A 57358-nucleotide genomic window follows, 5' to 3' on the forward strand; every position below is an offset into this window, starting at 1 on the left:
TTGCCTCGGCCTTGGCGGCGTCGCGCGCCCAGATGCGGGCTTCCTCGATCGGCCGCACCAACCGCAACGCCTCGAGCTGAAGCGACGCCTGCAAACCGGCGCCGAAGATCGCTGCTACCGCGGAGTCTTCGCGCGACAGGTGCTTCGCCGCGACCGCTCCTGCCGCAGCGGTGCGGATGTCGGTGAGGTAGCCATTGTCGAGCAGCAGCGCCTCGACCACACCGGTCTTTGCCGACAGCAGCACCATCATGCCGCCACCGCTCGGCAGGCCGAGTTTTGGATTGTCGAAGAAGCCGGTGCTGATCTTGACGGCGAAGCCGTCGATACCGGGCACATAGGCGGTCTTCACATCGACTTCGCCCCGATGCTCGTGAAGATCGAGCCGCAGGATCGGCGGCATCGCTACCGGCAGCGTCGCCAGGGCACGAAAGGCGTTCTCGACACAGGCGACCGCTTCCAGATCGAGCGTCACGATCTTGCGCAGCTCCGTCTCGGTGAGGATCGTCATACGGCTCATGCGGCGCGCTCCGTTACGATGGATTCTCCGCAGATGACGCGGCGGTGCAGCCGCATGTCGATGTTGCGGCCGGAGAGGATGAGAACGGTCGGACCGCCTACTTCGACCTTGCCGGCAAGCAGCGCGCCGATGCCGACGGCACCGGCACCCTCGACGATTTCGCGCTCCTGCTCATAGGCATGGCGGATGCCGGCTGCGATCTCGTCTTCGGCAAGCAGGATCACATCGTCGAGCAGGTCGCGGCACATGGCGAAGGTCACTCTATTGTCGAGGCCGATGCCACCGCCGAGCGAATCCGCCAGCGTCGGCAGTTCTTCGACCTGCACCGGGCGGCCGGCGTCGAGGCTGGCCTTCATCGCTGCACCTCGCTCCATCGAAATGCCGATGATCTTGGTGGCGGGACTCACCGCTTTGACAACCGCCGCGACGCCAGCCGCAAGGCCGCCGCCGGACAGCGGCACCAGCACGGCCGCGGCATCCGGAACCTGCTCCATGATCTCCAGCCCGAGCGTGCCCTGGCCGGCGATGATGTCGGGGTGGTCGAAGGGCGGCAGCATGACCAGCCCCTCTTCCTTCACCAGCCTGTCGACTTCCTGCTGGGCATCGTCCTGGCTATCGCCGACGATGCGGACATCGGCGCCGAGGTGGCGGATGGCGTCGAGCTTGTTCCTGGGCACCAGCCTCGACATGCAGATCACCGCGCGAATGCCTGCGAGCTTCGCCGCATGAGCCAGCGCGCGGCCGTGATTGCCGGTCGAGGCGGCAATGACACCGCGTGACCTTTGTTCGGGGTTCAACGCGGCGATGGCGTTGGAAGCGCCGCGCAGCTTGAAGGCGCCGGTGGTTTGATGATGCTCAAGCTTCAGATACACGGGGTGCCCGGCGCGATCCGAAAGGCTTTGCGACAACACCGTCGGCGTTCGCTCGACCTTGCCGACAATGCGTTCGCGCGCGGTCTGAATATGTTGAAGTGTGACCAGCATTTCGATCACGCAGCCAAAGGCTTCGTCATCAGCCTGCCGAACTCCGGCCGAGGCCGGTCGTCGCCGCAAAGCCGCAGGCAATTCCAGGCGCTGGCCTGGTTGCTGGTGACCACCGGGCGCCCGATCGCTTCCTCCATGCCGGGAACGGCGAGCGCGGCGCGCAGCGCGGTGCAGGACACGAACAGCGCATCGGCCTGGGGATGCGTTGCCTTGCGCGCCAGGTCGACAAGCGAAGCGGGCGTGATGCGTGCCATCTCGCGGTCGTCCTCGAAGCCGAGGCACGTGAAGCTCTGGATGTCGAAGCCGTGGCCTGCGAAATAGGCGGCCATCGGCCGGCTGGTCCGGACCGTATAGGGCGTCAGGACGCTGATGCGCTTCACGCCGAAGGCGTTCAGGCCGCGCATGCCGGCCATCGGCGGGGTGACCACGGGCACCCCTGGCTTGGCCGCCTGGATCGCTTGCTCGATCTCGTCGTCGCCGATCACCACGGAGGCCGAGGTGCAGGAATAGCAGATGGCGTCGAGCGGCTCGTCCGGCAGGATCAGCGCCGCGCCGGCCGAAAGCGACGGCTGCATCTTGCGCAGGTTCTCCGGCGTCGTCGGATTGGCATAGGGAATGCGCGCGACGTAAACGCCGATGCGCTCGCTGGCCACCATGCGGCGAAAATCGACCTCGCTGGTGTGGTCGGTGGCGAGAGCGATCAGGCCGACGCGCTTTTCCAGCGGGCGCTGGTCGAGCGCCGGGCGCGCCGTTTCGAGATGGATGTCTGGCAAGGGTTTCATGGCTTTCATCTCTCGATCTTGCCGTAGCGGCGTTCCAGCCAGCGCAGGAGCGCGACCGAACAGAGGCTGATGACAAGGAAGAAGGCGCCGACCAACGTGATCGGCTCCAGGTAGCGATAGTAGGTGTTGGCGACGCTTTTCGCCTGGTTCATCAGCTCCAGCACGGTGATCGCCGACAGCAGCGGCGTCTCCTTGAACATGGCGATGAAATAGTTGGCCAAAGCCGGGATCATCGGCGGAATGGCTTGCGGGATGATGATGTGCGTCCAGGTCTGCCTGGCATTGAGATTGCACGCCTTGGCGGCTTCCCACTGGCCGCGCGGCACATTGTCGATGCCGGCGCGATAGACCTCGGCCGTGTAGGTGCCGTAATGCAGCCCGAGCCCGATGACGCCAGCCACCAGCGGTGGCAGCAGGATGCCGATATCGGGCAGCACGTAGAAGATGAAGTACAGTTGCACCAGAAGCGGCGTGCCGCGGATGAATTCGGCGACGAAACCGACCGTGCGCGACAGCGCCTTGTTCGACGAGCGGCGCGCCAGGGCGATACCGAGCCCGACGATCGCCGCCAGCACCGAGCCGAGCAGCGTCGCCAGGATGGTGATCTTCACCCCCTGGATAAGCGTCGGCAGGATCTGCCGGACAAAATCCCAGTCCCAGTCCATTAGCGGGCCCAATCCATCAGCGAACCCCGGCCATCAGACGCGCACCCCGTCGAGGCCGCGCGCCAGACGGCGCTCCAGCGAGCGCACGCCCCACGAGATGAGCAGCGCCAGGATGAAATAGATGACGAGGATGGTGGCGAACGGCACCATGGTGTTGCCGGTCTGGGCGCGCACCACCTGCGCCTGGAAAGTGAGGTCCGCAAGCGAGATCAGCGAGACGACCGACGTCGCCTTCAGCAACTCGATGGCGTTGTTGCCAAAGGTCGGCAGCATGACCAGAAACGCTTGCGGCAGGATGACATGGCGCATGCCTTGCCAACGGCCGAGATTGAGCGCGATGCAGGCCTCGTGCTGCTCGCGCCCGATCGACTGCACGGCGCCGCGCACCACCTCGGCGGCATAGGCGCCGACATTGAGGCCCAGCGCCAGCACGCCGGCCTGCAGCGGGGTGAGTTCCACGCCCACCAGCGGCAGCACGAAATAGGCGAAGAACAGCTGCACGAAGATCGAGGTGCCGCGGAAGAATTCGATATAGGCCGTGGCCAGCCAGCGCAGCGCAAGCACATGCGACAAGCGCCCCATGCCGGCAAGGAAGGCCATGATCAGCGCCAGCACCGACCCCATCAGCGTCAGCTCGATGGTGACAAGCGCTCCCTGCAATATCAGGCCGAAATAGCCGGACCACTGGGTCATGAAGGTCGAAGTTCCTGACGAGTATAATTATGCGAGACGGCTGCGACAGTCCCTTCTCCCCGTTCACGGGGAGAAGATGCCGGCAGGCGGATGAGGGGCAGCGCGAACCTTGAAATGCTGGCGCCGCCCCTCATCCGTCACTTCGTGACACCTTCTCCCCGCGAACGGGGAGAAGGCAAAAGTCACTTCGCCGAGCAGAGCTTGTCGCGCGTCGTCGACATCGCGGCGGCGGCGGAGAAGCCGTAGGGCTCGATGATCTTGGCGAATTCGCCGGATTTCTTCATCTTGGCGAGCTCGACGTCGTAGGCATCGCGCAACGCCTCGTCACCCTTCTTGAAGGCGGCGCCGTCGCAATAGACCGGAGCGCCGACCACCGGAGCGATGACTTCGAGGTTCGGATCGCTGGCCTTCTTGACGAGATCGTTGATCGACAGCACCGGCAGCGAATAAGCATCGATGCGGCCGTCCTGCACCATCTTCAGGCCGCTCTGACCGTCCGGTACGACGATGACGCGCTCACGCGGCACGCCGGCATTGAGCGCCAGCTTTTCCTCCGTGCCGCCGCCCGGCGCGCCGACAGTGGCGCTGGCGTCCTTGGCGATATCCTCATAGCTCTTGAAGCCCTTCGGATTGCCCTTCTTCACCAGCAGCGCCTCGGCATCGCAAAGCACCGGTTCGGAATAGGCAACCGCAGCACACCGCTCCGGCTTCATGAACAGGCCGGCGGTGACGACGTCGAAGCGGCCGGCCTGCAGGCCGGGGATCATGGCGCCATATTCCGAGATCGAGGCCACGACATCGGCGACGCCGAGCCGCTTGAAGATCTCGCGCGCCACGTCGGGTGCCGCGCCCGAAACCTTGCCGTCGGCAGCGACCGCCGTATAGGGCGGCTCATTGGCGATGGCGAGGCGGGCAAAGCCCTGCGCCTTCAACTGCTCGAGCTTGTTGTCATCGGCCGAGCCCGCGCTTGTGGCGGCGAGCACGGCTGTCAGCGTGAGACCGGCGACGCCAGCCAGAATGCCAAGTTTTTTCATTGTTCCCAACTCCTTGTTTGTCTTCTTGGTTTGTGGCGGTTGCGCCGCCTTCGAGACGACTTCGCCGCTCCTTTGCATTGCGGTCAGACGCGATGTCCGGCCGCGATGATCTTCTTCAGGAAGCTCTGCGTGCGTTCCTGCTTGGGATGACGGAAAATCTCGTCGGGCTTGCCTTCTTCCACGATCCTGCCGCGGTCGAAGAACAGCACCCGGTCGGCGAAGTCATGGGCGAAACCCATCTCGTGAGTGACCAGAAGCATCGTCATGTCGGTCTCGGCAGCGAGCTTGCGCATGACATTGAGCACTTCCTCGACCAGCTCGGGGTCGAGCGCCGAGGTAACCTCGTCGAACAGCATGATCTTGGGCGATAGCGCCAGCGCCCTGGCGATCGCCACGCGCTGCTTCTGGCCGCCGGAAAGCTGCGCCGGCATGGCTTTCGCCTTGTCGGCAAGGCCGACCATATCGAGCAGTTCCATTGCCCGCTTCTCGGCCGCGGCGCGCGCCATCCCCTTGGTCAGCATCGGCGCCAATGTCACGTTGTCCATTACGCATTTGTGCGGGAACAGGTTGAACAGCTGGAAGACCATGCCGATCTTCTGGCGCATCTTGGCCAGATGCCGCTCATCGGCTGTCAGCAGCTGGCCGTTGCGCTCCATGTGGTAGAGCTGCTCGCCATCGACCTGGATGTGGCCGCCGTCGATTTTCTCCAGGGTCATCAGGATGCGCAGGATCGTCGTCTTGCCGGATCCCGATGGGCCGATCAGCGCCAGCTTCTCGCCGGGCATGACCTGCATCGACAAGCCGTCCAGCACCTTGAAGCTGCCGAAGCTTTTCGAAATGGCGTCAACCTTGATGATGGGTGCGGGCAATCCATTTCCCCGTTCTGGAGAAGCCTATGCCCTTAACGATGCGAAACGTGTCAAATCATGTCAATTGGGAAAATTAAATCATGACAATATTTCCGACACCGCACAAATTCAGGGCAATTTATAGCATCAGATGGCGAGCAGAAGATGCTCTGGATCGCCAAGCAACAGCTTGGCGACAACGCTGAGGCCAGCCCGCAGTTCCCCTTCGGTGGTAGATCCTAGAGAAATCCGGACGGCAGGATGCCAAGGCGTGTCGGCAATGCGGAACGAGGTGCCCGGCGCGATCGCCACGCCGCGCAGGCGCGCCTGGGCGACAAAGCTCTCCTCGGCGCGGTCGCCCGGCAGTTCGAGCCAGATGTGCAGGCCGTCGCGATGCACACGATAGTCGACGCCGCTCAGCATTTCAGCCGCGATCTCCTGGCGCCGCCTGAGCGCTGCGCGTTGCCAGTTGACCAGTTCTATCGCCGTGCCGTCGGTCACCCATTTGGTGGCAATCTCCGCCACCATCGGCGTCGCCATCCAGTTCGAGACGAGATGGCGGTTGGCGACGGCCGCGACATAGCGGTCCGGCACGGCGAGATAACCGATGCGCAGGCCAGGCACGGTGATCTTGGTGAAGGAAGTGACGTAGAGCGTCCGCTCCGGTGCGAAGGCGGCAACCGCCGGCGGGCGGCCCTCCACCAAGGGTCCGAGCACATCGTTCTCGATGATGGCGATGTCGTGCTTGCGCGCCACCGCGGCGATCTGCTCGCGCCGTGCAGCGTCCATCAGCGTCGCAGTCGGGTTGATCACCGATGGCTGCACAAAGACGGCGCGGATATCGGAATGGCGGCAAGCCTCGTCGAGCGCCTCGGGAACAAGGCCATTGCCGTCGATCGGCAGGCCTTCCAGGTTGAAGCCCAGATAGCGGGCGAGCGGAACCAGCGTGTGGTGGCCGATCGCCTCGGTGGCAACTGTCGAGCCGGGCGGCGCCACGCTCATCAGCGCCACCGTCATGCCGGCGGTGGCGCCATTGGTCAGGCTGATGTTCTGCGGCGAAGCTTCCAGCCCGCAAAGCTTCAGCCACTCGACCGCGACCGCGCGGTGGCGCGGGAACACCATGTTGGGCCGGAACGACAGCGCCGAGCTCGACGGCAGGTTCTCGGCCAGCCAGCCCAGCGCCTCTTTCAGCTTGTCCAGATGCATCGGCTCGCAGACCGGCTTAAGAATGGAGAGGTCGATGACCTCGCCGAGCCGCTCCGGGATGTAGGGCGGCTCCGGCTCGCGGCGCTGCGTCTGCACGAAGCTGCCGCGCCCGACCTCGCCGGAAATCAGGCCACGGCGGATCAGTTCCTCATAGGCGCGGCTGACGGTCTGCACCGAGAGTTTCAGATCGTCGGCAAGGCGGCGATGCGTCGGCAATTGCGCGCCATTGGCCAGCCGCCCGTCATGGATGGCGCGCGCGACCTGGTCGGCCAGCGAGAGGTAGGCCGGACGGCGGATGAGCGCGGGATCTGGCTGCCACAATGTCATGACTTATTAGAGATCGAAATCAGTGCAATTGACAATCGAAATAATACACGGTCATGGTGTGCCGAACGAAAGGCGGACATCCGCATGGCGGCAGCGAAACTTGACCCGATCGATCTCAAGATTCTCGACGCCATCCAGCGCGACGGGCGCATCACCAAGCTGGCGCTGGCCGAGAAGGTCGGCCTGTCGCCGACGCCATGCTGGATGCGGCTGCGCAAGCTGGAAAAGGCCGGAATCGTTTCGGGCTATCATGCCTCGATCGCCATGCGCGCAATCGCGCCTGTGGCAACCGTGCTGATGGAAGTGACTTTGGCCAACCATCGCCAGGCCGATTTCGACCGCTTCGAGCGCGTTGTGCGCGACGTTTCCGAGATCGTCGCCTGCTGGTCGGTGGGCGGCGGCGTCGACTATGTGCTCAAGGTCATGGCGCGCGACATCGACGCCTATCAGCGGCTGGTCGATGGCTTGCTCGAGCGCGAGATCGGTATCGACCGCTACTTCACCTACATCGTCACCAAGACGGTGAAGGACGAGACCGTGTTGCCGGTGGCCGATCTCTTGCCGTGACAGTCGTGACGCCCCCTCATCCGGCCGCTTCGCGGCCACCTTCTCCCCGAGGGGAGAAGAGGTGCGCCAGCGCTCTCCTCTCCCCTCGGGGAGAGGTCGGATTGCCCCGAATTGCCCTTCGCAATTCGGTTGGCAATCCGGGTGAGGGGGATTTCGCCTCATCTGAAGCGCGCGTCTGAGGTAGCAGAGAGAGATCGTCTGCTTCCGCACACCAATAGAGACAATCTCTCTGCATGTTGCGGCCGAAACAGCCTCTCTGTCTCGACCGCGCGACTAGTCTCTCCATATCGCCTCGGCACCGGGAGACCCGACTGATGTCCGCGTATTTTGCCCGCACCAACCACCATGAAGCGCTCGACCGCCTCGCCGATCGCCGGCTGTTGCGTGCGCTGGCCTATGTAGACGGCCACTGGACGGCAAGCGAAGCGGCGGCGAGTTTTGAAGTCACCGATCCGGCGACCGGAGCCACCGTCGCGTTCGTCGCCGCGCTCGATGCCGCCCAGACGACGAAGGCAATCGATGCCGCGTCCCGCGCCTTTCCGGCCTGGCGATCGCTGCTGCCGCAGCAGCGCGCTGGCATCTTCCGAAAATGGTTCGAGCTGATCATCGCCGCCAAGGACGATCTGGCGCTGCTGATGACGCTCGAACAAGGCAAGCCGCTGAAGGAATCGCTGGGCGAGATCGACTACGCCGCTTCCTTCGTCGAGTGGTATGCCGAGGAAGCAAAACGTCTCAACGCCGAGAGCGTGACCAGCCATCTGCCGAATGCCCAGATGACGGTGCATCGCGAGCCGCTGGGCGTCGTCGGCGTCGTCACGCCGTGGAATTTTCCCTCCGCCATGCTGACCCGCAAGGCAGCCGCTGCCTTGGCCGCTGGTTGCACGGTGGTGGCGCATCCCTCTTCAGAAACGCCGCTGTCGGCGCTGGCGCTGGCCGAACTTGGAGAGCGCGCCGGTCTGCCGGCTGGTGTGTTCAACGTCATCACCGGCAAAGCGTCGACCATCGTCGGCGCTATGTGCGCCGATGCAAGGGTGCGTGCCATGAGCTTCACCGGCTCGACCGAGGTCGGCCGGCTGATCGCCGCGCAAAGTGCTGCGACCATGAAGCGGCTGGTGATGGAACTGGGCGGCCACGCGCCGCTGATCGTGTTCGACGACGCCGATATCGATAAGGCCGTGGCGATCGCGCTCGATGCCAAGTTCGCCACCTCCGGCCAGGACTGTCTTGCCGCGAACCGCATCTATGTGCAGCGGCCGGTCTATGATCGCTTCTGCGCCGCTTTCGCGCGCCGCATCGAGCAGCTCCACATAGGCAACGGTCTATCCGCAGACGCCGAGATCGGGCCGCTGATGCATGAGCGCGCGGTGAAGAAGGTCGAGGAACAGGTGGCCGATGCGCTTGCCCATGGCGCGCGCTGTCTGACCGGCGGCAAGCGTCACGCAGCCGGCCCGCTGTTCTACCAGCCGACGCTGCTCGTCGACGTGCCGGACGCGGCGCTGATCATGCATGAGGAAACCTTTGGCCCGGTCGCCGCCGTCACGCCGTTCGATGATGAGGCGGAAGTCGTCGCCCGCGCCAACGCCACCGAATACGGCTTGGTCGCTTATGTCGTGACCGAGAACGGCGCCCGCCAGGCACGCATGGGCCGTGCCTTGGAGTACGGCATGGTCGCGATCAACCGCGTCAAGATTACCGGCGCGCCGATCCCGTTCGGCGGCGTCAAGCAGTCCGGCATCGGCCGCGAAGGTTCGCGGCACGGGCTCGAAGCTTTCACCGATCTCAAATACCTTTGCCTGGACGTGGCGTAAGCCATCCCGGAAATTTCAGGAGTCAAAAACATGCTCGAACAGTCCAACGAACTCTCCGCCTGGGATCGTGACCACTTCTTCCACCCCTCGACGCATATGGGTACGCACGCGCGTGGCGAATCCCCGGCGCGCATCATGGCCGGCGGCGAAGGCGTCACGGTATGGGATAATACCGGCAGGAAGAGCATCGATGCCTTCGCCGGTCTCTATTGCGTCAATGTCGGCTATGGCCGCCAGAAGATCGCCGACGCGATCGCAAGCCAAGCCAAGAACCTCGCCTATTACCATGCCTATGTCGGGCACGGCACCGAGGCCTCGATCACGCTCGCCAAGATGATCATCGACCGCGCGCCGAAAGGCATGTCGAGGGTGTATTTCGGTCTCTCGGGTTCCGACGCCAACGAGACCAACATCAAGCTGATCTGGTACTACAACAACGTTCTTGGCCGGCCCGAGAAGAAGAAGATCATCTCGCGCTGGCGCGGCTATCACGGTTCGGGCGTGATGACCGGATCGCTGACCGGGCTGGAGCTGTTCCACAACGCTTTCGACCTGCCGCGCGCGCCCATCCTGCACACCGAGGCGCCGTACTATTTCCGCCGCGCCGATCGCTTGATGAGCGAGGAGCAGTTCTCGCAGCACTGCGCCGACAAGCTCGAGGAGATGATCCTCGCCGAAGGCCCGGATACGGTCGCAGCCTTCATCGGCGAGCCGATCCTCGGCACCGGCGGCATCGTGCCGCCGCCGGCCGGCTATTGGGAAAAGATCCAGGCCGTGCTCACCAAGTATGACGTGCTGCTCGTCGCCGACGAAGTGGTGACGGGCTTCGGCCGTCTCGGCACCATGTTCGGCTCCGACCACTACGGCATCAAGCCGGACCTGATAACCATCGCCAAGGGCCTGACCTCGGCCTATGCGCCGCTGTCGGGCGTCATTGTCGCCGACAAAGTCTGGCAGGTGCTGGTGCAAGGCTCCGACAAACTCGGCTCGCTCGGTCATGGCTGGACCTATTCGGCGCATCCGATCTGCGTTGCCGCTGGTGTCGCCAATCTCGAACTGATCGACGAGATGGATCTGGTGACAAATGCCGGCGAGACCGGCGCCTATTTCCGCGCTGAGCTCGCCAAGGCCGTCGGCGGCCACAAACATGTCGGCGAGGTGCGCGGCGACGGCATGCTGGCCGCGATCGAATTCGTCAAAGACCGTGACGACCGCGTCTTCTTCGATCCGGCGCTTAAGGTGGGACCGCAGATCGCCACGGCGCTTGCCGCCAGCGGTGTCATCGGCCGCGCCATGCCGCAAGGCGATATCCTCGGCTTCGCGCCGCCGCTCTGCCTGACCCGCGAAGAGGCCGACATCGTCGTCGCCAGGACCGCCGACGCGGTGAACGCCGTCTTTGCCAGCCTCTGAGCAATTCAAGGAAAAATGTGAAACGGTCTTCCGTCCGGAATTGCGTAAAACAAAAGATAGAAGCGATATGAATGCAATGACCCGAACCGTCCCCGCCACAATGGCCGCAGTGCAACTCACCAGCCATGGCGGGCTGGAGAAACTCGTTTACAACACCGGTGTGAAGGTGCCGGTGCCTGCTGCGGGGGAAGTGCTTGTCAGGGTTAGCGCTTGCGGGATGAACAACACCGATGTCTGGGTGCGCCAGGGCGCCTATGGCACGGAAGAGGATGCCACCGCCGTGTCGACCTGGCGGCGGCAAGGCAACACGCTCACCTTCCCGCGCATCCAGGGCACCGACACAGTCGGTGCCATCGCTTCTGTCGGTGAAGGCGTCTCGTCGGACCGGATCGGCGAGCGGGTGATGGTCGATTTCTCCATCTACAACCGCGATGACGATTCGCTCGCCGACATCGACTATATGGGCCATGGCCGCGACGGCGGTTACGCCGAATACCAGACGGTGCCGGCCGAGAACGCGCATGTCGTCGACACCGATATGAGCGATGTCGAGCTCGCCACCTTCTGCTGCGCCTACCTCACCGGCGAGCAGATGCTGGAGCGCGCGGCGCTGAAGGCCGGCGAGCGTGTGCTGGTCACCGGAGCTTCGGGCGGCGTCGGCTCCGGCATCGTTCAACTGGCACGGGCGCGTGGCGCCATTCCCTACGCCGTCGTCGGCAAGGGCAAGGAACAAGCCTTGCTCGATATCGGCGCCGAGAAGGTCATCACACGCGGCATCGCGGATCTACCGGCTGCGGTCGCGGAGGCAACGGGCGGCGAACCTATCGATGTGGTCGCCGACCTTGTCGGCGGCGCCATCTTCAACGATCTCTTGCGCATCCTGCGCCCCGAGGGCCGCTACACCACAGCAGGCGCGATCGCCGGCCCAGTGGTGCAGCTCGATCTCAGGACGATGTATCTCAAGCAGCTGCAGCTGCACGGATCAAGCCAGGGCACGCGCGCGGATTTCCGCCGCATCGTGCGCTACATCGAAGAGAAAAAGATCCAGCCGCTGGTTGGCGGTGTCTACAGACTTTCGGACTTCCACCGCGCCCAGACCGACTTCATGGCGAAAGACTTCGTCGGCAAGCTGGTTGTGGTGCCTGACGCGATGTGGGGACGGTGATCCTGCTACGGCAGCCGAGCAGCGTGCCACTTCAGGTGATCGTCCATGAAGGTCGAGATGAAATTATAGGAATGGTCGTAACCGTCCTGCATGCGCAGCGTGAGATCGATGCCAGCCTGCCTGCAGGCCTCTTCGAGCAACCATGGGCGCAAGCCATCCTGCAGGAAGCTGTCCGCTGTGCCCTGGTCGACGAGGAAGCCAGGCAAGCGCTTGCCGTCCTCGATCAACAGCGTCGTGTCATAGGCGCGCCAGTTTTTCTCATCCGGCCCAAGATACTTCTCGAAGGCCGGCCGCGACCAGCCGGCCGTGCTCGGCTGCACGATCGGCGCGAAAGCCGAGCAGCTCTTGAACCGGTCGGGATTCTTCAACGCAATGGTCAGCGCGCCATGGCCGCCCATCGAGTGGCCGAAGATCGACTGGCGTGACATGTCGACCGGGAAATTGGCAGCGACCAGCGCCGGCAATTCCTCGGTGATGTAGGAATACATGCGGTAGTTTTTTGCATAGGGCTGCTCGGTCGCGTCGAGATAGAAGCTGGCGCCGCAGCCGAATTGCCAATTGTCCTTTTCGTCCGGAACGTCAGGCCCGCGCGGGCTGGTGTCGGGACAGACGATGACGAGCCCGAGCTCCGACGCCAGACGCCGGTATTCGCCTTTGTCCATGACATTGGCATGGGTGCAGGTGAGGCCAGACAGGTACCAGAGAACCGGCACGGGACCGTCCTTGGCCTGGGGCGGCACGAACACCGCGAAGGTCATTTCGCAGGCGCAGACCTCGGAAGCGTGCGAATAAACGCCCTGGACACCGCCATGCGATTTCGAGGTGGAAACGACCTTCATCAATTCTGCCTTCTCGTCAGCCTATCTCAATCCGGCATAGCCGCCGGCCAAGCCGCCCGCAACCTCGCGGCTCGCAAAACTGCGCCGGTGGTGCGATCGAGCTACGCTGCTGGACTATGCCGCGCGGTGGAGCGCGGCCAGTTGGAAGTTGGCCTCAAGACCAGCGGCGGTTTCCGTCAGCGCGTCCAGCGCGAAGGCGGCCGAGGCAATGTCGAAGAAGATGTCATAGGAGATCGCGCTGAAACGATCGAGACGCGCGATGACGACATCAAGATGCAGCGCGCGGGTCTGCGCCACCTGGCCGTGCCCGAGGCTTTCCGGCCTGAGATCGGCCATCGAGATCCGGCGCATCAAGGCCGGCGCGGCGGGGCCGGAGACGACGAACCAGGCCCAGCCCTCGTCGCGATAGGCGTCGTAGCCTTTGGCCGGCACCGCACTCTCCCGCCATGCCCGGCGCAAGTTGCGCAACCTTTCGCCGCTTGCGCCCGGAGGCGCGGTCAACAGCACCTCCTGCTGGCCGAGCCGCAGTACGCTGATGCCATCCGGCAAAGTGATAGCCTTGTTCACCACATCAGGCGCTGCACGTCCTTCCGCGGCAAGCCAATCCATGGTGCCCGGACCACGCAGGCCCATACGCTCGGTCCCGGTGCAATCCAACACGACATTGTCGCTGGTGCCCGGCAAAGCGATCGTCGGCGCCAAGCGATGCGCGATGGCGTTGCGGCGCATATTCGGATCGACGCTGGCGAAATCCACGATCATCCTACATCTCCTGCCGGCGATTTTCGGGATCATAGAACGGCTTCGCCACGACGTTGGCTTCGATCTCCTTGCCGCACAAGCCGCGAATGCGCAGGGTGGATCTTGGCGCCGTATCGCACGGATCGGCATAGGCCAGCCCGATCCATTTGCCCAATGTCGGTGAAAAACAGGTCGAGGTGACGAAGCCGACGGGGCGGCCGTCGCGCAGCACGAGGCAGGATTCGGCCAGGCGGATGCCGTGGCCTTCCGGCAACTCGAAGCCGCAAAGCCTGCGCTTCAACCCCAGTTTGCCGCGCGCTTCGATGGCCGTCCTGCCGACATGAAGCTGCTTGGTCTTGGACAGCGCCCAGCCCATGTTGAGCTCGTCCGGCGTCGACAGCGCATCGGTGTCCTGGCCGATGATGATGTGGCCCTTTTCCAGGCGCAGGATGCGCGATGCTTCAAGCCCGTAAGGCTCGAGGCCATGCGGTGCTCCCGCCTCCAGCAGCCTGCGCCACAGCGATGCGCCAAAGGATTGCGGCACATGCAACTCGTAGCTCAATTCGCCGGTGAAGCCGATGCGCATGATGCGCACCGGGCAACCACCGATCACGCCAGTGCGTCCATTCAGATAGGGAAAGGCTTCGGAGGCGAGGTCGATGTCGCTGCCCAGGGCCTCCAGCACCTTGCGCGCCGAAGGGCCGGTGACGTTGATCGCGGCGAAAGCTGCGGTGACGTTCTGGATGTCGACCTGCATGCGCCATTGCGCGTTGAGGAACAGCATCTCGCTGAAGACACGGGCCACAGCACCTGTTGTCGCGGTGACGTAGAATTCGGTTTCCGACAGGCGATAGGCGACGCCGTCGTCGATGACCGAGCCCATGTCGTTCAGCATCAGGCAATAGCGCACGCGGCCGACCGGCTGCTTGAGATGCGCCATGGTGTAGATCCGGTCGACGAAGGCTGCTGCATCCAGACTGCGGATCGCCAGTTTGCCGAGCGTCGAGACATCGAGCATGCCGGCCCGTTTGCGCACCAGGGTGACCTCGTCGGCGACTGTCTTTCGTGCATCGCCCTGCGCTCCATAGTGGAGCGGACGCCACCATGCGCCGGCCGGCGTCAGCTTCGCGCCGGCGGCGACATGCTCGGCATGCATCGGCGTATGGCGATAGGGCACATGGTGCGGACCGGCAAGCAGGCCGAGCTTTTCCGGTCCGAACGGCGGACGCGCGGTGGTGATGCCCACCTCGGCCACTGTGCGGCCGGTTTCGGCGGCAACGATCCTGGCGGTGGTCAAGGCGGAATGCCGGCCTTGCGACGGTCCCATGCCGACGGTGGAATAGCGCTTGACCAGCTCAAGCTCGCGATAGCCGTCGGCGACGGCATTCCGGATGTCCTTGACCTGCAAATCCTCGTCGAAATCGACAAAATCGCGGCCTTTGGGATGAGCCAGGAGCTGATGGAAATGGTTCATGCCCGGCGCGATTGGATCGGCTATCAGCTCCGGCTGGGCGATGTCGCAACCAATCAGCTTTGCCGCCTTGGCGCCAGCCGCCTCGCCGCTGCGCAGCACCGTCTTCAGATCGAAGAAACCGGCTGCCGAACCGGCGACATGGAGCGCATCCGGCAGGTTGCGCAGCACGAACTGCTTGCTCGCCTCGTCATAGTCCAGCCTGGCGCCTGCATGCAGCGGCAGTTGATAGGCCGGCGTGTAGCCGGCGGCGATCACCAGGTGATCGCAATCGAGCTGTTCAGTGCCGCCAGAGGTCGTGAAGCGCACGGCGCAGACATGGCGGTTGCAGGCGGTGCCGACGGCCTCGCTCACCGACGCGCCGTGGACGATGCGGACACCGCGCTCGATCAGGCGCTGCGCCAGATCCGGGAAAGCCGGGCTCACAGCCGGATCGAGAACAGCGGCAATCGACACACCGGCCTCTACCAGATCGAGCGCGGCGAGATAACCGTCGCGGTTGCCGGCGAAGACCACGGCGCGCTCACCGGGTCGGACCGCATAATGGCGCATCAGGCGTTGCGCCGCGGAGGACAGCAGCACCCCCGGCAGATCATTGTTGCGGAAAACCAGCGGCTGTTCCTGCGATCCGGCGGCGACCACCACCTGCCTTGCCCGCACCCGATAAAGCCGGTCGCCCTGCAGGACGGGAAGAAAGTTGTCGGCAAACCAGCCATTGCAGGTCGCCTGCGTCATGACCTGGATGTTGGCCAAAGCGGCGACCTTTGCCCGCAATGCTTCCAACGCCGCTTGCGCTTCGGCATTGTCGAGACCGAAACGCGCATAGGTCAGCGCGCCACCGAGCTCCGGACTGAGATCGACCAGCAGCACCTGCGTCCCCGCCTCCGCCGCCGCCACGGCGGCCGACAGGCCGGCCGGGCCGGCGCCGACAACGAGCACATCGGTGTGGATGTTTTCCCTGACATAGTGGCCGGGGACGGCCGCCAGATCGACTTTGCCGAGACCTGCCGACCTGCGGATGAGAGGCTCCCAGAATTTCAGCCAGCTCCTGACGCCCGGGCCAAAGAAGCTGCGATAGTAGAAGCCCACCGGCATGAAGCGGCCGAGCCTGTCCAGCACCGCGCCGCGGTCGCGCTCGGCCGTGCCGATGACGTTCTGGGCCGTGACCTTCATGCCGTCGGCGGCGACGCGCAGATCGGCCCGCACATTCGGCTCGTCCGGCAATTGCACCAGCGTGTTGGCGTCCTGCCCGGCCATCGTCAGGATGCCGCGCGGGCGATGGTATTTGAACGAGCGCGACAGGATCCAGCGGCCTGCGCCGGCCATCGCCGAGGCAATCGTGTCCCCGGCGAAGCCTTCGACTACCCGGCCGTCGAACTGGAACCGGATTTTTCTCGCGCGGTCGAGACGCGATCCCCAGGGAAGCGGCAGTCGTTCAGTCATGTCAGGCGGGCTTCTGGCTGGGAAGATAGGTGGCGACGATCTGGTCGGTGACGGTGTGGCGTTCGGCGATCAGGATGGTGTTGGACGGCGTGTGCCGCCACCACTCGCGCATGACGCCAAGCGGGTTCTCCGCATAGAACAGCGCCTCGATCAGTTGGCCGGGTTCTTCGGCGTTTGCCGCGCGGACCGGCCCGAGATACTGGAACTCGGCGATGTTGCGGGGCCCGTTCACCGGGCAGGTCAATAGCTTCACGGCAAGCCTCTCAATGGCTTGCGGCAGTCGCGCCCATTTCGTTCAGCAGCGCGAAGCTGTCGAACCGGCGCAAGTCGAACGGTTTCAGGATGTCCGGCACCTTGCCGGTGGCGATCGTTTCGGCCATGCGCTTGCCGGCCACTGGCGTCGCCTTGAAGCCCCAGGTCCCCCAGCCGCAATCCAGCCAGTAGTTCGCCAGCGGCGAGGCGCCCATGATCGGGCTGTAATCCGGCGTCATGTCGGTGATGCCGGCCCATTGCCGCAACAGCTTGACCTTGTGCAGGAAGGGAAAGAGGTGCAGCGCGCCCTCGGCCAGATGTTCCTTCTGGTCGAGCGTCGAGCGGGTCGATGCGAGCTGATACGGGTCGGAGCCGCCGCCAATGACGACCTCGCCACGCGACGACTGCACCAGATAGGTGTGCAGATTGGCCGAAGAGACGAGCGTGTGCAAGAAGGGTTTCAGCGGCTGCGTCACCATCGCCTGCAGCGGGAAGCAGCGTATGGGCAAACGGATGCCGGCAAGTGCGGCCACCTGGCCGTTGAGACCGCCTACAGCCTGCAGCACCTGGCCGGCGGCAATCTTGCCGCGGTTTGTCCTGACATGGGTGACGCGGTCGCCACTCAGCTCGAAACCGGTGACTTCGGTGCGCTGGTGGATTTCCACGCCGCGCCGGCTGGCATGCTTTGCGTAACCCCAGGCAACGGCGTCATGCCGGGCAGTGCCGCCATCCGCGTGCCAGAGTCCGCCCAACACCTCGTGCATGCCGCCGATGTCGAGGTTCAGATGTGGGACCAGTTCCTTGACCGTCCGGGCATCGACGACATCGATACGCGTGCCGACGTGTTTGCCCATTTCGGCGCGCAGATGGAAACTGCGCATCGTTGCGTCCGAATGCGCCAACGTCAGCTGGCCGCGCTGCGAATACATGATGTTGAAGCCGAGGTCCCGCGACATGGTCTCGAAAAGGCGCACGCCTTCGTCGTAGAAGCGGACCGATTCTTCGGTCATGTAATTCGAGCGGATGGTGGTCGTGTTGCGCGCCGTGTTGCCGCCGGCGAGATACCCCTTTTCCAGCACCGCGACATTGCCGATGCCATGCACGTTGGAGAGGTAATAAGCGGCTGCAAGACCGTGTCCGCCACCGCCGATAATCACGACATCATAGGACCGCTTCAGCTCCGGCGTCGAAGGGATATCGCCAAAGGACACGTGCTTTGAACGCAGGCCGTATCGGAGCAGGGAGAAAGGCATTTTGGGCGCGTTCCGTGCGGAGGCTGGACGAGGCCTTAGAGAAGCCTTGAGGCGCAAAGTTCGCAAGAAATCGATCTTTACCCGGTGACCTCGTTTTCATAATATCTGACCAAGAAAAACAGGGTCAGTATGAGAAACCTGCCGCACCTCAGCTATCTGGAAGCCTTCGAAGCGGCAGCGCGCCATCTGAGCTTCACCCGAGCCGCCGGCGAGCTGAAATGCACGCAGGCGGCGATCAGCCAGCGGGTGCGCGCGCTGGAGCAGTTTTTTGCCAGGCCGTTGTTCCATCGGCGGCGCAATGGCCTCGAATTGACCGAAGTCGGCACCGCCTATCTGCCAGGCATCAGCGAGGCGCTCGATCGCGCCGAGGCCGCGACGCAAGGGCTGATGGGCGCGCGGGCGCAGACCAGCCTGACGGTGTCGGCGCCGCTGAGCTTCGTGACCTTGTGGCTGGCCCGGCATCTCGGCAGTTTTTCCGCCGCTCATCCGCTAATTGAGATCCGCCTCAACAGCACGATCTGGACGGATCCCAATGTGGAACTGGCGGATCTCAGCATCCTGGTGCTCGACCCGCCGCAGCGCATGCCGGGCGCGGTGAGACTTTGGCAAGACCGGCTGACGCTTGTCTGCGATCCGCTGACTGCTGGCAAAGCCGGTTCGAAACCGAACGCCCCGTGGTTCAACGGCGCCCGGCTGATCTATGTGCAGGGGCGCGTGCAGTTGCTGGACCAGTGGGCCAAGGACAAGAAGATTGCCGTTGCGCCGAAGCTGGCTCCAATCAAGGCCGACAACGCGGCGGCCGCGTTGGAGCTCGCAGCCTGCTCGGGCGGCGTCGTCGCCACGCTATCGACTTATGCCGCGGCCTATCTGACCTCCGGGCGGCTGGTCGCGCCGTTCGGCATGGGCGATGCGCTGCCGATGGCTTTGCATATCGTGCCGAACCAGCAACGACGCCTGTCCAGATCGGCTGCGCTGTTCGTCGAGTGGCTGTCGAAGGAGGCGCCGTTCACCGGCGCCGCCGAGAAATCCGCGACTGCGCGGTAGCCTATTGCACCACGCGCTTCTCGAGCTTTCGGGCGAGCGTACGCCTATGCAGGCCGAGCCGACGCGCGGTCTCGGAAATATTGAAGCCGGTCTCGACCAGCGTCTCGTGGATGCGCTCCCATTCGAGGTTCTTGATCGAGGTGGGACGGCTGGAGAGCTGCACCGAGGTATCGCCGGCGCCGCGGCCGAAGGCGGCCTCGATGTCGTCGGTGTTGGCGGGCTTGGCCAGATAGTGGCAGGCGCCGAGCTTGATCGCCTCGACTGCCGTGGCGATGCTGGCAAATCCGGTCAGCACGACGATCCGGATCGAGGCGTCGCGGGCGCTGAGCAGCTTGACGCATTCGAGGCCGGAGCCGGCTCCGAGCTTGAGATCGACGACGGCGTAGGCCGGCACGGCCGTTTGCAGCGCGGCGAGCAATGCCTCGCGGTCCGGGCAGACCGTGACCTCGTAGTCGCGCTTTTCGAACGAGCGTTTCAACGTCCTGGCGAAGGTGGCGTCGTCCTCGACGATAAACAGCGATCCGTCAGGCATGGTGATCGGTTCCATTGGTCAGCGCCGCCAGCGGCAGCGAAAGGGTTACGCAGGCGCCCTTGGCCGTGTTGCGCACCGAGATGTCGCCACCGAGCTTGCTCACCACGTTGAACACCAGGAACAGGCCGAGCCCGCCACCCGGCCGCCCCTTGCTCGACATATAGGGCTGGCCGAGCGCTGCCAGAATATCCTTGTCGAAACCAGACCCGCGGTCGTTCACGGAAAACACCAGCCTGTCGTCCTGTCGCTCAGCGGTGACGCCGACCCAATCGTGCGACGCTTCATAGGCGTTGTCGAGCACATTGAAGATGACCTGCTTCAAGGCCGTGTCGGACACCATCTCATCGTCGGGCTCGAAGCCGTTCTCGTAGTCCAGCCGGAAGGGCTGGCGGCTGACACGCCACTCCTGGACCAGATCGTCGAGGAAGTGGCGGATGGTGGTGCGGATCGTGCCCTCGCCGCGCGCCTGTCCGGACGACATCAGGATGCCGGTGACGATGCTTTTGCAGCGTTCGATCTGCGCCAGCATTTCGACGACGTCCTCGGACAGTTCGCGATTGCGTTTGATGCCGCGCATATGGCGCCAGTCGGATAGGATGACCGAAATTGTCGAGAGCGGCGTGCCCAGTTCATGCGCGGCGCCGGAAGCCAGGAGACCCATGCGCACGATGTGGTCTTCTTCGGCCGAGCGCTGGCGTAGATCGGCCAGATAGGCGTCGCGCTCGCGCAAATTGCGGTTGATGCGCGTCATGAAGATAACGATGAGACCGGCCGCCAGCACGAAGCAGATGAACATGCCGCGCAGATGCAGCGCGAGAAGGTCGCTGCCGCCGTGATGCGGGATGGCGATCGGCTGAAAGACGAAGATAAGGAAGACGAAGCAGCCCGATGCCGCAACCACGAGGATCCAGGTCGACCATGGCGTCAGAAGTGCCGCGCCAAGCGTGATCTGCAAAAGATAGAGCGACACGAACGGGTTCGAGGCGCCGCCGCTCAAATAGAGCTGCGTGGTCAGCGCCGCCATGTCGAAGATCAGCGCGACGAAGAGCTGCGTGTTGCTGATGCGGCGGTTGCCGCGCAAGGCGAGCAGGCTGAAGATGTTGAGCCCGACGAGGAATAGCACGACACCGGCCATCTCGGCCAGCGGCAGCGGGATGGCGAACCAGTATTGTGTGACCAGGATGGTCAGCACCTGACCCGCCACCGCCAGCCAGCGCAGCTGGATGAGCAGAAGCAGGTTCTTCCTGTTGGTCACATCGGAATTCGAGCTGCCGCCGCCCTGGCCGGCGAGCGAAGCCGCCGGGAATGACTTGTCGTGACGAGGCCGCCGGATGGAGATGTTCATCGTGCCGCAGCCCGCTTCCGGCGGCGGGCAAGGACCGGCCGGCCGAGCCCGATTGCCAGCATCACTGCCAGGGCGAACCAGGTCAAAGCATAGATCAGATGGCTGTTGCGGAAGGTGACGACGGTGAGCCCGGCGCGCGGCCAGCTGTCGGAGCCGGAAGCCTCGGCATCGACGAAATAAGGGGCCACGTTCGTCAGGCCATTTGCCTTGGCGATGGCGGCAACGTCGCGCGAATACCAGCGATTGGCCGCTGGGTCGTTGCTGCGCAGGAAACCGCCGCCGGGCTCGTCGATGCGCAGCAGGCCGTCGACCATTACCGACGTTACGCCGCCGCTCTCTTGCTGGAATTCCGCCTTGCGTTCCTGCGGGATGAAGCCTCGATTGACGAGGACCGTGAAGCCGTTGTCGGTGCGCATCGGTGTCAGCACCCAATAGCCACCGCCAAGCTCGGTCACCGCCTGCACCAGCGTGTTGGCGCCACCCTGAAACTGCCCGGCGAGCCGCACATGGCGATATTCGTAGGCGGCTGCGTTGATGTCGCCCCAGGTCGCAGGTCCAGGCGCATCGACGACCGGAGCATGGATGCGCTGGTCGACACGGGCGATCAGGTCGAGCTTCCAGACCCGTCTCTCCAGCTGCCAGATGCCGAGGCCGACAAACACCAGGACGCCGAGGAGTCCAATCAGGACAAGCAGCACCCGCGATGCCGAACCGACGCCCTTTGCCGGCGCGACGGCAGAGCCGGCACGACCGACCGTGGCCTCGGCGTTGGTCCTCCCCGCGCCTGCCGCAGGGCTCATGGCATTTGCCGCATCTCGTGGAGCCCCGGCATCATGTTGGCGTTGAGGTGGTACATCACCCACAGCGAGCCTGTGAGCACGATGACGACGAGGATCAGCGTGAAGATGAGCGCCAACATCGACCAGCCGCCCTCCGAAGAGGTGTTCATATGCAGGAAGAAGACCATGTGGACGACGATCTGCACCGCCGCGAAGACCATGATGATGACGGCAGTGGCCTGCTTGTTATCGATGGCGCCGTTCATCACCAGCCAGAACGGAATGGCGGTCAGGATCACCGACAGGACAAAGCCGATCAGGTAGCCCTTCAGCGACCCATGAGCCGCGCCGCCATGCGTGTCGCCGTGATCCGCGTGATCGTGAGCGCTCATCGCAGCATCCCCAGCAGATAGACGAAGGTGAAGACGCCGATCCAGACGACGTCGAGGAAGTGCCAGAACATCGAGAGGCACATCAGCCGGCGGCGGTTGGCCTCGATGAGACCGTGCCTGGCGACCTGGATCATCAGCGTCACCATCCAGACGATGCCGAAGGTGACATGCAGGCCGTGCGTGCCGACGAGCGTGAAGAAGGACGACAGGAAGGCGCTGCGCTGCGGCGTTGCGCCCTCGTGGATCATATGCGCGAATTCGTAGAGCTCGATGGAGAGAAACGCCAGGCCGAACAGCATGGTCACGGCAAGCCAGGCTTGCGTCGCCGCGACGCGGCCCCTGACCATGGTCAGCATGGCAAAGCCGTAAGTGATCGAGGACAACAGCAGCATGGTGGTGTTGACGGCCACCAGGTCAAGGTCGAACAGGTCCTTCGGCGCGGGACCCGCCGCGTAATTGCCGCCGAGCACGCCATAGGCCGCGAACAGCATGGCGAAGATCAGGCAGTCGCTCATCAGATAGAGCCAGAAGCCGAGCATGGTGCTGCCGCCTTCGGCGTGCGCATGCTCTTCTTCCAGATGGAAGACTGGTTCGGCGTCGGCCGTGATTGCCATCGATGCCATGCTCAGACCCTGGCTCCCTGAGCGGCGAGGAGCGTTGTCCTCGCCTCTTCCGTTTGCGTGACTTCGGCAGCCGGTATGTCGAAGTCACGGTGATAGTTGAAGGTGTGGCCGATCGCGGTGGCGATCAGGCAGACGAAGCTCAGGGCCGCCAGCCACCAGATGTACCAGATCATCCCGAAGCCGAGCGCGACGCTGAACACCGCCAGAATGACGCCGGTCCCGGTGTTGCGCGGCATATGGATCGGCTTGTAGCCGGAAAGTGGGCGCCGGTAGCCAGCTCTCTTCATGTCGAACCAGGCATCGTTGTCGCGGATGACCGGCGTGAAGGCGAAATTGTAGGCCGGCGGCGGCGAGGAGGTCGACCATTCGAGCGTGCGGCCGTCCCAGGGATCGCCGGTGACATCGACCAGCTCGGCGCGGCTGCGGATCGAGACGTAGATCTGGACCAGGAAGGCGGCGATGCCGCAGGCGATCAGCACCGCGCCGAAGGCGGCGATGACGAACCATATCTGCAGGGAGGGGTCATCGAAGACCCGCATGCGCCGCGTCACGCCCATCAGGCCAAGGATGTAGAGCGGCATGAAGGCGAACCAGAAGCCAAGCACCCAGCACCAGAACGAGACCTTGCCCCAGAACGGATCGAGTCTGAAGCCGAAGGCCTTCGGCCACCAATAAGCGATGCCGGCAAACAGGCCGAACAACACCCCGCCGATGATGACGTTGTGGAAATGCGCGATCAGGAACAGGCTGTTGTGCAAGACGAAGTCGGCCGGCGGGACGGCAAGCAGCACGCCGGTCATGCCGCCGACGGTGAAGGTCAACATGAAGGCCAGCGTCCACATCATCGGCAATTCGAAGCGAATGCGGCCGCGATACATCGTGAACAGCCAGTTGAAGATCTTCGCCCCGGTCGGGATCGAGATGATCATCGTGGTGATGCCGAAGAAGGAATTGACGCTGGCGCCGGAGCCCATGGTGAAGAAGTGGTGCAGCCAGACGAGGTAGGACAGGATGGTGATGACTATCGTGGCGTAGACCATCGATGTGTAGCCGAACAGGCGCTTGCCCGAGAAGGTCGAGGTGACTTCCGAGAAGACGCCGAACAGCGGCAGGATCAGGATGTAGACCTCCGGGTGGCCCCATATCCAGATGAGGTTCACATACATCATCGGGTTGCCGCCGAAATCGTTGGTGAAGAAGTTGGTGCCGACATAGCGGTCGAGCGCAAGCAATGTCAGCACCGCCGTCAGCACCGGGAAGGACGCCACGATCAGCACGTTGGTGCAGAGCGATGTCCAGGTGAAGACGGGCATGCGCATCATCGTCATGCCGGGGGCGCGCATCTTGATGATGGTGCAGATCAGGTTGATGCCGGACAGCGTCGTGCCGACGCCCGCCACCTGCAGCGCCCATATGTAGTAATCGACGCCGACGTCGGGACTGTAGCCGATGCCGGACAGCGGCGGATAGGCGAGCCAGCCGGTGCGGGCGAACTCGCCGACGAACAGTGAGGCCATGACAAGGATGGCGCCGCCGACCGTCATCCAGAAGCTGAAATTGTTGAGGAAGGGGAAGGAGACGTCGCGCGCGCCGATCTGCAGCGGCACGACGAAGTTCATCAGCCCGGTGACGAAAGGCATTGCCACGAAGAAGATCATGATCACGCCGTGCGCCGTGAAGATCTGGTCGTAGTGGTGCGCGTTGAGGTAGCCTTCCGAGCCGTTGAAGGCGATGGCCTGCTGCAGGCGCATCATGATGGCGTCGGAGAAGCCGCGCAACAGCATGACGAGGCCGAGCACCATGTACATGACGCCGATCTTCTTGTGGTCGACGCTGGTGAACCACTCGCGCCACAGATAGCCCCAGAGCTTGAAGTAGGTGACCGCGCCGAGAAGCGCGAGGCCACCTAGCGCCACGACGATGAAAGTGCCGACGACGATCGGCTCGTGCAGCGGCAGCTGCTCCAAGGTAAGGCGGCCGAAGATGAGCTTGGTCAGCGTCTCAGACATCCGCTATCCCTTCACAATTCCAAACGCAGCAGACCGAGCGACGGCTTGTCCGCCTCTGCCTGGCGGCTGCCGGCGCCGGGCTTGAGCAGACCGACGCCGTGCAGGGGCGACAGATCTCTGATCGGCCAATTCCCGGCATCGCCATCGCGAGACGCGCGCGAGGCGGCGGCCGCCTCCTCCGCCGTGCAGATGCTCGCCACGTAGGACAGCTTGTTGCCGAACACCGCGCCGCGCCGGGCAAGCTTGTCATATTGCAGCGGCAAGGTGTTGCGCACGCCGGCGAGACCCAGGCCACCCCTGGCGTCGATCGACATCATCTCGTTCATGCACATCTTGCCGCGCTCGACGCACAAATTGAGGATGGCGCCATAGAGGTCGGGATCGACCGAAGCATAGTGGCGGACCGGTTCGTTCTCGCTTGGCCGTTCGAGCGCGAGGTAGCTGTCGCGGGTCAGTGTCGTCTGCGCGCTTTTGGTCTGCGCGATCCATTGCTCGAAATCCTTGTCGGACAGGCCGTGGAAAGCGAAGCGCATGCCCGAAAAGCCGGCGCCGCTGTAATTGGCCGAGAAGCCTGTGTAGCTGCCCGGCTGGTTGATGACGGCATGCAGCTTCGTCTCCATGGCGGGCATGGCATAGATCTGCCCGGCAAGGGCCGGAATGTAGAAGGAGTTCATCACCGTGGACGATGTGATGCGGAAGTCGATCGGCTGGTTGACCGGCGCAGCCAGCTCGTTGACGGAGGCGATGCCGTAGTCGGGGTAGATGAACAGCCATTTCCAGTCGAGTGCAACGACCTCGACCTGGAGCGACTTATGGTTCTGCGTCACCGGCTGTCCAGGCTCGATCCGATCGATGCGCCGGTAGGGATCGAGCAGATGTGTGCCGAGCCAGGTTAGCGCGCCCAGGCAGATGATGATGAGCAGGGGCGCTGCCCAGATCACCAGCTCCAGCTTGGTCGAATGGTCCCAGTCGGGCGTATAGGTCGCGGCATGGTTGGATTGCCGGTAACGCCAGGCAAACAGCACCGTCAGCGCCATGACCGGCACGATGATGAGCAGCATCAGCATGGTCGAGACGACGAGCAGATCGCGCTGCTGCGCAGCGACATCGCCCGCGGGCGCAAGCACGACGAAGTCGCAGCCGCTCAGCAGCACGGCCAGGGGAAACAGAAGCAAGGCTCCGGATCGTTTCATCAAACGTTGCCCTCGATGGCGCGGCAGCAGGCCTTGGCAAGCCACGACGCGATATGGATCAACGGCTACTGCCGCCGTCACCGCGACGACATTGGACAATTTGTCCAATGCCCAGTTGGTATGGCTTTCGCGAAAGTGTGCACGCATAATGGGACGGCGACAATCGCGTTCCGAACTTGAGCTCGGTGGCGACGGAAATTATGGCTGGAACTTCGACTGCCGAAACTGACAGCAAACTGATCGGCTCGCATCACGGCCAGGTCAGCGCTGGCGATATCGCGGTCGGCGTGATCATCGGCAGGACGTCGGAGTTCTTCGACTTCTTCGTCTATGCCATCGCTTCAGTCATCGTTTTTCCCAAGCTGGTGTTCCCGACGCACGACCCGCTCGCTGGAACGCTCTATTCCTTCGTCATCTTCGCGCTGGCCTTCATCGCGCGCCCGTTCGGCACCGTGCTGTTCATGGCCATCGATCGCGCCTATGGCCGCGGTGCAAAGTTGACGATCGCGCTCTTCCTGCTCGGCACCTCGACCGTCGCCATGGCGTTCCTGCCTTCCTATGAGGATGTCGGCGTGATCGCCGCCTGGCTGCTGGCGCTGACGCGCTTCTTGCAAGGCCTGGCGCTTGGTGGGACGTGGGACGGGCTGCCATCGCTGCTGGCCATGAACGCGCCACATAACCGGCGCGGCATCTATGCGATGATCCCGCAGCTCGGCGCGCCGATCGGCCTCATCGTCGCAAGCTCGCTGTTCGCCTTCTTCGTCGCCAATCTGTCGGCCGACGATTTCTTCGCCTGGGGCTGGCGCTATCCCTTCTTCGTCGCCTTCGCCATCAATGTCGTGGCGCTGTTTGCAAGGCTGCGCATCGTGGTGACGCCCGAGTTCTCGAAACTCTATGAGAGCGGCGACCTGCAGCCGACGCGCATCAAAGACACAGTCAGGACTGAAGGCCGCAACGTCGTCATCGGCGCCTTCGCGCCGCTGGCGAGCTTCGCCCTGTTTCACATGGTGACCGTGTTTCCGCTCTCCTGGGTGTTCCTGTTCACCAATGAGGGTCCGGAGCGCTTCCTGGTGATCGAGGCGGTAAGCGCATTCTTCGGCATCGCGGCCATCGTGGCATCGGGCCCGCTGGCCGACCGCGTCGGGCGCCGCAATTTGCTCGTCGGCTCGGCGATCACCATCGCCATCTTCAGCGGCTTTGCACCGCAGCTTCTGGACGGCGGCGCCGTCGGCGAAACCGTCTTCATGGTGCTGGGCTTCATCCTGCTCGGCCTGAGCTTCGGGCAGTCCTCCGGCATCGTCGCATCGAGCTTCTCGCGCCACCACCGCTACACCGGCTCGGCGGTGACGTCGGATCTGGCCTGGATGTTCGGCGCCGGCTTCGCGCCGCTCGCGGCGCTGTTGATGGCGGGCAATTTCGGCCTCATCGCCGCCGGCGCCTATCTGCTCTCAGGCGCTGTGTGCACTCTGATTGCGCTGTGGATCGACAGGCAATCCTCTAGGACCGACCGCAGCGCCGATTGAGGTCAGAAAGCCGCGCGCCGCGGCCGGATCACTGAACCGAAGGTGCGACCAGCGGCTGCATCGTCTTCAGCATGGCGACCAGTTGGCTCTGCTGGTGGGTACCGGTCTTCTGGAAGACACGCTCGAGATAGGTGCGGGCCGACTTGACGGTGATGCCGTATCGGCCAGCCGATTGCGCCAGCGTGAGGCCGGCCGCGAGATCGGCTGCCAGCCGCGCCTCCGCCGGCGTCAGATCGAACAGCGCGTTGAGCAGGCTCGCCGAGGGCACCAGCGCGCTCGGTTTGACGGGCGTGGCCATCATCAAGATATCGGCATTGCCGAAGAGGTCGTGCGCCGTGCGCCGCAACGGCAGCAGATGGACGACGAGAGGCGCCTCGCCGCCGATCCCAGGCACCGGGATGGATCCGATCGCATCGTCAGCGCGGCTCATGCCGGTCACGGCCCGCTGAAACAGCCGATTGGCATCGCGATCGGCAATCGCCAATCCACCATAGGCGACCGGCAGGAAGGCCGTGTCGAGCCGGTCCAGATGCAGGTTGGTCGTCATGATGCGCCCATTCGCCGACAGCACCGCGGCCGGCAGCCCAAGCAGGTCGAGCGCCGAGGTCGTCGCTTCGGCGCGTTCCATGCGCAGCCGCCCGGCCACCAGGCTGGCGCGGGCAAGATGCGGCCGCAGCGCGTCGAGCCTGCCGACCTCGGCGTCGTCATAGCCGGCGTCCTTGATCCATTTCTGAAAGACGAAGGTCGCCAGCTCACCGGTCGGCATCGGGATCGCCGTGCAAAGATGCGCGCCGATGCCGAACTCTCTCAGCATAATGCGGGCCGGATCGCGCTCGATCTCATCGGAGCTCAGGAAATCGTCGACACGCACGAAGCTTGCCGGTTGCAGGCTGCACATCTTCTGGACGCTGTCGCAAAATTTCCAGAAGTCGCCTTTGATGAACTCGTCGAACAGCGGCCGCAGATTGTCGAGCGTCGTCCCACCCGGCGGGCCGTTGTCGCTGAAGAAGAAGACCTGCGCGCTGGCCGAGTTCGACAAGCCGCTCGCTTGCTGCAGCACGGCGTTCCATCGCTCCGGAACGAAGGCCGCCTCGTAGATGGTTTCGATCAGTTCGATCATGACCGCCTTGGGATTGCTGCGGCCAGTCAGGCTCGCGTTGTTGACTATCCGACACCTGCCGCCCGATCTCAAGCCAGCGCTTATAAGCGCCATTCGGAAGGGCGCCGCCTGCCCGCTCAGGCGAAAAGAGTTTGCGCCTATGGGCCATATCGCGGATTTGCTTTTCTTGGTGATCGCGGTTTCCTGGTGCAAACTGCTCTTGGGCTGTCAGGAGGAGAAATGAAAGCACGCGCGGCGACGGTCGGCGATCTGGAAGATGTTTTCCGTGACCTGTCCAAGCGAATGTCGGACGAATATGTGGCGGCCGGCAAGGACAGCAAAAGCGCTTATGACAATCTGATGATGAACCTGAAGGAAGGCCGGGCGCATGCGCTCGTCCAGGATGACAAGACCGTGGCGATCATCGCCTGGCACGAAGACGCCGATGCCGCCGACACGCTGTTTGCCGCGCGGGAGGATTTCTTCGGCGCCGCCACTGTCCGTTTCTGCAGACGGCACATCCGCCATGTCCAGGCGCTTGCCGGCAACCTGCCTATACACTCGCGCAGCTGGCTGGACAGGCCGGATGTCGCCAGGTGGTTTCGCGTGATCGGCTATGTCGAGAAAGGCCGCCAGAACGGCGCCACCCTGTTCGAGCTGCCGCCGGCCGCCAACGGCTGAAGAAAGCTGCGCCATATCCGGTGGCGTTGCCGAACATCTCGGGGCGACTTGCGCCGATCGGCGATTGGCGGGATGGTGCCGCAAGGCAGTCGGGCAAACCGGCACGCCGGATCCGTGTGGCTGCTGGAAATCGAATGTCGCGAGCTTGTTTCGCTCTCATAGCCGCTGTTGCGTTTTCAGGGACGGCGCAGGCAGGCCCGCATGGTACGCATTTGCTCGATAAGGCCGATCTCATGACGGCCTATCTTGGCGAGTCCGATCTGGTGACCGCCTATGCCACGGGCATGGCGCGCTATCGCCTTCAGTATACAGGTCAGCAGGCCGGCCTTGCGGCGCGCCTGGAACCTTGGCTTTTGCGACCTGAATTCGTCCAGCGGACATGGCGCGCGGCGGATGGCAGTCTGCTGCAGGGCTTCGCCGGCAAAGGCGGTTTTCGCCTCACCGTCGGCAACTGCCTCGCCCGGCTCTGCCTGGCCAGCGAGTGCAGCGAGGAAGGTTGGCCGGTCTATGCCTGCAGCGACGGGCGCAAGCGCAAGATGTCGGTCAAGAATTTCGTGACGGCGACTTTCGGCGGCGTCTCCTACCGGCGATTGAGTGCACCGAAGGAGTGAAGGTGGACTGCCTCACATCGGCTTGGCTGTCGAGCGGGTTGCGCCGATGTCGCCCGTCATGGCATGCGTCGCGCTCTCGAATTTGAAAGCAAAGCGTTGGCACGTCCGTCCGACAAACAACCTCACGCCCGCAAAGTCAGTCTCAACCGCGCGCTGTCCAAGCTCGGCCTGTGCTCACGCAAGCAGGCGGAACTGCTGATCGCCGAGGGACGCGTGCGCGTCGGCGGCAAGGTGGCGCGCGACCCGTCGCTGTGGGTCGATCTCGAGCGCGACAGCATCGCCATCGACGGCGAGCGCGTCATTGCCGAGCGCAAGGTCTACCTGATGCTGAACAAGCCGCGCGGGCTGGTCACCACCCGCGACGACCCGGAGGGGCGCGGCACGGTCTATGATTGTCTCGAAGGACTTGACCTGCCTTACGTGTCGCCGGTCGGCCGGCTCGACAAGGCGAGCGAAGGCCTGCTCCTGATGACCAACGACACGCGCTGGGCCAACGGGCTGCTCGACCCCGCTTCGCATGTCGCCAAGACCTATCACGTGCAGATCGCCTCCGTTCCCGATGAGGCCCTGCTCGCGCAATTTCGAAAAGGCGTTGACGCGGATGGCGAGCTGCTGGCGGCACGCTCGATCGAGCTGTTGCGCAGCGGCGGGCGAACCGCCTGGCTGGAAATCGTGCTCGACGAAGGCCGCAACCGGCAGATCCGCCGGCTGCTCGGCGCCTTCGACATCGAGGTGCTGAGATTGGTGAGGGTGGCGATCGGCGACCTGCAGCTCGGCGAGCTCGCCAAAGGCAAGGCGCGGCATCTGACGGCCGAAGAGGTGGCGATGCTTGCCTCGCGAGGGACTATTTCTGGTTCCAGCGGCGGATGACCGGCTCGGTCAGGTCGTGCTCGTAGCCGAGCACGCTGAGGCTTGCCGTATCGAGCACCAAGTGCTCCCCGCCTTCCGGCGGAAGGCCGACCCAGCGCGCCGCGAAGACCCGCAGGAAATGTGAGCTGGAGAAGATCAGCACATTGCCGGCAACAGCCCGGAGCTCGGCGATGATCGCATCGGCCCGAACGCCGACATCGGCGGCCGCCTCGCCATTTGGACAGCCGTCGCGAAACAATTGCCAGCCGGGGCGCTGTGACAGGATGTCCTTCGTCGTCACGCCCTCATAGTCGCCATAGTTCCATTCCTGCAGGTCCGACTTCTTGACCGCCCGCTCGCCGAAGCCGGCGAGACGGCAGGTGTCGAAGGCGCGCTGCGACGGGCTCGACCAGACGGCCTCAAAACTCAAGCCTTTGAGACGTTGGGCAACACCGCGCGCGGCTTCCTCGCCTTTCTCCGTCAGTGGAATGTCGGTACGGCCGGTATGCCTGCCCGAGAGGCTCCATTCAGTCTCGCCATGGCGAACCAGATAGATCTCGGGAAACGCGCTGCTCATTGACCGCCCTCACGGTTGACAATTGCGCCGGGAATCCGGCTCGCGCAACCTAAGCGGCGGCCAACAAAAAGAACAGGCCGCGGCTAAGCCGCGGCCTGCACAAGCTCGAGGGGGCCTGGAAAGGGTCAGGCGGGCTGCAGACCGCCGGACAATGCGAGGTCCGCCTCTTCCGGCAACCGGCCGGCCATGGCGGCGGCGAACTTGGTCTGGTCGAGCTCGCCTTCCCAACGCGCCACGACGATGGTCGCGACCGCATTGCCGACGAAGTTGGTCAGCGCCCGGCATTCCGACATGAAGCGGTCGACGCCGAGGATCAGCGCCATGCCGGCGACCGGCACGGAAGGCACGACCGAGAGCGTGGCGGCCAGCGTGATGAAGCCGGCGCCGGTGATGCCGGCGGCGCCCTTCGAGCTCAGCATGGCGACGAGCAGGAGCAGGATCTGGTCGCCATAGGTGAGCGGCGTGTCCGTCGCCTGGGCGATGAACAAGGCCGCCAGCGTCATGTAGATGTTGGTGCCGTCGAGGTTGAAGGAATAGCCGGTCGGAATGACCAGGCCGACCACCGAGCGGTTGCAGCCGGCACGTTCCATCTTGGCCATCAGGCCCGGCAGGGCAGCCTCGGACGACGAGGTGCCGAGCACCAGGAGCAGCTCTTCCTTGATGTAGCGGATCAGCGCCAGGATCGAGAAACCGTTGTACCATGCGACAGCGCCGAGCACGACCAGCACGAAGAGCAGCGACGTCAGGTAGAAGGTTCCGATCAGAAAGGCGAGGTTGGCGATCGTGCCGATGCCGTATTTGCCGACGGTGAAGGCCATGGCGCCGAAAGCGCCGATGGGCGCGGCCTTCATCAGGATGGCGACCAGGCGGAAGATCGGCGAGGTCAGCGCCTGCAGGAAATCGACCACCGGGCGGCCCCGCTCACCGACCAGGGCCAGGGCGATGCCGAACAGCACCGAGAAGAACAGCACCTGCAGAATGTCGCCCTGCGCGAAGGCGCCGGTGATGGTGTCGGGGATGATGTTCATCAGGAAGCCGACGATGGTCGTGTCATGCGCCTTCTCGGTGAAGGTCGCCACTTTCGAGGCGTCGAGCGTCGCCGGATTGATGTGCATGCCGGCGCCGGGCTGGATGACATTGGAGACGACCAGGCCGACAATCAGCGCCAGCGTCGAGAACACCAGGAAGTAGATCATCGCCTTGCCGGCGACGCGGCCGACCTTTTTCAGGTCGGAGACGCCGGCGATGCCGGTCGCCACCGTCAGGAAGATGACCGGCGCGATGACCATCTTGACCAGCTTGATGAAGGCGTCGCCGAGCGGTTTCAGCGAGGCGCCGAAATCGGGATAGAAATGGCCAAGCAGAATACCGGCGGCGATCGCCACCAGGACCTGGACGTAGAGATGCCGGTAAAAGGGAAGCTTGGCGTGCGGCTCCACCGCAGCGATAGCTGTCTGCATAATGTCCTCCGTTCAGCCCCGATCGAAAAGCTCGACCTCCCGGGGCAGTTGACCTCCACAGCCTCGCGGCTGCTGCGGATGCATTTGCAACAGGCGTGCCAGTTTTCGCAGCCAAGCGCCGGCCTTTGATTCTGCTTGCTTTTTCGCCTCTGCGACTCCCATCTCCGAGCCTTCAGGTGCGGTTATCCGCATAGGTCGAATTGTGCTCTGTGCGAAATCATGCACAAATGCCCCATGCTGCAACGCCCCGCCGCTGCCATCCTCTCGACGCCCGAATTGCTCGCCGGGCGGGCGCGGCGCGTCTGGCTCCTGTTCACTGCCGTGGCGCTGCTCATCGTGCTTGCAGCACTTTACGGCGCCGGCCTTTACGGCCGTTCGACCGAGATCGAGGCGCTGGCGGCGCAGGGCCGCACCGACGCCAATTTGAAAGTCGCGCTGCTGCGCGCCGTGCTCGAAAATCCGCGCGCGTTGCCGCTGCTCTTATCCGAAGACCAGCAAGTCAACGACGCGCTTTTGCAACGCAGCCCGGCTGCGATAGACGTGCTCAACCGCAAGCTCGAAGGACTGGTTTCTGGCACCAAGGCCTCGGTGCTCTATGTCACCGGCACGGATGGCTTCGCGATCGCGTCCAGCAACTGGCGCGAGCCGGTCAGCTTCGTCGGCAATGACTACGGTTTTCGCGCCTATTTCTCGGACGCGATGCACACGGGCACCGCCGAGTATTTCGCGCTGGGAAATGTCAGCAAGCGTCCTGGCCTCTACATCTCGCGGCGTGTCGACGGCGCTTCTGGTCCGCTCGGCGTCGTCGTCGTCAAGATGGAGTTCGACCAGCTCGAAGCCGACTGGCACGAGGCGAATCGCCCGGCCTATGTCAGCGATGCGCATGGCGTGGTGCTGATCACCAGCGTGCCGTCCTGGCGCTTCCTGACGACGGCGCCGCTCAACCGGCCGCTGCTCGCCGATATCCGCGCCAGCCAGCAGTTCGGCGAGGCGCCGCTGGTGCCTTTGCCGATCACCAGGCCGGAAGCGCTCTCCGCCGATGTCGCGCTGGTCCATGCCGTCACGCCGGGCGGCAGCGACGCCGAATATTTGCGACTGTCGACTGCGGTGCCGTCGACGCCGTGGCGGCTCGACTATCTCGTGCCGGCGGAAGCGCCGATCGCCGCCGCGCAGCGCGAAATGCGGCTTCTGGCGCTCGGCGTTGTCGTGCCGCTCATCGCTTTGGCCGCCTATCTGCTTTGGCGCCGGCAATCCGGCCAGATGCGGATCGCGGCCGAGCAGGCGGCGCGCGCCGAACTTGAGCGCCGTGTCGTCGAGCGCACGCAGGATCTGAGCCTGGCGCGCGACCGGCTGCAGGCCGAGATCGTCGACCACCGCAGCACCGAGGCAAAGCTGCAGGTGATGCAGCAGGAACTGGTGCAGGCCAACCGCCTGGCGACGCTCGGCCAGGTCGCGGCCGGCGTGGCGCACGAGATCAACCAGCCGGTGGCGACCATCCGCGCCTATGCCGACAACGCGCGTGTCTTCCTGGAGCGCAAGCAAAGCGCGCCGGCCGCGGAGAATCTCGGCGCGATCGCGGCGCTGACCGAGCGCATCGGCTCGATCACCGAGGAGCTGAAAGCCTTCGCCCGCAAGGGCCGCACCGCGGCCGAGCCGGTGGAATTGCGCGGCGTGATCGAAGGCGCCGTGGTGCTGCTCAGAAGCCGCTTCGCCGGCCGACTGGACGCACTGGCGATCACCTTGCCGCCGTCCACGGTCAAGGTGATGGGCAACCGGCTGCGACTGGAGCAGGTGCTGATCAACCTCTTCCAGAATGCGCTGGAAGCGCTCGAAGGCCGCGACGATGCCAAGGTGGAGGTGTCCGCCTCGGAAACCGGCAACGACGTCGCGCTTGTTGTGGCGGACAATGGTCCGGGCATTCCGCCGGCAATCCTCAAATCGCTGTTCACGCCCTTCAACACCTCCAAGGAAAGGGGCCTCGGGCTTGGCCTCGTCATCTCCAAGGATATCGTCGCCGACTATGGCGGGCGCATCGAGGTGTCGAGCAGCGGCCAGGGCACAAGTTTCACCATCCACCTTTCGAAGGCAGCCACCGCATGACGACTGGCGACCCGGCTCCGGTCATCCTGATCGATGACGACAGCGATCTGCTCAAGGCGACAACGCAGACGCTGGAGCTTGCCGGCTTCGAAGTGCTGGCCTTCTCGGTAGCCAGGCAAGCGCTCGCAACGCTCGACAGGAATTTTGCCGGCGTCGTGGTGTCGGACATCCGCATGCCGGAGATCGACGGGCTGCAGCTTTTCGACCGCGTGCTGCAGATCGATCCCGACATCCCCGTCATCCTGGTCACCGGCCATGGCGACATCGCCATGGCCGTCAAGGCGATCAAGGACGGCGCCTACGACTTCATCACCAAGCCCTTCGCCGCCGAGCGGTTGGCGCAAAGTGTTGCCCGTGCCGCCGAGAAGCGCCGCCTGGTGATGGAGAACCGCGCGCTGCGCGAGGCGGCCGAGCAGGCGCAAGAGGGCCTGCCGCTGATCGGCCAGACGCCGGCGATGGAGCGGCTGCGCCGCACGCTGCGGCAGATTGCCGACACCGATGTCGACGTGCTGGTGACCGGCGAGACCGGCTCCGGCAAGGAAGTGGTGGCTAGCCTGCTGCACCGCTGGAGCCGCCGCGCCAAGGGCAATTTCGTGGCGCTGAACTGCGGCACGCTGCCGGACACGGTGATCGAGAGCGAATTGTTCGGCCATGAAGCCGGCGCCTTCACCGGCGCGCAGAAGAAGCGCATCGGCCGCATCGAGCACTCGAGCGGCGGCACGCTGTTCCTCGACGAGATCGAAAGCATGCCGGCCTCGACGCAGGTGCAGATGCTCAGGGTGCTCGAAATGCGCGAGGTGACGCCGCTCGGCACCAATGAGGTGCGCCCGGTCGACCTGCGCGTCGTCGCCGCCGCCAAGGTCGATCTCGGCGATTCCGCCCAGCGCGGCAATTTTCGCGAGGACCTCTATTACCGGCTCAATGTGGTCACGCTGTCGATCCCGCCGTTGCGCGAGCGCCGGGACGATGTGCCGCTGCTCTTCGGCTATTTCGCCGAGCGCGCCGGCGCCCGTTTCCGACGCGCCGTGCCGGCCCCCTCCGGGGTGATCCAGCGTCATCTGCGGGACCATGACTGGCCCGGCAATGTGCGCGAATTAGCGCATTTTGCGGAGCGTTTCGTGCTCGGACTGGAGGATATTGCTGAAGCGCCTTCCCCAGCGGCGGCGGAGAATGATGCCACGATGGCGTTGCCGGAACGGCTCGATCGCTATGAGGCCGACATCATCCGCGAGACACTTGGTCGCAACGACGGCGACGTCCGGCGCACGATCGAGGCGCTCGGCATTCCACGCAAGACTTTCTACGACAAGCTGCAGCGGCACGGCATCGTTCGCAGCGATTTCTCCAGGTAGATCAAGCCTGAAGAGCGCATGATGTCGTCCGAAAACCGCTTCACACTTTTCGGCATCATGCTCTAGGAACCGCAACGCCGCTTCGCCGTTGAGATCAACCGGGAAACCGTGGCGCGCCGGCATCAGAGACGCGGCGAACGCATTGCCGCCACCGCGTTGCCGGGTTGCGCTTGGCCAGCGTTGATGATTTGTTGCCGCTCAGCGGAGAATGAGTAATGCGCGAATCCCTCGGTCAAGACGAATACGGCTCGGCCAACCCTTTCGATCCGGACGACCTGCCCAATCTGAACGCGATGGGGCCGGCGATGGGCGGCGGCAATGATTTCGAGAAATATGCCGTGGCCGTCATCATCGTGTTCGGCGCGCTGATCATTGGCGGCCTGATGGCGGCCTCGCTGTCTTTCGGCCACCGCAACGGCTTCCTGTTCGCGCTCGGCGGCGCCACCTCCGCCTGGATTTCGGGCAATGCGCTGCTGCTCGACCGGCCGCGCATCTATGCGCTGTTCGTCGGCATCGCCGCCATCCTCCTGATCGCTTCGACGCTGACGCTAGTGGTGTAACGTTACCTGAGCATGATCTTTTCCAAAACCGGTACCCACTTTTTGGGATCATGCTCTAATACCCCAGCGCTTCGCCGGATGCGGCGCGGCTGTCGATGGCGCCGTTGTAGCGCGCGCCACCGCCCTTCTCGATTTCGCTGAGGCTCTTGCCGCCGACCAGAATGCCCGCGGCCTGACCCCAGGTCTGGTCGCTCAGGTCGAGGTGGTAGCCCATGCCGGCCAGCAGCCGCTCGGTGTCCGGCGACAGCCCGTAAGGCTCGACATAGATGGTGTCGGGCAGCCATTGATGGTGGATGCGCGGCGCGTCGATCGCCTCCTGGATGTTCATGCCATGGTCGATGACGTTGACGATCGCTTCCAGCGTGATGGTGATGATGCGTGAGCCGCCGGGGCTGCCGATGACCATGAACGGCTTGCCGTCCCTGGTCACGATCGTCGGGCTCATCGAGGACAAAGGCGTCTTCTTCGGCTGGATGGCGTTGGCCTCGCCCTGGACCAACCCGTAAAGGTTGGGCACGCCGGGCTTCTGGGTGAAATCATCCATCTCGTTGTTGAGCAGGATGCCGGTGCCGTCGGCAACGACGCCGGCGCCGAAAGAGCCGTTCAGCGTGTAGGTGACGGCGACCGCATTGCCGTCATTGTCGATGATCGAGTAGTGGGTGGTTTCTTTGGACTCGCCGAAACCTTTCGGCATCAGCTCCTTCGAGACGCCGGCGCGGAACGGATCGATCTTGTCGCGGATGGCTTTGGCATAATTCTTATCGAGCAGCTTCGAGACCGGATTGTCGACGAAATCGGGGTCGCCGAGCGCCGAGTTGCGGTCGACATAGGCATAGCGCATGGCTTCGACCATGACGTGGACCGTCTCGGCCGAGCCGGCGCCGAGATAGGACAAGGGATAGCCCTCGAGCACGTTGAGGATTTCGCAGATGATGACGCCGCCCGAGCTCGGCGGCGGCGAGGAGATGATCTCATAGCCGCGATAGGAACAGGTGACGGGCTTCAGCTCGCGGACGGCATATTGCTCGAAATCGCCCTTGGCGAGGATGCCACCCTTGGCGCCGCTTGCCTTGACGATGGCATCGGCGATGCCGCCCTTGTAGAAAGCGTCCGGGCCCTTCTCGGAGATCGCCGCAAGCGAAGCGGCAAGGTCCGTCTGCACCAGCCGCTCGCCGATGCCATACGGCTTGCCATCCGGCTTCACGAAGATCGCGGCCGCCGCCGGATCCTTGGCCAGGCGGTCAGCACTACCGGCTAGCGTGGCGGCGTCGCCCTGATTGAAAACGAAGCCGTCCTTGGCCAGAGCGATCGCCGGCGCCATCAGATCCTGCCTGGACAGGGTACCGTATTTTTCGCGCGCCATCTCGAAACCGGCGACCGAACCCGGCACGCCGACGGCGAGGTAGCCGTCGAGGCTGGCGCCTTTGATCGGATTGCCTTGTTTGTCGAGATACATGGTCTTGGTCGCGGCAAGCGGCGCGCGCTCGCGGAAATCGAGGAAGGTCGTACGCCCGTCCTTGAGGCGAATGGTCATGAAGCCGCCGCCGCCGATATTGCCGGCATCGGGATAGACCACGGCCAGCGCATAGCCGACCGCAACAGCGGCATCGACGGCGTTGCCGCCTTTCTTCAAGACCTCGACGCCGATCTCGGAGGCCAGATGCTGGGCGGTCACCACCATGCCGTGCTCGCCCTTGGCCGGTTGCGACGAGGCGGCGAAGACGGCGGTGGATGGCGCAAGCGTAAAGGCGAGCGAAAGGGTGACGCCAATCAGCGTCCGACGGGTCAAGGGCATGGCGGTGCTCCTGGTGCAGTCTGCCTAGAAGAGCTACTTGGAGCGCCTGAGTCCATCATCAATATGAGCGAACACATATTGGTGTTCGCTCGCTGAGCGGTTCGCAACTTTCTCCACGTTGCAGGCACGGAATATCTTGAGAGTCGGGGGGGACAGCGCCCCCTCTGTCCTGCCGGACATCTCCCCCCACAAGTGGGGAGATCAGCTAACCTCAAACGATGCCGCCACCACCGCTTGCCACCGCCGGGCGCTCCGCCGCGACCTTCGCCCGGTAGCCGGCCTCGCGATAGGCGGCGACCGGGTCGATGGCGCCGCCGGTCTTCAGCCGAGCCATGGCCAGGATCGGCTCGACATCGGTGCGGTAAGCGGCCTTCAGCGTCTGGGTGGCCATCAACGCGTCGTCGGTCTCCTGGAAACCTTCGAGCGCCTTGCGGTCGACCAGCAGCGCCTGCGCATAGGCGCGCTGCACCTCGACCGCCGACAGCATCAGGCTTTCGATAGGATCGGTGACGTTGTGGCTCTGGTCGAGCATATGCGCCGGATTGAAGCCTTCCGCGCTAGACAACTCGGCATCGACCAGTTCGTTGAAGACCAGGAACAGCCGGTAGGGATCGATCGAGCCGGCGTCGAGGTCGTCGTCGCCATATTTGGAATCGTTGAAGTGGAAGCCGCCGAGTTTCTTGAACTGGATCAACCGCGACACGATCATCTCGATGTTGACGTTGGGCGCATGATGGCCGAGGTCGACCAGGCAGAAGGCCTTGTCGCCGAGTTCCCTGGCAATGATGTAGTTGGTGCCCCAGTCCTGCACGACGGTAGAGTAGAAGGCCGGCTCGTACATCTTGTGCTCGGTGAACAGCCGCCAGTCGTCCGGCAGGCCGGCATAGATTTCGCGCATGGCGTCGAGATAGCGCTCAAAGGCTTTTGCAAAATTGACCTGGCCGGGGAAGTTTGAGCCGTCGCCGATCCACACAGTCAGCGCCTTCGAGCCGAGCGCTCTGCCGATCTCGATGCATTCGAGATTGTGCTCGACCGCCTGGCGCCGCGTGCCGGCATCGGCATGCGACAGCGAGCCGAATTTGTAAGACAGCTTCTGGTCTTTCGCATCCGAGAAGGTGTTGGAATTCATCGCATCAAAGCCGAGGCCGAAGCGCGAGGCCGCCTGCTTCAGCCGGTTCGGATCGGCTTTGTCCCACGGAATGTGGAGCGAGACGGTCGGCGTCGCCTGGGTGAGCTGGCTGATGACCGCGCAGTCCTCGATCTTGTCGAAGATGTCGCGCGGCTCGCCGGCGCCGGGAAAACGGGCAAAGCGCGTGCCGCCGGTGCCGACGCCCCAGGACGGGATCGCCACGGCGAATTTCTCGACCTTGCCGCGGATGGCGTCGATGGCGATGCCGCGGCGGTCGAGGCGTTCACCAAGCGAGGCGTAATCGCGCTCGAGGTCGGGTTGGCGGGCGGCGTTGCTCTTTTGAACAACGTCGGCGGAAATGATGGTTTCGGACAATGCGGTTCCTCCCAAATGCGTTCCGTCGGCGCTGCCCCTCATCCGGCCCTTCGGGCCACCTTCTCCCCGTAAACGGGGAGAAGAGAGTGCTCCGCCGTCAGCGCGTAAAGCTCTGCGCGTTGCCGGCGTCGACGTTGATGATGTTGCCGGTCGATTTGGCCGACATGTCGGAGGCGAAGAAATAGATGGCTTCGGCGATGTCTTCCGGAAACACCGAACGCTTCAGCATCGAGCGCGAGCGGTAATGTTCCTCGAGATCGTCGGTCGACATCTTGTAGGCGGCGGCGCGCTGTTCTTTCCACTCGCCGGTCCAGATTTTCGAGCCGCGCAGCACCGCATCCGGATTGACGACATTGACCCGGATCTGCGCCTCAGCACCCTCCAACGCGAGACAGCGGGCGAGATGGATTTCGGCGGCCTTGGCGGTGCAATAGGCGGCGGCGTTGGGCGATGCGGCAAGGCCGTTCTTGGAAGCGACGAAGACGACGTTGCCGCCGATCTTCTGGGCGCGGAACAGCCGGAAAGCCTCGCGCGACACCAGGAAATAGCCGGTCGACAGGATGTCCATATTCTTGTTCCACAGCGCCAGCGTCGTCTCCTCGATCGGCGCCGAGGAGGCAAGCCCGGCATTGGACACCAGGATGTCGATGCCGCCGAATTCGACCGACGTTTCGGCAAAGCCCGACACGACCTGATCCTCGGAGGTGACGTTGATCAGAACCGGGCGGACGAAATCCTTGCCGTAGGCTTTCGACAGCTCGTCATTGGCGCTGGCCAGCGCGGCCTCGTCGATATCGGCGAGCACGACACAGGCTCCTTCACGCAGCAGCCGGTTGGCGGTGGCGCGGCCGATGCCGCCGGCGCCGCCGGTGACCAGCGCGATCTGCCCGGCCAGCGCCTTGGGCTTGGGCAGACGCTGCAGCTTGGCTTCTTCGAGCTGCCAGTATTCGATGTCGAAGGCTTCCTGCGCCGGCAGCCCGACATAGGACGAGACGGTGGACGCGCCGCGCATGACATTGATGGCGTTGACGTAGAATTCACCCGAAATGCGCGCCGTCGCCTTGTCGCCGGCGAAGGTGAACATGCCGACGCCGGGCATCAGATAGACGACGGCATTTGGATCGCGGATGGCGGGCGAATCCGGATGCTTGCAGCTGTCGTAATAGGCCTGGTAGCCGACACGGTATTCGGCAATGTCGTCGGCGAGGCGTGCGATGACGGCATCGACATCCGGCTTGGCCGGATCGAACTCGATCACCAGCGGCCGGATTTTTGTGCGCAGGAAATGGTCGGGGCACGAGGTGCCGAGTGCCGCCAGCGGCCGCAGGTCCTTCGAGTTGACGAACTCCAGTACGGCAGGCTGGTCGTCGAAATGGCCGAGCTTGTGGCTCGTCTCCGAAATCAGGCCGCGTATCCTTGGCATCAGCTTGGCGGCAATGGCGCGGCGCGCGGGTGCGTCGAGCGCCTTGACAACCTCGCCGCCAAAGATCGCCTTGCCTTCGGATTTCCGCTCGAACCAGTCGATCGCCTGGTTGATCACCGAGATCGTCGTTTCGTAGCATTCCTTCGGCGTGTCGCCCCAGGTGAACAGGCCATGGCTTTCGAGCACGGCGCCCTTGGCATCAGGATTCTCGAGGCAGAATTTCTCCAGCCATAGGCCGAGCTCGAAGCCCGGCCGCTTCCAAGGCAGCCAGCCGATGGCGTCGCCGAAGACTTCCCTGGTGATCGCCTGGGAATCCTTAGCGGCGGCAATGGCGATGATGGCGTCGGGATGCATATGATCGACGCAAGCCTTCGGCACATAGGCATGAAGCGGCGTGTCGATCGAGGCCGCGCGCGGGTTGAGGTTGAAGGTGCAGTGCGGGAGATAGCCGACCATCTCGTCCTCATGTGCGAGCCCGCGATAAAGACCCTTCAGCGCGCGCAGCTTGTCCATGTAGAGCGTGGCGAAACCATCCAGCTTGATCGAAGCGCTGTCGCCGCCCGAGCCCTTGACCCACAGAACCTCGACATCCGCGCCGGTGAGCGGATCCTTCTGCCAGACCTTGGACGAGGTGTTGCCGCCGCCATAGTTGGTGACACGCTTGTCGGACCCCAGCGTGTTCGAGCGATAAACCAGCAGTTCGGGACCGCTCATGCCTTCGGCTTTCGCATCGTCCCAAAGATTGGCGAGGCGCGAGCCGGAGCGCTTGTCGAGCATAGGTATCCTCCCTTGGAGCGCGCACGCCCCGCCCCTCATTTGCCGCCCGGAATGTCTACGCAAGCCGCCTCCTTGTCAATCATAAACGATCAATATCGATCATATTGCACTGCACAATGAAAATATTTGATCGGAAATGATTGACACTGCGCGCTTTCTAAGGCCTCATGCCCAGGCAGGGAGGAACCATGCACGAAAAAGAGCGCCACAGGATCATTCTGTCCGCCGTCCAGGAAAAGCCTGTGGTGACGGTGCAGGAGATGGTCGAGCTGACCGACTCCTCGGAGGCGACGATCCGGCGCGATATCGCAGCGTTGCATGTGCAAAAGCGCCTGCGCCGTGTGCGCGGCGGCGCCGAGGCGATCTCGCCGCCGCAGTTCATCGGCCTTGCCGGCCGGCCCTTCTCGGTCAACGAAACGCTCAACGCCGCGCAAAAGCGGGCGATCGCGCGGGAAGCGGTGAACCTTTGCACCGACGGCGAGCCGATCATCATCAATGGCGGCACCACCACCTTCCAGATGGTGCATTTCCTGACCGGGCGCCGCATGCCGATCTTCACCAACTCGTTTCCGATCGCCGAGCATCTGCTGAAGCATTCGAAGAACACCGTGATGCTGTCGGGCGGCACCATCTACCGCGAGCAGAACATCATCCTGTCGCCCTTCGACAACGACGTGACGCGCAATTTCTATGCGCGCCGCATGTTCATGGGCGCGCAAGGTCTGGGGCCGCTCGGGCTGATGGAAGGCGACCCGCTCTTGATCCAGGCCGAGCAGAAGCTGATCGACCAGGCCGACGAACTGGTGGTGCTGGTCGATTCCTCGAAATTCCGCCAGCGCTCCAGCCTGATCCTGTGCGGTCTCAAGCGCATCGCCACCGTGATCACCGACGACGGCATCGAGGACCGCGAGGCCAACATGCTGGAGACGGCGGGCGTGGCGCTGATCGTCGCCCGTAAGCAGTCAAACGACAAGGAAGAATCTTCACTGCAGGCCTAAGGGAAACTTACGCCCGCAGCGGCGATGGAATGCAACGCTCAAGGGAGGATATTCGATGAGCCTTTTGAAGAAACTGCTGGTTACGGCGGCCTTTTCCGCCGCCATGTTCGTGAATGCCGCCTATGCCGAAAACGTCAAGATTGCGCTCGTGGTGAAGTCGCTCGGCAACGGCTTCTTCGACGCCGCCAACAAGGGCGCCGAGGAAGCGGCCAAGGAACTGGGCGACGTCGATGTGATCTATACCGGCCCGACCAAGGCAACGGCGGAAGCGCAGATCGAGGTGATCAATTCGCTGATCGCGCAGAAGGTCAACGCCATCGCGATTTCGGCCAATGACGCCGACGCACTGGTGCCGGTGCTGAAGAAGGCGATGGAACGCGGCATCACCGTCATCTCGTGGGATTCGGGCGTCGCCAAGGAAGGCCGCCAGCTTCATCTCAACCCGTCCGACACCGGCCTGATCGGCGAGACGATCATCAAGCTCGCCGCCGACTATCTGCCGGAAGGCGGCGACGTCGCCATCCTCTCCGCATCCTCGACCGCGACCAACCAGAACGCCTGGATCGAGGCCGCCAAGAAGGTGCTGCCGGAGAAGTTCCCCAAGATCAAACTCGTCGCCACCGTCTATGGCGATGACGACTCCGCCAAGAGCACCGACGAAGCCAAGGGCTTGCTCAAGTCCTATCCGAACCTCAAGGCGATCATCGCGCCGACCACCGTCGGCGTCGTCGCCGCCGCGCAGGTCGTCACCGACGAGAACCTGATCGGCAAGGTCAACGTCACCGGCCTCGCCCTGCCGTCGGAATTCAAGAAGTTCATCGACAACGGTTCCAGCCAGGCGGTCGCGCTGTGGAACCCGATCGATCTCGGATACTCGGCGATCTATCTTGCCCATGACCTAGCGGTGAAGAAGGATGAGGCCAAGCCGGGCGCCACGCTGTCGATCGGCCGCGTCGGCAAGGTGACGCTCGACGACACCAACTCGGCCGCGATGGCGCCGCCCTTCCAGTTCGACAAGACCAACATCGAGAAGTTCTCCAAGATCTATTGATCTCGGCCCCTTCTATCTGATGCGGCGGGGCTCACGTCCCGCCGCGACTTTAAACGGATCTTGTTTCAGGGCTTGATACGGATATGGACACGACAGCCCAACATGGCACGATCAAGCAGGAGCTCTCGGCCCCTGCTCCGCGCCTGACGCTGTCCGGCATTTCCAAAAGCTTTCCCGGTGTGCGCGCGCTGCACAATGTCAGCCTGTCGCTCTATCCCGGACAGGTGACCGCGCTGATCGGCGAGAACGGCGCCGGCAAGTCGACGCTGGTCAAGATCATGACCGGCATCTACCAACCGGATTCCGGCGAGATCGGCATCGATGGACAAGTGACCACGCTGCCCAGCGCACATGCCGCCTTCGGCCATGGCATCACCGCCATTCATCAGGAAACCGTTTTGTTCGACGACCTGTCGGTCGCCGAAAACATCTTTCTCGGCCATGCGCCGCGCACCCGCTTCGGCACCATCGACTGGCGCATGATGCGCAAAAATGCGCGCGAGGTGCTGGAGACGATGCGCGCCGGCCACATCGACGCCGACGCCCGCCTGAGAGACCTCGGCATCGCCAACAAGCACCTCGTGGCGGTGGCGCGCGCGATGTCGATCGATGCGCGGATCGTCATCATGGACGAACCTACCGCCGCCCTTTCGATGAAGGAGATCGAGGAGCTTTTCCTCCTGATCGAGTTCCTGAAGAGCGACGGCAAGGCGGTGCTGTTCATCAGCCACAAGTTCGATGAGATCTACCGCATCGCCGACCGCTACACCGTGTTCCGTGATGGCGAGATGGTGGGCGAAGGCCTACTGAAGGACACCGGCCAGAACGAGATCGTGCGCATGATGGTGGGGCGTTCGGTCGACCACATTTTTCCACGGCGCGAGCCGCAGATCGGTGCGCCGGTGCTCTCGGTTTCCGGCCTGTCGCATCCGACCGAATTCGACGATATCGGCTTCGAATTGCGCAAGGGCGAGATCCTCGGCTTCTACGGGCTGGTCGGCGCCGGGCGCAGCGAGGTGATGCAGGCGATATCGGGCATCACCCGCATCAGCCGGGGTACGATTTCGCTGGAGGGAAAAGCGATTGCGCCGAAGTCCGCGGCGGACTCCATCGAAGCTGGCATCGTCTATGTGCCGGAGGAACGCGGCAAACAGGGTGTAGTGATCGGCCTGCCGATCTTCCAGAACGTGTCGCTGCCTTCGCTGGCCCGCACCTCGAAATCCGGAATGCTGCGGCTCGCAGAAGAATTTTCCCTCGCCCGTTCCTACACTGAGCGGCTCGACCTGCGCGCTTCTTCGCTCAGCCAGGATGTCGGCACGCTATCCGGCGGCAACCAGCAGAAGGTCGTCATCGCCAAATGGCTGGCCACGGCGCCGAAAGTGATCATCCTCGACGAGCCCACGAAGGGCATCGACATCGGCTCCAAGGCCGCCGTGCATGGCTTCATGGCGGAGCTGGTTTCGCAAGGCCTTTCGGTGATCATGGTCTCTTCTGAATTACCCGAGATCCTCGGCATGTCGGACCGTGTCGTGGTGATGCGCGAAGGCCGCATCGCGGCGACTTACGACAATAAGGAGCTCGATGCCGAGACGCTGGTGCGGACGGCGGCGGGGATCGCGGCATGAAGGTTTTGCTCAAATATCGCGAACTCTGGTTGCTTGCCGGCATCGTCGCTCTGATCGGCCTGATCTCGACCCGCTTCCCCGGCTTTGCCGATCCGGCGAACCTGCGCCAGGTGTTCAACGATACCTCTATCCTGATGATCCTGGCGCTGGGCCAGATGGTGGTGATCCTGACGCGGTCGATCGACCTGTCGATGGCCTCCAACCTCTGCTTCACCGGCATGGTGGTGGCGATGCTCAACGCCGCGCACCCGGCGATCCCGATCCCGGTCCTGATCGTGGTTGCGCTTCTCGTCGGCCTGGTGCTCGGCGCCATCAACGGCTTGCTGGTGTGGCGGCTGAACATCCCCTCGATCGTGGTGACGCTTGGAACGCTGACCATCTATCGCGGCGCGACCTTCGTGCTGTCGGGCGGCGCCTGGGTCAATGCCGACCAGATGAGTCCCGACTTCATCAACTTCCAGCGCGCCGCTTTCGTCGGCATTCCGGTGCTGTCGTGGATCGCGATCATCGTCATCGCGCTGTTCTTCCTGGTGATGACGCGCACAGCCGTCGGCCGCTCGATCTACGCCATCGGCGTCAACCCGACCGCCTCGGTCTATGCCGGCATCGATGTCGGCCGGACAAAATTCATCGTCTTTTGCATCTCCGGCATGATCGGCGGGCTGGCCGGCTATCTGTGGATCTCGCGCTATGTGATCGCCTCGGTCGAGGTCGCCAACGGCTATGAGCTCAACATCATCGCCGCCTGCGTCATCGGCGGCATCTCGATCGCCGGCGGCATCGGCTCGGTCGGCGGCGCGGTGTTAGGCGCGCTGTTTCTCGGCATCATTTCCAACGCGCTGCCGGTCATCAACATCTCGCCCTTCTGGCAAATGGCGATCTCGGGCAGCGCCATCATCCTGGCCGTGGTGCTCAATGCGCGCGGCGAGCGCCGGCAGGGCCGCATCATCCTGAGAAAGGTGGAAGCGGCATGACCGACACCCCTGCCCCACGCCGCATTCCCGACCGGCTCGACAAGCCGCTGTCCTCGGCGATCTTTTCCTGGGAGGCGCTGCTTATCGTCATCGCGGTTGCCATCTTCGCGGTCAACAGCTTCGCCTCGCCCTATTTCCTCGATCCGTGGTCGCTGTCGGACCTTACCTTCAACTTCACCGAAAAGGGCCTGATCGCGCTCGCCATGGCGCTGCTGATCATCTCGGGCGAAATCGATCTGTCGGTGGCCGCGATCGTGGCGCTCGCCTCGACAATGATGGGCATGGCGGTGCAGGCCGGCCCCGGCACACCGGTGCTGGTCGCGATCGGCATCGTCGTCGGGCTCGGCTGCGGCGCCTTCAACGGGCTGCTCGTCACCCGGCTCGGCCTGCCCTCGATCGTGGTTACCATCGGCACGATGAGCCTGTTCCGAGGCATCGCTTTCATCATCCTCGGCGACCAGGCCTATAAGGGCTATCCGGAGAGTTTTGCTTTCTTCGGCCAAGGCTATATCTGGTGGGTGTTCTCGTTCGAGCTGGCGCTGTTCCTCATCGCGGCCGTCATCTACTGGTTCCTGCTCCACCGCACCAGCTTCGGCCGCCGCGTCTTTGCCATCGGCAACAATCCGGTGGCGGCGCAGTTTTCCGGCGTGCGCGTCGGGCGGATAAAATTCATCCTGTTCTGCCTGACCGGGCTGATGTCGGGCATCGCCTCGGTGCTGATCACCTCGCGGCTCGGCTCGACCAGGCCGTCGATCGCGCAGGGCTATGAGCTGGAGGCCATCACCATGGTGGTGCTGGGTGGCGTTTCGATCCTCGGCGGCGCCGGCAGCATTCTGGGCGTCGTGCTTGCCGCCTTCATCATGGGGCTGGTGACCTTCGGCCTCGGCCTGCTCAACGTTCCTGGCATCGTCATGTCGATCTTCATCGGCCTCTTGCTGATCATCGTCATCGCGCTGCCTATCGTCTGGCGGCGGCTGCGCGAAGGACGCTTCGCCTGATGCAGAAATACGCCTTCAAAATGAAGCTCAATGCGGGCATGAAGGCCGAGTACAAGCGCCGCCACGACGAGATCTGGCCTGAGCTGGTGGCGCTGCTGAAAGAGGCCGGCATCTCGGATTATTCGATCCATCTCGACGCGGAAACCAACATCCTGTTCGGCGTATTGTGGCGGCGTGACGACCACGGCATGGCCGACCTGCCGAAACATCCGGTGATGCAGCGCTGGTGGGCGCATATGGCCGATGTCATGGAGACCCGGGACGACAACGAACCGGTGGCGGTGCCGCTGGAAACGATGTTCCATATGGAATGAGCACGCCTCAAACCATCGCCGTCATCGACATCGGCAAGACCAACGCCAAGGTGGCGCTGGTCGACCTAGCGACGCTGGACGAGGTCGCGTTGCGCCGCAAGGCGAACGCGCCACTGCGGCAAGCGCCTTACCCGCATCACGACGTCGAGGCGCTGTGGACGTTCATCCTCAACAGCCTGGCTGAGCTCAACCGCGAACGCCGCATCGACGCCATTTCGATCACCACGCACGGCGCGACGGGCGCGTTGGTCGACGCCGCCGGCGAACTGGTGCTGCCGGTGCTCGATTATGAGTACGATGGCCCGGAGCGGTTGGCCACCGAGTATGACGCGGTCCGTGCGCCGTTCGCCGAGACCGGCACGCCACGCCTGCCGGCAGGCCTCAATCTCGGCGCGCAGTTCTTCTGGCAACAGCAGCGTTTTCCGGCGGAATTTGCCAAAGCAAGCGCGATGCTGATGTATCCGCAATACTGGGCGCTACGGCTGAGCGGCATTGCCGCCAACGAGGTGACCTCGCTCGGCTGTCACACCGATCTATGGAACCCCTGGAAAGCGGATTTCTCGTCGATGGTCGACCGCCTGGATTGGCGCCGGCTGATGGCCCCGGTGCGGCTGGCCAAGGACCGGCTCGGCCCGATCCTGCCCGCGCTCGCCGCGCGGACCGGCCTCGATCCGCGGACACCGGTGCTGTGCGGCCTGCATGATTCCAACGCCTCGCTGCTGCCGCATCTCCTGGCCGACGCGCCACCGTTTTCGGTCGTCTCAACCGGAACCTGGGTGGTGTCGATGGCCGTCGGCGGCAAGAAAATCGAGCTCGATCCGGCGCGCGACACGCTGGTCAACGTCAATGCGCTCGGCGACCCTGTACCGTCGGCGCGCTTCATGGGCGGGCGCGAATTCTCGCTGCTCACCGACGGCAAGCCGCAGGTCTGGAACGACAGCGACATCGCCGCCGTGTTGACGCGCCGGGCCTTGCTTCTGCCCTCCACGCAACAAGGCTCCGGACCTTTCCCGCATCGCACCGCGCAATGGGTCGATGCCGATGCCCTAAGCCCCGGGCAACGCTTCGCCGTTATCTCATTCTATCTGGCACTGATGACCGCGACCTGCCTGGAACTGATCGGCGGCGACGGGCCGACGACGGTCGAGGGGCCTTTCGCCCAGAACCAGCCTTTCATCCTCATGCTGGCGGCAGCGACCGGACGGCCGGTCATCGCATCGGAAACGTCGACTGGCACCAGCATTGGTGCGGCGCTGCTGGCGGAGGCCGACGGTGAGGCGATTGGCAAGGGCGCGCAGAGGGAAGCTCCGATCAATTCAGCCTTTGGCGACTATGCAAAGGCTTGGCGCACGGCGAGCAATCATGCGAATGATCCTGACAGCAATGTTAGCCAACAGACATCCGCATGACTGCTTTCAGTGGGGAAACCCGAGCCATCGTATGCGATCACGTCTTCCGCGCGGATAGGCCGGCCAACTTGGTTGTCCGCCACTTCGACGGCGAGTGGCAGCTCACATGCGGGGAACATGACCATCCAGCCGACTGCTCCGATTTTCAGGTGGTAGGTCTCGGACACATCGCAGCAAGGCAAGGCAACCTGCAGCAGGTTGCCGACCTCGAAACAGGATGGCTTGCCGAATGGTTAGCCGGTGAGTGGATGCGAAGCCGGCACGACGGCTAAATCACCTGGAGTAAAGCAACCCCTGCGGATCGATCTGCGGCTTCCGCCCGGCAACGACGTCCGAGAGGAACTGTCCTGAACCGCAGGCCATGGTCCAGCCGACATGGCCGTGGCCGGTATCGAGATAGAGATTCTTGTATTTCGCCCGACCGATCACCGGCACCGAGTTCGGCATCATCGGCCTCAATCCGGCCCACAGCACGGCTTTCTTCTCGTCGAAAGCGCCGGGGAACAGATCCTTGCCGGTTTCCAGGATGGTCCTGAAATCGCGCGGCTTGAAGCTGCGGTCGAAGCCAGTGAATTCGGCCGTCGAGGACATGCGCAGGCGATTGCCCAGTCGCGAATAGCCGATCAGCCGATCCTCGTCGGCGCCGCCCATGGTCGGTCCCTTGCTTTCGTCTTCCAGCGGAATGGTCGCGGTGTAGCCTTTCACCGGATAGACTGGCAGGTCGATGCCGTAGCGGCGGCCGAGCAGGCCGCTTTCAGGCCCCATCGCAATGACCACCACGTCGCCCGCGACTGGACCAGCCGAGGTCATCACGGCGCGCACCCGGTCGCCCTCGATGTTGAGGCCTTGGACCGTCGTGCCAAACAGGAATTTTACGCCAAGCTTCTCGGCCGCATAGGCGGCCAGATTGTCGGTGAACCGCTTGGAATCGCCAGTCTGGTCGATCGGCGAATAAATACCGCCGGCGATCTTGTCCTTGACGCCGGCCAGCCCCGGCTCCAGTTCGGCCAAGCGCTCGCGGCCGACGATCTCGATCGGCAGGCCATGCTCGGCCAGATAGCGGTAATTGTCGGTGCCGTGGTCCAGGCTCTTTTGCGAGCGGAAGAAGTACAGGATGCCCTTCTTGCGCTCGTCATAGTGGATGCCGGTCGCGTCCGACAAGGCGTTGATGCACATGCGGGAATGGAGTGCCAGCCTGAGCTTGACGTCGGTGTTGGCGCGCAGCCGCTTGACCGTGCATTCGCGCAGGAAGCGCAGGCTCCAGGCATAAAAATATGGATCGAGGCTGAGCCTGACCTTGATGCCTAGATCGTGGTTCCAGAGCCCGCGCAGGAAGGTCTTCAGTGCTGCGGGCGAAGCCCAGGCTGTCGCATCGCCCGGCGATACCAGTCCGGCATTGGATTGGCTGGTGCCGCGCGCCACGGCTTCGTGACGCTCGATCACCGTCACCTCATGGCCGTCGGCGGCCAGGTAATACGCAGCCGCCGTGCCAACCACACCGGCGCCAAGCACCACGATTTTCATGCCGTCCCTCAAGGTCATGCCGGCGGCGCGCATCCTCGCACCACCTGAATGAGCCTCAATACCGTGTATGAATGCGCCGGACGAGCCCTTGGCCCAACGGGTTAGTTTCTCACTGAGTTCTTGGTCGTCAAAATGCGTTCCCAAGCCAACGCATCCTTGACGATGAGATCAAGATCGTCGCGCCGCGGCGCCCAGCCGAATTCCTGACGGGCAAGATCGGAGTTAGCGACAACGGCCGCAGCATCGCCGGGGCGGCGGTCGCCCATGCGGACATCGAAATCATGGCCGAAGGCGCGGCGCACGCTGTCGATCACTTCCAGCACCGAATAGCCGTGGCTGTAGCCGCAATTGGCGACCAGGCTCTGGCCGCCCTCGCGCAGCCGCTGCAGCGCCAGCCGGTGCGCCGCGGCAAGGTCGCTGACATGGATGTAATCGCGGATGCAGGTGCCGTCCGGTGTCGGATAGTCTTTACCGAAGACCTGCATGAACGGCCGCTTGCCGAGCGCGGTCTCGCAGGCGACCTTGATCAGATGCGTGGCGCCTGGCGTCGACTGTCCGGTACGACCCTTGGGATCGGCGCCGGCGACGTTGAAATAGCGCAGCGCCGTGTAGCGGATGTCGTGCGCCATACCAGCGTCGCGCAGCATCCATTCGCTCATCAGCTTGGAGAGGCCATAGGGCGATTCCGGCGCCAGTCGCGCATCCTCGCGCACCGGTTCCAGTCCGGCGCCACCATAGACGGCGGCCGTCGAAGAAAAGATGAAATGCGGCACGCCCTCGCGCACTGCGGTCTCGATCAGCGTGCGGGTCTTCGAGGTGTTGTTCTCGTAATAGGCAAGTGGGTCGGCGACCGATTCCGGCACCACGATCGAGCCGGCGAAGTGGATAATGGCGTCGACCTTGTTCTCGCGGATGACCTGGCCGACCAGTTCACGGTCGGCGACATCGCCAACGATCAGCTTTGCCTCAGGCGCCACCGCCCATTCGAAACCGGTCGAAAGCCGGTCGAGCACCACGACGCTTTCACCTGCGTCGAGCAGTTCCCAGACCATATGGCTGCCGATATAGCCGGCACCGCCTGTCACCAAAACCGTCATGTCGTGTCCTCGTTGATCAAGATTTATCGGAAACTGTCTCAACAGCCGCCGTGCTGGAAACCCCGTCGCAAGCCCACTACACCCTGAATGTTAAATCCGTAACAGTTCCTCCGCCCCGAGGCATTGTATCGAAACGAAGTTCGTTCACACCGCCGGGAATAGGCCACGATCCGGCATCGTTAGGAACAGGGTCTGGGCGTGGCATTTTGACCGGTTGGGTCCGGTTTACGTGGCTTGGGGCTATGATTATGATCCGGCGCAAAACTGGGATGCTGACATGAATTATCAGCGGTTCTTCGAAGACGCGATCGACCAGCTCCACGCCGAGCGGCGTTACCGCGTTTTCGCCGACCTCGAGCGTATCGTGGGCAAGTTTCCGCGCGCCATCTGGCGCTCCAATGGGCGCGCCCGGGAAATCACCGTATGGTGCTCCAACGACTATCTCGGCATGGGCCAGAACGCCGATGTCATCGCCGCGTTCCAGAATACGGCCGGCAAAATGGGCTCGGGCGCCGGCGGCACCCGCAACATTTCCGGCACGTCGAACCCGCTGGTCGAGCTCGAGCATGAGCTCGCCGACCTGCATGACAAGGAAGCGGCACTCGTCTTCACGTCGGGCTTCGTCTCCAACGAGGCGTCGATCTCGACCATTGCCCGGCTGTTGCCCAACTGCCTGATCATTTCGGATGAGCTGAACCATGCCTCGATGATCGAGGGCGTGCGCCGCTCCGGCGCCGAAAAGAAAATCTTTCGCCACAACGACGTCGCGCATCTGGAAAGCCTCTTACAGGCGGCCGGGCGCGAGCGCGCCAAGCTGATCGTGTTCGAAAGCGTCTATTCGATGGACGGCGACATCGCCCCGATCAGAGAGATCGTCGAGCTCGCCGAACGCTACAACGCCATGACCTATATCGACGAGGTCCATGCCGTCGGCATGTACGGACCGCGCGGCGGCGGCATCACCGAGCGCGAAGGCCTCGCCGATCGCATCGACATCATCGAAGGCACGCTGGCCAAGGCTTTCGGCACGCTGGGCGGCTACATCACCGGCACCAGCGCCGTCATCGACGCCGTGCGCTCCTACGCTCCGGGCTTCATCTTCACCACCGCGCTGCCGCCGGCGATCGCCGCGGCCGCCACCACCTCGATCCGGCACCTCAAGCGCTCGCAGGCCGAGCGCGACGCGCAGCAGCGCCAGGCGGCCACGACCAAGCAGATCCTTTCGGCCGCCGGCTTGCCGGTGATGGAATCGGCGACCCACATCGTGCCGGTGCTGGTCGGCGATCCCGAACTCTGCAAAATGGCCAGCGACCGCCTGCTCGGCGTGCACGGCATCTATATCCAGCCGATCAACTACCCGACCGTGCCGCGCGGCACCGAGCGGCTGCGCATCACGCCGACGCCGTTCCACTCGGACGCGCTGATCGCCGAATTGCAGGACGCGCTGGTCGAGACCTGGGATGCGCTGGGCATTTCCTACGGCTCCGCCGGACGGCCAGCCGTGGCCAAGAGCGACCGGATTGTTCCGCTCCTGGTGCCGAAGTCAGGCGGCTGAAGCCGTTTGAAACTCTACTCCGGCGGCCATCCGCCGCGGTTTTCTGTGCTTCCGGTGCTCACGGACCTGAATGTCCGCTGCGCTCCGGTTCTCGAAATCCGCACCGGCTGACTCACCGGAGCGAGTTTCAATCCGGCTTAAGGCCAGTTCAGACAGTCTTCATCCATTTCGCCAGCCGATGCGCCGCTTCCTCGAGCTGATCGAGGCGGCGGTGGAAGCATAGCCTGAGGAAGGCCTCGCCACCGGGACCGAAGGCCGTGCCCGGCGCCAGGCCGACATTGGCGTTGTCGACGATGTCGAAGGCGGCGGTACGGGAATCGATGATGCCGTCGACGGTGAAAAACAGATAGAAGGCGCCTTGCGGCACGGTGAAGCGCGCCTTGCCGGTAGCGCCCAGGATGCCGCAGACCAGATCGCGCGCCGCCCTCGCCCGCTCCACTTGCTCGAAGATGAACGCGTCACCCTCGTCCAGGGCGGCGACCGCGCCACGCTGCATGAATTGCGCCACGCCCGAGGTCGAATACTGGATCAGGTTCTCGAACACCTGCTGCAACGCCGGATGGGTCTTGATCCAGCCGACGCGCCAGCCGGTCATCGCCCAGTTCTTGGAAAAGCTGTTGACGAACAGGATGCGGTCTTCGGCAGTGGCGATGTCGAGGAAGGATGGCGCGCGGCCATGGCCGTAATGGAACAGCGAATAGATCTCGTCGGCGATGATCCAAAGGCCCTTTTCGCGGGCCAGATCCAGAATCGCCTGCAGCGTCTCCTTGTCGGCGGTCCAACCGGTCGGGTTGGACGGGGTGTTGATGAACAGCACCTTCGTACGCGGCGTGATGGCGGAGGCGATCTTGTCGACATCGCAGGACCAGCCATTGCCGGACTGGTCGAGCACGACGGGCACCGGCACGGCGCCCGCCACACCGGCGGCGGCGGCGAAATTCGGCCAGGCCGGCGAGAGGTAGATCACCTCGTCGCCACTGCCGGCGATCGCGTCGATGGCCAGCTGGATGGCATGCATGCCGGAGGCGGTGACGATGAACTGCTCTTCGGGGAAGCTCTTGCCGAAATGCCTGGCGTAGTAGCGGGCGAGCGCCTGCCTGAGATCGGGAATGCCCTTCTGCCAGGTGTAGAAGGTTTCGCCATTGGCGAGCCCGCGGGCGGCGGCATCGCTGATGAAAGCGGGCGTTGGAAGGTCACCCTCGCCGGCCCAGAGCGGTATCAGGCCTTCACGCAGGCGGCCGTGGTTGACGACGGCGACGATGCCGCTTTCGGGCGCCGCGCGCGCTTCGGTGCGCAAGGTCTGGATAAGGGTCATGAGCAAATCCGTATTCGTCTCGGCACGGCTCTTAGCAGATTGCCAAACAGAAAACCCCAGCCGCAGGCGGCCGGGGTTTTGGTCCAGAGCGTCCGCGAGGATTACTTCTTGGCGAGAAGATCGCGGATTTCGGTCAGCAGCGCGACATCCGCCGGCGGCGGCGCAGCGGCAGGGGCGGGTTTTTCCTTCTCCAGCCGCCTGCGCATATTGTTTACCGCCTTGACCATCAGGAAGATGATGAAGGCAAGGATCAGGAAGTTCAGCACGACGGTGATGAAGCTGCCATAGGCGAAGACGGCACCCTCTTTCTTGGCCTCGGCCAGAGTGGCCGAATGGACGTTCGAGGACAGCCCGAAGAAATAGTTGTTGAAGTCCAGCCCACCGAAGATCGCACCGACAATCGGCATGATGATGTCGTTGACCAACGAGTCGACGATCTTGCCGAAGGCGGCGCCGATGATGACGCCTACGGCCAAGTCCATCACATTGCCTTTGGAGATGAATTCCTGGAATTCTTTCAGCATTCGTCCCTCCTTGATGGGCCGCGCTGCCGCCTCACCAATGTCCTTCGGCGCCGGCCCTAGCCCACCATAACAAAAACCCCCGGTTGCAAAACCGGAAAAAGGACCAAAGCACCGCTTTGTGTTTACGCAGCGTCATCAACGACGACATATGCGCCGAAAGCCGCGGTGGACTCGGGCGCCGGGCTGTGGTTGCGTTGTGAGCGCCGGAGGAAAACGGGTTTAAATCATGAAATAGAGCATGATGTCCGCCCGAAAACCGCTCCCCACTTTTCGGCATCATGCTCTAGGGAGGAAGTGCGGCCGTGCTGGGCTGGTTCGTCGTCATCATCGCGATCGCCTATGTGACGCTGCTTTTTGCCATCGCCAGCATCGGCGACCGGCGCGCGGCAACGGCCGGGTTCGGCAGGGCGCGGCCGTTCATCTATGCGCTCAGCCTTGCCATCTACTGCACCTCCTGGACCTTCTTCGGCTCGGTCGGCCTGTCCTCGGAGCGCGGGCTCGAATTCCTCGGCATCTATACCGGCCCGGTTCTGGTGTTCGTGTTCGGCTTTCCGTTGCTCAACCGCATGGTCAAGCTGGCCAAAAGCGAGAAGATCACCTCGATTGCCGATCTTCTGGGCGCCCGCTACGGCAAGAGTTTCACCGTCGCCGCGATCGCGACGGTGATCGCCACCATCGGCGCGGTGCCCTATATCGCGCTGCAGTTGAAGGCGATCTCCGGCTCCGTCAGCCTGATGGTCGAGCACTATACCGGCTCGCCGCCGAGCTTCGATCCGTTCGTCAGCGACATCTCGCTGGTCGTCGCCATGCTGCTCGCGCTGTTTGCCGTGCTGTTCGGCACCCGCCATGCCGACGCGACCGAGCATCAGGACGGGCTGATGCTGGCGGTGGCGGTCGAGACCGTGGTCAAGCTTGCTGCCTTCCTCGCCATCGGCCTGATGGTGACCTTCCTGGTCTTCGGCGGTCCCGGCGACATGTTTGCCAAGCTCGCCGCCAACGGCCAGGTGCGGCAGGCGATGAGCTACAACACCTCTTTGGCCACCTGGCTCGTGCTGACGGGGTTGAGCGGCTTTGCCGTCCTGATGCTGCCGCGCCAGTTCTACGTCACCATCGTCGAGAACCGCAGCGAGGCCGAGTTGCGCACCGCGACCTGGGTGTTCCCGCTCTATCTGGTGGCGATCAATCTGTTCGTGCTGCCGATCGCCTTTGCCGGCCTGTCGCTGGTCGGCACAAGGACCAGCAGCGACCTCTACGTGCTGTCGCTGCCGCTGTTCAACGGCCATGATGTGCTGGCCATGGCGGCGTTCATCGGCGGCCTGTCGGCGGCGACCGCGATGGTCATCGTCGAAAGCGTCGCGCTGTCGATCATGATCTCCAACGATCTCGTCATTCCGCTGTTCGTGCGCCGCGTGCTCAAGACCAGTTCTTCCGAGAACGAGGACTGGTCGACGCTGATCCTCAACGTGCGCCGCGCCTCGATCTTCATCCTCTTGTTCATCGCCTTCCTCTACTACCGCGAGAGCACCGACAGCGCACGGCTGTCATCGATCGGGCTGATGTCGTTTGCGGCCATCGCGCAGTTCGCGCCGGCACTGATCGGCGGACTGATCTGGCGCCGCGCCAACGGCCGGGGCGCGGCACTCGGCATGGTCGCCGGCATCGCGGTGTGGGGCTACACGCTGCTGCTGCCCTCGCTTGTCGGCGCCAACGCCGACATCCTCGCGCATGGCCTGTTCGGCTTC

General features: G+C 63.7%; 51 protein-coding genes (2 of these 51 cut by a window edge). 21 read left to right on the forward strand and 30 right to left on the reverse strand.

Annotated features, from left to right (window positions below; genetic code table 11):
* From AB6802_RS16695 to AB6802_RS16730, 8 genes are all read right to left on the reverse strand, one after another.
* On the reverse strand, window positions 1–517 hold the 5' portion of the coding sequence (locus AB6802_RS16695) for a cyclodeaminase (RefSeq protein ID WP_371011232.1). Its footprint begins 476 nt before the window's first position; only the first 517 of its 993 coding nucleotides appear in the window; it begins with the start codon at window positions 515–517; its stop codon lies beyond the left edge, outside the window.
* The gene (gene eutB, locus AB6802_RS16700) at window positions 514–1500 is read right to left on the reverse strand and encodes a hydroxyectoine utilization dehydratase EutB (protein WP_371011233.1); all 987 of its coding nucleotides are present in this window, start codon (window positions 1498–1500) and stop codon (window positions 514–516) included. The genes AB6802_RS16695 and eutB overlap by 4 nt, the downstream gene beginning before the upstream one ends.
* Before the next feature lie 5 nt (window positions 1501–1505).
* Window positions 1506–2282: an ectoine utilization protein EutA gene (gene eutA / locus AB6802_RS16705; RefSeq protein WP_371011234.1), complete on the reverse strand. Its 777-nt coding sequence runs from the start codon at window positions 2280–2282 to the stop codon at window positions 1506–1508.
* Between the two features lie 5 nt (window positions 2283–2287).
* Window positions 2288–2947, reverse strand: a complete 660-nt coding sequence (gene ehuD, locus AB6802_RS16710) for an ectoine/hydroxyectoine ABC transporter permease subunit EhuD (RefSeq protein ID WP_371011235.1) — start codon at window positions 2945–2947, stop codon at window positions 2288–2290.
* Window positions 2948–2980: 33 nt separating this feature from the next.
* Window positions 2981–3640, reverse strand: a complete 660-nt coding sequence (ehuC, locus tag AB6802_RS16715; RefSeq protein WP_371011236.1) for an ectoine/hydroxyectoine ABC transporter permease subunit EhuC — start codon at window positions 3638–3640, stop codon at window positions 2981–2983.
* A 182-nt stretch (window positions 3641–3822) separates the two neighbouring features.
* Complete coding sequence (ehuB, locus tag AB6802_RS16720; protein WP_371011237.1) at window positions 3823–4674, reverse strand: ectoine/hydroxyectoine ABC transporter substrate-binding protein EhuB; 852 nt, start codon at window positions 4672–4674, stop codon at window positions 3823–3825.
* A gap of 83 nt (window positions 4675–4757) precedes the next feature.
* Entirely contained in the window at window positions 4758–5543 is a 786-nt protein-coding gene (gene ehuA, locus AB6802_RS16725) for an ectoine/hydroxyectoine ABC transporter ATP-binding protein EhuA (RefSeq protein ID WP_371011238.1), read from the reverse strand.
* Window positions 5544–5669: 126 nt separating this feature from the next.
* Window positions 5670–7055 carry a PLP-dependent aminotransferase family protein gene (locus tag AB6802_RS16730; protein WP_371011239.1) on the reverse strand — a complete coding sequence of 462 codons (1386 nt, stop codon included), beginning with the start codon at window positions 7053–7055 and terminating at the stop codon, window positions 5670–5672.
* An 84-nt stretch (window positions 7056–7139) separates the two neighbouring features.
* On the opposite strand from AB6802_RS16730, the gene AB6802_RS16735 reads away from it, so the two are divergent.
* The 4 genes from AB6802_RS16735 to AB6802_RS16750 all read left to right on the forward strand — a co-directional run bounded on the left by AB6802_RS16735 (window position 7140) and on the right by AB6802_RS16750 (window position 12005).
* Complete coding sequence (locus AB6802_RS16735) at window positions 7140–7622, forward strand: Lrp/AsnC family transcriptional regulator (RefSeq protein WP_371011241.1); 483 nt, start codon at window positions 7140–7142, stop codon at window positions 7620–7622.
* A 314-nt stretch (window positions 7623–7936) separates the two neighbouring features.
* On the forward strand, window positions 7937–9430 hold the full coding sequence (locus AB6802_RS16740; protein WP_371011242.1) for an NAD-dependent succinate-semialdehyde dehydrogenase: 1494 nt from the start codon (window positions 7937–7939) through the stop codon (window positions 9428–9430).
* 30 nt (window positions 9431–9460) lie between these two features.
* Entirely contained in the window at window positions 9461–10840 is a 1380-nt protein-coding gene (locus AB6802_RS16745; protein WP_371011243.1) for an aspartate aminotransferase family protein, read from the forward strand.
* 67 nt (window positions 10841–10907) lie between these two features.
* Window positions 10908–12005, forward strand: coding sequence for an alcohol dehydrogenase family protein (locus AB6802_RS16750; protein ID WP_371011244.1), 1098 nt, complete (start codon window positions 10908–10910; stop codon window positions 12003–12005).
* A gap of 5 nt (window positions 12006–12010) precedes the next feature.
* On the opposite strand, the gene fghA is transcribed toward AB6802_RS16750, so the two are convergent.
* The 5 genes from fghA to AB6802_RS16775 all read right to left on the reverse strand — a co-directional run bounded on the left by fghA (window position 12011) and on the right by AB6802_RS16775 (window position 18004).
* A complete protein-coding gene (gene fghA / locus AB6802_RS16755) occupies window positions 12011–12844 on the reverse strand; it encodes an S-formylglutathione hydrolase (protein WP_371011245.1) in 834 nt (277 codons plus the stop codon).
* A gap of 114 nt (window positions 12845–12958) precedes the next feature.
* On the reverse strand, window positions 12959–13606 hold the full coding sequence (locus AB6802_RS16760) for a hypothetical protein (RefSeq protein ID WP_371011246.1): 648 nt from the start codon (window positions 13604–13606) through the stop codon (window positions 12959–12961).
* Window position 13607: 1 nt separating this feature from the next.
* Entirely contained in the window at window positions 13608–16499 is a 2892-nt protein-coding gene (locus AB6802_RS16765) for a 2Fe-2S iron-sulfur cluster-binding protein (RefSeq protein WP_371011247.1), read from the reverse strand.
* Between the two features lies 1 nt (window position 16500).
* Window positions 16501–16752: a sarcosine oxidase subunit delta gene (locus AB6802_RS16770; RefSeq protein ID WP_371011248.1), complete on the reverse strand. Its 252-nt coding sequence runs from the start codon at window positions 16750–16752 to the stop codon at window positions 16501–16503.
* A gap of 10 nt (window positions 16753–16762) precedes the next feature.
* Entirely contained in the window at window positions 16763–18004 is a 1242-nt protein-coding gene (locus AB6802_RS16775) for an FAD-dependent oxidoreductase (RefSeq protein ID WP_371011249.1), read from the reverse strand.
* 129 nt (window positions 18005–18133) lie between these two features.
* On the opposite strand from AB6802_RS16775, the gene AB6802_RS16780 reads away from it, so the two are divergent.
* Window positions 18134–19048 carry a LysR family transcriptional regulator gene (locus AB6802_RS16780; protein ID WP_371011250.1) on the forward strand — a complete coding sequence of 305 codons (915 nt, stop codon included), beginning with the start codon at window positions 18134–18136 and terminating at the stop codon, window positions 19046–19048.
* Between the two features lies 1 nt (window position 19049).
* On the opposite strand, the gene AB6802_RS16785 is transcribed toward AB6802_RS16780, so the two are convergent.
* The 7 genes from AB6802_RS16785 to cyoA are packed head-to-tail and all read right to left on the reverse strand — an operon-like array spanning window position 19050 to window position 25921.
* Complete coding sequence (locus AB6802_RS16785) at window positions 19050–19595, reverse strand: response regulator transcription factor (protein WP_371011251.1); 546 nt, start codon at window positions 19593–19595, stop codon at window positions 19050–19052.
* Entirely contained in the window at window positions 19573–20925 is a 1353-nt protein-coding gene (locus AB6802_RS16790; RefSeq protein WP_371011252.1) for an ATP-binding protein, read from the reverse strand. The genes AB6802_RS16785 and AB6802_RS16790 overlap by 23 nt, the downstream gene beginning before the upstream one ends.
* Window positions 20922–21725, reverse strand: coding sequence for an SURF1 family protein (locus tag AB6802_RS16795; protein WP_371011253.1), 804 nt, complete (start codon window positions 21723–21725; stop codon window positions 20922–20924). Before AB6802_RS16795 ends, AB6802_RS16790 begins: the two co-directional genes overlap by 4 nt.
* Window positions 21722–22096 (reverse strand): cytochrome o ubiquinol oxidase subunit IV, encoded by a 375-nt coding sequence (gene cyoD / locus AB6802_RS16800; protein WP_371011254.1) that lies wholly within the window; start codon window positions 22094–22096, stop codon window positions 21722–21724. Before cyoD ends, AB6802_RS16795 begins: the two co-directional genes overlap by 4 nt.
* Window positions 22093–22719 carry a cytochrome o ubiquinol oxidase subunit III gene (cyoC, locus tag AB6802_RS16805; protein ID WP_371011255.1) on the reverse strand — a complete coding sequence of 209 codons (627 nt, stop codon included), beginning with the start codon at window positions 22717–22719 and terminating at the stop codon, window positions 22093–22095. Before cyoC ends, cyoD begins: the two co-directional genes overlap by 4 nt.
* Window positions 22720–22721: 2 nt before the next feature.
* Window positions 22722–24728 carry a cytochrome o ubiquinol oxidase subunit I gene (gene cyoB, locus AB6802_RS16810; RefSeq protein WP_371011256.1) on the reverse strand — a complete coding sequence of 669 codons (2007 nt, stop codon included), beginning with the start codon at window positions 24726–24728 and terminating at the stop codon, window positions 22722–22724.
* 11 nt (window positions 24729–24739) lie between these two features.
* Window positions 24740–25921, reverse strand: a complete 1182-nt coding sequence (gene cyoA / locus AB6802_RS16815; protein ID WP_371011257.1) for a ubiquinol oxidase subunit II — start codon at window positions 25919–25921, stop codon at window positions 24740–24742.
* Window positions 25922–26121: 200 nt separating this feature from the next.
* On the opposite strand from cyoA, the gene AB6802_RS16820 reads away from it, so the two are divergent.
* A complete protein-coding gene (locus AB6802_RS16820) occupies window positions 26122–27444 on the forward strand; it encodes an MFS transporter (protein ID WP_371011258.1) in 1323 nt (440 codons plus the stop codon).
* A gap of 28 nt (window positions 27445–27472) precedes the next feature.
* Here the strand turns inward: AB6802_RS16820 and AB6802_RS16825 are convergent, their stop codons facing one another.
* The gene (locus AB6802_RS16825; protein ID WP_371011260.1) at window positions 27473–28564 is read right to left on the reverse strand and encodes a helix-turn-helix transcriptional regulator; all 1092 of its coding nucleotides are present in this window, start codon (window positions 28562–28564) and stop codon (window positions 27473–27475) included.
* A 219-nt stretch (window positions 28565–28783) separates the two neighbouring features.
* Between AB6802_RS16825 and AB6802_RS16830 the strand changes: the two genes are divergently transcribed.
* The 3 genes from AB6802_RS16830 (at window position 28784) to AB6802_RS16840 (ending at window position 30705) form a co-directional block, all read left to right on the forward strand.
* Window positions 28784–29224: a hypothetical protein gene (locus AB6802_RS16830; protein ID WP_371011261.1), complete on the forward strand. Its 441-nt coding sequence runs from the start codon at window positions 28784–28786 to the stop codon at window positions 29222–29224.
* Between the two features lie 233 nt (window positions 29225–29457).
* A complete protein-coding gene (locus tag AB6802_RS16835; RefSeq protein WP_371011262.1) occupies window positions 29458–29835 on the forward strand; it encodes a hypothetical protein in 378 nt (125 codons plus the stop codon).
* Between the two features lie 96 nt (window positions 29836–29931).
* On the forward strand, window positions 29932–30705 hold the full coding sequence (locus AB6802_RS16840; RefSeq protein ID WP_371011263.1) for a pseudouridine synthase: 774 nt from the start codon (window positions 29932–29934) through the stop codon (window positions 30703–30705).
* On the opposite strand, the gene AB6802_RS16845 is transcribed toward AB6802_RS16840, so the two are convergent.
* Both AB6802_RS16845 and AB6802_RS16850 read right to left on the reverse strand, forming a co-directional pair.
* Entirely contained in the window at window positions 30680–31261 is a 582-nt protein-coding gene (locus AB6802_RS16845; RefSeq protein ID WP_371011264.1) for a histidine phosphatase family protein, read from the reverse strand. The genes AB6802_RS16840 and AB6802_RS16845 overlap by 26 nt on opposite strands.
* A 125-nt stretch (window positions 31262–31386) precedes the next feature.
* Complete coding sequence (locus AB6802_RS16850; protein WP_371011265.1) at window positions 31387–32721, reverse strand: dicarboxylate/amino acid:cation symporter; 1335 nt, start codon at window positions 32719–32721, stop codon at window positions 31387–31389.
* 234 nt (window positions 32722–32955) lie between these two features.
* On the opposite strand from AB6802_RS16850, the gene AB6802_RS16855 reads away from it, so the two are divergent.
* From AB6802_RS16855 to AB6802_RS16865, 3 genes are all read left to right on the forward strand, one after another.
* Window positions 32956–34821 carry an ATP-binding protein gene (locus AB6802_RS16855; protein WP_371011266.1) on the forward strand — a complete coding sequence of 622 codons (1866 nt, stop codon included), beginning with the start codon at window positions 32956–32958 and terminating at the stop codon, window positions 34819–34821.
* Entirely contained in the window at window positions 34818–36173 is a 1356-nt protein-coding gene (locus tag AB6802_RS16860; RefSeq protein ID WP_371011267.1) for a sigma-54-dependent transcriptional regulator, read from the forward strand. The genes AB6802_RS16855 and AB6802_RS16860 overlap by 4 nt, the downstream gene beginning before the upstream one ends.
* A gap of 215 nt (window positions 36174–36388) precedes the next feature.
* Window positions 36389–36733: a hypothetical protein gene (locus tag AB6802_RS16865; protein WP_371011268.1), complete on the forward strand. Its 345-nt coding sequence runs from the start codon at window positions 36389–36391 to the stop codon at window positions 36731–36733.
* A 55-nt stretch (window positions 36734–36788) separates the two neighbouring features.
* On the opposite strand, the gene ggt is transcribed toward AB6802_RS16865, so the two are convergent.
* From ggt to AB6802_RS16880, 3 genes are all read right to left on the reverse strand, one after another.
* Window positions 36789–38528 carry a gamma-glutamyltransferase gene (ggt, locus tag AB6802_RS16870; protein WP_371011269.1) on the reverse strand — a complete coding sequence of 580 codons (1740 nt, stop codon included), beginning with the start codon at window positions 38526–38528 and terminating at the stop codon, window positions 36789–36791.
* Between the two features lie 211 nt (window positions 38529–38739).
* A complete protein-coding gene (gene rhaI / locus AB6802_RS16875) occupies window positions 38740–40032 on the reverse strand; it encodes an L-rhamnose catabolism isomerase (RefSeq protein WP_371011270.1) in 1293 nt (430 codons plus the stop codon).
* A 97-nt stretch (window positions 40033–40129) separates the two neighbouring features.
* A complete protein-coding gene (locus AB6802_RS16880) occupies window positions 40130–42232 on the reverse strand; it encodes a bifunctional rhamnulose-1-phosphate aldolase/short-chain dehydrogenase (protein ID WP_371011271.1) in 2103 nt (700 codons plus the stop codon).
* Between the two features lie 188 nt (window positions 42233–42420).
* On the opposite strand from AB6802_RS16880, the gene AB6802_RS16885 reads away from it, so the two are divergent.
* The 7 genes from AB6802_RS16885 to AB6802_RS16915 all read left to right on the forward strand — a co-directional run bounded on the left by AB6802_RS16885 (window position 42421) and on the right by AB6802_RS16915 (window position 49601).
* A complete protein-coding gene (locus tag AB6802_RS16885) occupies window positions 42421–43230 on the forward strand; it encodes a DeoR/GlpR family DNA-binding transcription regulator (protein ID WP_371011272.1) in 810 nt (269 codons plus the stop codon).
* A gap of 55 nt (window positions 43231–43285) precedes the next feature.
* Entirely contained in the window at window positions 43286–44281 is a 996-nt protein-coding gene (rhaS, locus tag AB6802_RS16890) for a rhamnose ABC transporter substrate-binding protein (protein WP_371011273.1), read from the forward strand.
* Window positions 44282–44364: 83 nt separating this feature from the next.
* A complete protein-coding gene (locus tag AB6802_RS16895) occupies window positions 44365–45906 on the forward strand; it encodes a sugar ABC transporter ATP-binding protein (RefSeq protein ID WP_371011274.1) in 1542 nt (513 codons plus the stop codon).
* Window positions 45903–46880, forward strand: coding sequence for an ABC transporter permease (locus AB6802_RS16900; RefSeq protein WP_371011275.1), 978 nt, complete (start codon window positions 45903–45905; stop codon window positions 46878–46880). Before AB6802_RS16895 ends, AB6802_RS16900 begins: the two co-directional genes overlap by 4 nt.
* Window positions 46877–47878 carry an ABC transporter permease gene (locus AB6802_RS16905; RefSeq protein ID WP_371011276.1) on the forward strand — a complete coding sequence of 334 codons (1002 nt, stop codon included), beginning with the start codon at window positions 46877–46879 and terminating at the stop codon, window positions 47876–47878. Before AB6802_RS16900 ends, AB6802_RS16905 begins: the two co-directional genes overlap by 4 nt.
* Window positions 47878–48192, forward strand: a complete 315-nt coding sequence (rhaM, locus tag AB6802_RS16910) for an L-rhamnose mutarotase (RefSeq protein ID WP_371011277.1) — start codon at window positions 47878–47880, stop codon at window positions 48190–48192. The genes AB6802_RS16905 and rhaM overlap by 1 nt, the downstream gene beginning before the upstream one ends.
* The gene (locus AB6802_RS16915) at window positions 48189–49601 is read left to right on the forward strand and encodes an FGGY-family carbohydrate kinase (protein ID WP_371011278.1); all 1413 of its coding nucleotides are present in this window, start codon (window positions 48189–48191) and stop codon (window positions 49599–49601) included. Before rhaM ends, AB6802_RS16915 begins: the two co-directional genes overlap by 4 nt.
* A 273-nt stretch (window positions 49602–49874) precedes the next feature.
* On the opposite strand, the gene AB6802_RS16920 is transcribed toward AB6802_RS16915, so the two are convergent.
* Window positions 49875–51125 carry a D-amino acid dehydrogenase gene (locus AB6802_RS16920; protein WP_371011304.1) on the reverse strand — a complete coding sequence of 417 codons (1251 nt, stop codon included), beginning with the start codon at window positions 51123–51125 and terminating at the stop codon, window positions 49875–49877.
* A gap of 101 nt (window positions 51126–51226) precedes the next feature.
* Window positions 51227–52222, reverse strand: a complete 996-nt coding sequence (gene galE, locus AB6802_RS16925) for a UDP-glucose 4-epimerase GalE (protein WP_371011279.1) — start codon at window positions 52220–52222, stop codon at window positions 51227–51229.
* 277 nt (window positions 52223–52499) lie between these two features.
* Here galE and hemA point away from each other — a divergent pair, with 277 nt between their 5' ends.
* Window positions 52500–53777 carry a 5-aminolevulinate synthase gene (gene hemA / locus AB6802_RS16930; protein WP_371011280.1) on the forward strand — a complete coding sequence of 426 codons (1278 nt, stop codon included), beginning with the start codon at window positions 52500–52502 and terminating at the stop codon, window positions 53775–53777.
* A gap of 148 nt (window positions 53778–53925) precedes the next feature.
* Here hemA and AB6802_RS16935 read toward each other — a convergent pair whose 3' ends face one another.
* Window positions 53926–55092, reverse strand: a complete 1167-nt coding sequence (locus AB6802_RS16935) for a pyridoxal phosphate-dependent aminotransferase (protein ID WP_371011281.1) — start codon at window positions 55090–55092, stop codon at window positions 53926–53928.
* Between the two features lie 101 nt (window positions 55093–55193).
* Window positions 55194–55616 carry a large conductance mechanosensitive channel protein MscL gene (gene mscL / locus AB6802_RS16940; protein WP_371011282.1) on the reverse strand — a complete coding sequence of 141 codons (423 nt, stop codon included), beginning with the start codon at window positions 55614–55616 and terminating at the stop codon, window positions 55194–55196.
* Between the two features lie 302 nt (window positions 55617–55918).
* On the opposite strand from mscL, the gene AB6802_RS16945 reads away from it, so the two are divergent.
* Window positions 55919–57358, forward strand: the 5' end (the start) of a protein-coding gene (locus AB6802_RS16945) for a PAS-domain containing protein (RefSeq protein WP_371011283.1). It continues 2046 nt past the right edge of the window; 1440 of the gene's 3486 nt are visible here — the first part of the coding sequence; its start codon is at window positions 55919–55921; the stop codon falls past the right edge of the window.

Origin of the sequence: Mesorhizobium sp. RCC_202 (assembly GCF_041355295.1) — a bacterium.
Lineage (GTDB): Bacteria > Pseudomonadota > Alphaproteobacteria > Rhizobiales > Rhizobiaceae > Mesorhizobium.

Bases quoted from the DNA above. Each gene is read 5' to 3' on its own strand.
- AB6802_RS16750 (WP_371011244.1), top strand. From the start codon at position 10,908: ATGAATGCAATGACCCGAACCGTCCCCGCCACAATGGCCGCAGTGCAA.
- AB6802_RS16905 (WP_371011276.1), top strand. From the start codon at position 46,877: ATGACCGACACCCCTGCCCCACGCCGCATTCCCGACCGGCTCGACAAG.
- rhaS (WP_371011273.1), top strand. From the start codon at position 43,286: ATGAGCCTTTTGAAGAAACTGCTGGTTACGGCGGCCTTTTCCGCCGCC.
- AB6802_RS16845 (WP_371011264.1), bottom strand. From the start codon at position 31,261: ATGAGCAGCGCGTTTCCCGAGATCTATCTGGTTCGCCATGGCGAGACT.
- AB6802_RS16895 (WP_371011274.1), top strand. From the start codon at position 44,365: ATGGACACGACAGCCCAACATGGCACGATCAAGCAGGAGCTCTCGGCC.
- cyoC (WP_371011255.1), bottom strand. From the start codon at position 22,719: ATGGCATCGATGGCAATCACGGCCGACGCCGAACCAGTCTTCCATCTG.
- ehuD (WP_371011235.1), bottom strand. From the start codon at position 2,947: ATGGACTGGGACTGGGATTTTGTCCGGCAGATCCTGCCGACGCTTATC.
- AB6802_RS16900 (WP_371011275.1), top strand. From the start codon at position 45,903: ATGAAGGTTTTGCTCAAATATCGCGAACTCTGGTTGCTTGCCGGCATC.
- AB6802_RS16860 (WP_371011267.1), top strand. From the start codon at position 34,818: ATGACGACTGGCGACCCGGCTCCGGTCATCCTGATCGATGACGACAGC.
- AB6802_RS16745 (WP_371011243.1), top strand. From the start codon at position 9,461: ATGCTCGAACAGTCCAACGAACTCTCCGCCTGGGATCGTGACCACTTC.
- cyoD (WP_371011254.1), bottom strand. From the start codon at position 22,096: ATGAGCGCTCACGATCACGCGGATCACGGCGACACGCATGGCGGCGCG.
- AB6802_RS16775 (WP_371011249.1), bottom strand. From the start codon at position 18,004: ATGCCTTTCTCCCTGCTCCGATACGGCCTGCGTTCAAAGCACGTGTCC.
- AB6802_RS16825 (WP_371011260.1), bottom strand. From the start codon at position 28,564: ATGATCGAACTGATCGAAACCATCTACGAGGCGGCCTTCGTTCCGGAG.
- AB6802_RS16935 (WP_371011281.1), bottom strand. From the start codon at position 55,092: ATGACCCTTATCCAGACCTTGCGCACCGAAGCGCGCGCGGCGCCCGAA.
- AB6802_RS16855 (WP_371011266.1), top strand. From the start codon at position 32,956: ATGCTGCAACGCCCCGCCGCTGCCATCCTCTCGACGCCCGAATTGCTC.
- AB6802_RS16835 (WP_371011262.1), top strand. From the start codon at position 29,458: ATGACGGCCTATCTTGGCGAGTCCGATCTGGTGACCGCCTATGCCACG.
- AB6802_RS16765 (WP_371011247.1), bottom strand. From the start codon at position 16,499: ATGACTGAACGACTGCCGCTTCCCTGGGGATCGCGTCTCGACCGCGCG.
- AB6802_RS16780 (WP_371011250.1), top strand. From the start codon at position 18,134: ATGAGAAACCTGCCGCACCTCAGCTATCTGGAAGCCTTCGAAGCGGCA.
- AB6802_RS16920 (WP_371011304.1), bottom strand. From the start codon at position 51,125: ATGAAAATCGTGGTGCTTGGCGCCGGTGTGGTTGGCACGGCGGCTGCG.
- AB6802_RS16735 (WP_371011241.1), top strand. From the start codon at position 7,140: ATGGCGGCAGCGAAACTTGACCCGATCGATCTCAAGATTCTCGACGCC.
- fghA (WP_371011245.1), bottom strand. From the start codon at position 12,844: ATGAAGGTCGTTTCCACCTCGAAATCGCATGGCGGTGTCCAGGGCGTT.
- AB6802_RS16830 (WP_371011261.1), top strand. From the start codon at position 28,784: ATGAAAGCACGCGCGGCGACGGTCGGCGATCTGGAAGATGTTTTCCGT.
- AB6802_RS16785 (WP_371011251.1), bottom strand. From the start codon at position 19,595: ATGGAACCGATCACCATGCCTGACGGATCGCTGTTTATCGTCGAGGAC.
- AB6802_RS16865 (WP_371011268.1), top strand. From the start codon at position 36,389: ATGCGCGAATCCCTCGGTCAAGACGAATACGGCTCGGCCAACCCTTTC.
- AB6802_RS16820 (WP_371011258.1), top strand. From the start codon at position 26,122: ATGGCTGGAACTTCGACTGCCGAAACTGACAGCAAACTGATCGGCTCG.
- cyoB (WP_371011256.1), bottom strand. From the start codon at position 24,728: ATGTCTGAGACGCTGACCAAGCTCATCTTCGGCCGCCTTACCTTGGAG.
- AB6802_RS16795 (WP_371011253.1), bottom strand. From the start codon at position 21,725: ATGAGCCCTGCGGCAGGCGCGGGGAGGACCAACGCCGAGGCCACGGTC.
- AB6802_RS16850 (WP_371011265.1), bottom strand. From the start codon at position 32,721: ATGCAGACAGCTATCGCTGCGGTGGAGCCGCACGCCAAGCTTCCCTTT.
- AB6802_RS16885 (WP_371011272.1), top strand. From the start codon at position 42,421: ATGCACGAAAAAGAGCGCCACAGGATCATTCTGTCCGCCGTCCAGGAA.
- eutA (WP_371011234.1), bottom strand. From the start codon at position 2,282: ATGAAACCCTTGCCAGACATCCATCTCGAAACGGCGCGCCCGGCGCTC.
- ehuC (WP_371011236.1), bottom strand. From the start codon at position 3,640: ATGACCCAGTGGTCCGGCTATTTCGGCCTGATATTGCAGGGAGCGCTT.
- AB6802_RS16760 (WP_371011246.1), bottom strand. From the start codon at position 13,606: ATGATCGTGGATTTCGCCAGCGTCGATCCGAATATGCGCCGCAACGCC.
- mscL (WP_371011282.1), bottom strand. From the start codon at position 55,616: ATGCTGAAAGAATTCCAGGAATTCATCTCCAAAGGCAATGTGATGGAC.
- rhaM (WP_371011277.1), top strand. From the start codon at position 47,878: ATGCAGAAATACGCCTTCAAAATGAAGCTCAATGCGGGCATGAAGGCC.
- AB6802_RS16915 (WP_371011278.1), top strand. From the start codon at position 48,189: ATGAGCACGCCTCAAACCATCGCCGTCATCGACATCGGCAAGACCAAC.
- AB6802_RS16730 (WP_371011239.1), bottom strand. From the start codon at position 7,055: ATGACATTGTGGCAGCCAGATCCCGCGCTCATCCGCCGTCCGGCCTAC.
- hemA (WP_371011280.1), top strand. From the start codon at position 52,500: ATGAATTATCAGCGGTTCTTCGAAGACGCGATCGACCAGCTCCACGCC.
- AB6802_RS16740 (WP_371011242.1), top strand. From the start codon at position 7,937: ATGTCCGCGTATTTTGCCCGCACCAACCACCATGAAGCGCTCGACCGC.
- AB6802_RS16880 (WP_371011271.1), bottom strand. From the start codon at position 42,232: ATGCTCGACAAGCGCTCCGGCTCGCGCCTCGCCAATCTTTGGGACGAT.
- AB6802_RS16790 (WP_371011252.1), bottom strand. From the start codon at position 20,925: ATGAACATCTCCATCCGGCGGCCTCGTCACGACAAGTCATTCCCGGCG.
- eutB (WP_371011233.1), bottom strand. From the start codon at position 1,500: ATGCTGGTCACACTTCAACATATTCAGACCGCGCGCGAACGCATTGTC.
- cyoA (WP_371011257.1), bottom strand. From the start codon at position 25,921: ATGAAACGATCCGGAGCCTTGCTTCTGTTTCCCCTGGCCGTGCTGCTG.
- ggt (WP_371011269.1), bottom strand. From the start codon at position 38,528: ATGCCCTTGACCCGTCGGACGCTGATTGGCGTCACCCTTTCGCTCGCC.
- galE (WP_371011279.1), bottom strand. From the start codon at position 52,222: ATGACGGTTTTGGTGACAGGCGGTGCCGGCTATATCGGCAGCCATATG.
- ehuB (WP_371011237.1), bottom strand. From the start codon at position 4,674: ATGAAAAAACTTGGCATTCTGGCTGGCGTCGCCGGTCTCACGCTGACA.